A 55,794-nucleotide genomic window follows, 5' to 3' on the forward strand; every position below is an offset into this window, starting at 1 on the left:
ATGCCTCGCTCGTGCAGCAGATCTTCGATATTCCGAAGCGAGAGCGGAAACCGAACACACAGCATCACCGCAAGGCGGATGATCTAGGAACTGGTTTTAAAGTATTTGAAAGAGGCGGGCCTGATTATGGGCAAAAACTACGCAACCGCCCTACCCGCCTCAACCCTAGTTCCTCTAACATGACCGCTAAGGATCAAAGCTGTGCCCAGAGTAATTAGAACCGGGTTGAGCGACATGATTGCCGCGGCATTTGCCAAGACGTGTAGCGCCTATCTGGTCATCAGTACTTTATCGGCCGTTTATTCCTCAACTCGGTTCTTCAAAAATAGGTCATTTCGCGCTGAATGACGTTCTTTTTTTCTTCACGCCATGCTGCTAATGGATTTGGCGGATTTGTTGCATCCGCGAAAAGGCGGCCAAACGGCACTTACGGTACGGGCTCAAAGCAGTCATCTGAGTCTTTCAGTCAGATGACTGCTTAGGAACGGATAGCGATCATTGTTGGTGGTCATTCCGAGAATTTTCGCATGAAGGTCTGCATTAAGAACGGCAGCGGACGTTTGCAGAAATCTGCTGCAAGGCAGAGTTGCGGGGCAAAACCGTCGTTCGAATTAATTGACTTTGAACCATCCCATCATCCCACTCGCCTGATGCGACAGCATATGGCAGTGGATCATCCATTTGCCAGGATTATCCGCGACGAATGCAATCTCCACCGTTTCGTCCGCCTGTATGAGGACCGTATCGCGCACGTCTTTGTGGGGATCGGGTACGCTGTTGCGCGACAAAAGAGTGAAGTGGTGCCCGTGGACGTGTATGCCGTGCGGGAAGGCCGAGCGATTGGCCAACTCCATGCGCACTGTTCGACCAAGGCGTGCTTCAAACATTGGTTCGCCCATGCCGTGGGCGACCCCGTTGAATGCCCATGCCATGCCGCGAGATGTCAGTTCGCGAAAATCCATTTTCTCGCCCTGATATGTGGCTTCAACCATTCCCCGCATGGCGCCCCCTTCCATCAGCAGGGGCTGGTTTTGCGCAGTCGCGAGGTCAAGTTTTGGTAGCGTTTTCCAAGATGGCAATGGTCTGACATCTTCTCCTGAACGCTGCACCGGTTCGCCCTCAATATTGAATGAGGCAAACTCCACCTGATTTCCTCTCCCAGTGCCGAGCACGAGATTGGTCATTTCTGTGGATGTCACCGGTGCGTCAACGACGATATCGGCCCGCTGTGCTGGCGCCAATTCCAATACTTCGAGCTTGCGCGGTGCAACAGGATGACCGTCCAAAGCGACGAGGGTCGAGGACAGGCCAGGTAAGCTGATTGGCATGATCCGGTCGGTTGCGACATTGATCATCCTCAGGCGCACACGCTCAGCAGGGCGAAGAGAGAACCCTGGGAATGACTGTCCGTTTACCGTCCCTGTGTTACCCATTCTTCCCGCATGAGCCGCTGCATGGAGTTCGTCCCATCTACCTTCGACGATTGATCCATCTTCGTTAAGTAGCCAATCATCAAGCACCAGCGTAAGTTCACGGGTTGCTGCACCGGGCAGGCCCAGCCATGGCTCAACATCTTCCACGATTAGTGGTCCGGCAAGTCCACGTGCGACCTGCTCCCGGCTTCGGTTGTGGGAGTGATACCAATACGTCCCCGGGTCTGGACAAACAAAATCATAGTCGAATGTACCACCGGTCGGCACGGGATCTTGGGTCAATGGTGCCGCCCCGTCCATCGCATTGTCGATCCGGATACCATGCCAGTGCACCGCTGTAGATTGCGGCAGTTCGTTCAGAAGCCTTCGCGTCACCCGTTCGCCTGCTTTCACGCGTATCTCAGGTCCTGGAACGGATCCCGCACCCTTCTGAGCATAGGCCCATACATCCGTTCGTGGAAATCCTTCAGGGGTGAGTTGCGCCGTTGATGTCGTTGCCCGAAGGACCGCCTGAGTTCCGTCGGCATGGCTGCGCTTCGGTAGCAAGGGAGCTGCTCCAAGAGCGGAAAGACAAGTTACAAACGAGCGACGTGAAAGCGATGTCATAAGCCTACTCTTCTTAAAGGTTCACAGGCGGAGTGGTTACAGAAGTAAGTGTTGCTGTCGAAATCAGTATCAAGAGGACGAAGAAGCCCTCAATCTTAATTGAACGGCGCAACTTGGACGCGGCATGTTCGTCGCCATTTTCTAGTGACGGAACGAGCTTAAACTTGTTCAGAGCAGCAAGGCTCAGCAAACCGGAAAAGAAGATCATCTTAGTCAGAAGTGTCCAACCGTAGGCGGTGGAGAACAACCCATTCACTGATCCCGTCATCAACCACGCGAATGTTAACCCAACAATCACAAGAGCCGGGACGGTCCCGCTCGCTACGACACCAAAACGGTGCAAGAGAATGCCCGCAAATTCCAACCGTGCCGCTTGATGAAGAGGTGCCAAAGCCGCAATCCAAAAACCGGCAGTCAGTAGATGGACTGACAACAACCCGACAAGCAACCAACGCGGATAACTCAGCGAATGGCCGACTTGCGTGTACGAGACCGCGATCAAAACAGACCCAATCAAAGCGGTGAGAGAAGCAACATTGCCGCCAAGAGCGATTGCCAGAACGAGCAAGGTGCCAAGGCCTCTCAGAACCGCTGCCGATCCAAGCGGGCTTTCCCAGATCAACCCCAGCATCATCGTGTCGGTCATGCCATCCATGCCCATGCCGGAAATACGCGCGGACCGAATACCAAAGCGCAAAGCGATGAGCGCGACACAGAGAAAAGCCGCTGCGATTGCGATGCTGCGGGCAACACGCAGCACGTCCTTGTGCGCCTCCCGGAATGTCACAATGAACAGCGGCCCACCAAGTGCCAGCAACGCGGTGCCATACTCCAGTGCCTTCGCAAGTATGGCGGCGATTGCCCATGCATCTATTGGAGCCAAGCCCGTCACGATCAGCCTACCTCACTCGGCGACCGTAAAGCTGAACGATCCCTGCATGGGGTGTCCATCCGCCGCCAGCCCGCGCCAATCGAACTGATAGACACCTGCACCCATTGCGCCTTCCGGCGTCGCACGGAACTCGGTCACCGGATCGAGGCCGGTCTCCCGCACGATAGCAACATCGCCATTCGGACCTTTCAGCGATATGGCTGTTACGTGCATCGGATCGTCAAACCGAATTTCAATTACCTCTACGGTCTCGACCGTCGTGTTTTTGCCCGGCGTGGTTTGCTCTGCTTTAGAATGACCAAACACGCTGGTTGGCAGCAGAAGCAGTGCGGCGATTGCCGTTGATTTTAGTCTCATCGCCTTTCCTCCATTTCATCATGGCGCGCCCGAATGTGCGGCGGCCAGGTTGACTTGATATAGCTCAGAACGGCGATGATTTCGTCGTCCGAGAGTATGCCCTCATACGCTGGCATATTGGTCGCGTAGCTTGGGTCACCAATTACTTCTGCCGGACCATACTTGGTCAGGCGAAACAGCAATTCACCATCATGGTGCCATGTATGTCCGGTGGCATCATGCGGCGGCGCCCGCAGGCGGCCATCCTCATCGCGGACTTGCCAGTCTTCTTCGCCTTCGAGATTGGCACCGTGGCACGACGCGCAATTTTGTTCATAAACCTCCGCTCCATGACTAACGACGGATGCATCATTAGGTTTGAGGACAACGCCACCAGCGTTTGAAAGCCCGGTGGCGAAGTAGACGAGCGCGGCACCGATCAGAAATACCGCGCCAGATATCAGCGCCCGCCTCACGCTCATTGACCTACACTGTAGTAAACCTGATTGTCAGAGGCTTCTCCGCCGAACGCAAAAACATCATACCGTACAGTTGGATCAGTCCCCATGCCAGGTGAGCCGTACGGCATGCCGGGCACGGCGATACCTTTAACGTTCGGGCGCTCGGACAGCAGTTTGCGAATAGCTTCAAACGGAACATGCCCTTCGACTACATATCCGTCGATGGTAGCGGTGTGACATGCCCACATGTTTCCGGGGACACCACCTTCCAGCTTGGCGCTGGTCACATCCGCCGTGTCGGTCACTTCAACTTCAAATCCTTCTTCGCGGGCCAGCGAAACCCAAGCGCCGCAACAACCGCACGTCGGGCTTTTGACAACGTGCATCTTCCCATAATCTGTCAGGGCTGTGGTGTCGTCTGCGTGGGTATACCCGGTCCAAGTCATAGTTAAGAAGCTCAGCATCAGTACACCAACTGCCGCACGTCCGAGTGTTCTGCTAGTTTTAATCATAGTCGTGTTCCTCACGGAATAAGAACGACAGGGCTTTGCCCGTCGTGATGCAATCCAAGAATTGGGGAATACGCCCGCTTGGGGCGTAGCTGCATCAGGCGCTTCGCGGTGGATCGAGAGGTCCTGCGAGTTCAACACCATCCGGCACAATGCCATTTTCTGCGGAAATATCCGACGAGACTTCCGGCAATGGCTCGCCGTCTGCCGGAGCAGGAAGGAGACCCGCAAAAATATGGCAATCCGGAGAGTTGTCATTGTGATCCGTGCAGCAATGCTCGTGTGCACTGGAGTGTGTATCTGGCACACTCACGTGAAGCTCGTTTTCCATAAGCCCATGCGCGCCCGCCATCGCACTGGTATGAGCGATGGAGAAAAAGAGGGACAGGATCATAAATAGGCGAAGAAAGCGCATGGGTACCAATTTACCCAGCGCGAGCTATCGATTGCAAGCAACAACAATGGAGCGCGACTGTCAGGTACTAGTTTGTGTGCGCATCTTGGCCTCTCGCCATCAAGCCGAAGAAACCGAGACCTTTGATCCGCGCGACGACGGCTGTGTCTTCGCTGGTTACCGTCAGTTCAACGCCCTGTTTGCTTTCCTGCACTGAAACGGCCCAGCGATAATCGCGCGCCTACTGGCCAGCATGTGCCGGTACCATCCGTCTCAATGAAGCAAGCGTCTCTGCATCGCCCGTGACCGATACACGAAGCCCGTCTAGCAGTGAGGTCTCGGTAACGATCGATCCGATTAAAAGCCTGTCCATGTCAACGAGGTGTTCGCATAAGCCAGACAAATCGACTTTTGTCCAATCCGTTTCCGGTTCCGCCTCAAGAACACGCACAACCTCTGCCAAGGCCCCAAATGTGCATTGGCCCGGTTCCTTCAATCCGGCACCGCCGTGCATTTGCATGTGCATGTGCGTTTTGTGTTTCTTCGAACTGCCCCTAGTGTTGGAGGGTTGGGTATCTGTGCATCTACAATCGGTCCAGACCAAGGGGCTTAGCCACTTGATGTGTTCGTTCAGTGCGTAAAAGGCCGCCAAGGACTCGACCCGGTCATTTGTTCAATCGCGACAAATGTCTGCTCTGTAGACGCAGCTTCTGTTTGTTGGAAGTGATTACAGCAGGCTTCGCCGATGGCTGATTACTATCTCATTGAATTGACACGGAGTGATGATCTAGGATTATGGACAGATGAGCAAAGTTCAACGCCCTCCGAAGCCCCGACCACGCCCCTATTCTCCCAATCCCGATCGCTATGAGCAAATGGTCTATCGCCGTTGCGGCCGATCTGGCATCAAGCTGCCAGCGATAAGCCTTGGGCTATGGCACAACTTCGGTGAGGATACGCCGCACCAAACAAAGCGCGATCTTTGCCGGACTGCTTTTGACCTGGGTATAACGCACTTTGATTTGGCAAATAACTATGGCCCGCCCCCGGGATCGGCGGAAGAGGCGTTCGGCGAAATTCTGAAAACTGATTTCGCAGGCTATCGAGACGAACTCATCATATCTACCAAGGCCGGCTATGACATGTGGCCAGGCCCTTACGGGGAGTGGGGATCACGGAAGTATCTCGTGGCCTCATGTGACCAGTCGCTCAAGCGGATGGGGCTCGACTACGCAGATATCTTTTATTCCCACCGTTTTGATCCGGATACCCCACTGGAAGAGACTATGGGAGCCTTGGACTATATCGTGCGCTCCGGGCGCGCACTTTACGTCGGGATTTCAAGCTACAACTCGCAAAGAACACGCGAAGCGCTTGCCATCTTGAATGACCTTGGCACGCCGTGCCTGATCCATCAGCCTTCCTACAACCTGCTCAACCGCTGGGTTGAACACGACGGGCTGTTGGACACCCTCGATGAAATGGGCGTCGGATCGATCGCGTTCACGCCTCTTGCACAGGGTATTTTGACATCAAAGTATTTGAACGAAATTCCTGCAGGCAGTCGGGCGACCCAAGGAAAGTCGCTCTTGGACGGCATGATCAACGAACGTTCACTGGCGAGTGTCCGGGCTCTAAACGACATGGCGGCGTCGCGCGGTCAATCATTGGCACAGATGGCGCTCGCTTGGGTCTTGAAAGGCGGTCGGGTAACGACCGCGCTTATTGGCGCTTCGCGACCCGAGCAAATCGTGGATTGCGTCGGTGCAGTCGAAAACATGGAATTTACCGACGCGGAACTCTCAAGGATTGATGAAGTCAGTTCGGAAGAGGACATCAATTTATGGGCGCGATCCTCCGAAACTGAGTAGCAGTGATGTCGACGTTTTTTGGTGCGAGCAGGCTTTTTGCACAATAGCATGTCATTTCCGCTTTGACACCTCTATGTCGGCTTACGGCAGAAGCGGACGTTGGCTTCAAGGGCGACTAAGTCCGAGTTGCGGACAAACCTGCCGTTTGCTTTCATTCAAAGCGAGCTCAGCGCGGGTTGCTCGCAGGGTCCTGCCTGAATATCGTCGAAAAACACGTGCGCACTGTCGGTCAGCGAACTTCACAAGAGCATTCACGCGTCTTCCACAGAAGCAAGTCTCATAAGGATGGCAAGAACAGTGCCATGTTTGGGAAAATGATCAGCAGAACGACCAGTAGGATCGAGCAGAAAATAAACGGGAATGCCGACGTATAGATTTCGCGCATCGTGGTGCCGGGCGGCGCGACGCCTTTCATCACAAACAGCAGCAACCCAAATGGTGGTGTGGTGAAGCTGATCTCGAGCGAAAGCAACATGATCAGACCGAACCAGATCGGATCAAACCCGAGCGTCTGCGCCAGTGGAAAGAAGATTGGCACGGTCAGCAACATGATCGAGATCTGCTCCATGAACATGCCAAGAAGCAGCAAGACAGCGAACATCACCGTCAGCATGGCCAGTGGGGCAAGTTCAAACGCGATGGCCCAATTCACCAATCCCCGAGACGCTCCGGAAAATGCCAATAACTGGCTGAACGTGGCCGAGCCAAAGACAATCAAATAGGCCATCAACGTGACCTTTAGGGCGCCGATGACCGACTTTTTGATCGCCTCCCACGATAGGCAGCGAAACATGGCAGCCAGGATCAACACGCCCAATGCGCCAAACGCTGCTGCCTCGGATGGCGTAACAAAGCCTTGAATCATCAAGATGATAATCACGACCATGACGCCAACCATCGGCACGACCTCAGTCATGAGCAGTTTCAAGCGGTATGCCAATGACCTCGGCTCGACGTCGTAGGCTGGCGCTGCGTCGGGATCCAGCCGGGTCTGAAGCCAGATCGTGCCAATATAGAACAAGGCGAGTATCAAACCGGGAATTACTCCGGCTATCAGCAAGGCTGCGACGTCTATCTGTGCGAGTGTGGCAAGAAGAACGGCAAGCGCCGAGGGTGGGATGATGATCGCCAAGCCACCCGTTCCCAAAATTGGTCCAATGCTCATATACGATTTGTAACCGCGGCGGTTCATTTCCGGCACCATAAGCGACCCTAAAAGCGCGGTTGAGCCCATAGACGACCCTGACAAGGTTGAAAACGCGGTACCGCCCAGAACGGTCACATAACTCAGCCGTCCCGGCAGGCGGCCCAGCAATTTGTCTATTGCGCTGAACATGCGCCCGCCCAACCCGGTGTGGAAGAATATCTCGCCCATCAACAGGAACAACGGGATTGGCATCAGCGCGTATTTGGTCAGTGCGCCCAGCCCGTTGTTGAGAAGTTGCGTGATACCTCGCTCACCCCCCATGAAAACCCACGCGCCCAGAATGTTGGCCGCCAGAAAAGCCAGCGCCACGGGCATTCCGATGGCCATCAGGAACACTATTGACCCAAGCAGCAGGGCAAGCGCTTCGTACCACTCCATTATTCGTGTATCCCTGCTTCTCCGCTGTGCATCAGCTCAGGCCCGAAGACAAAGCGCGAAAACTCGATCGCCATCATTCCAAACGATAGCGGAAAGGCGATAGTCAGCATCCATCGGGGGAAATAGTAAGCGCGGGTGTCGTAGTCCCCGCGCTCGATATTTGTCAGGACCAGATCAGCCCCTTGCCAGGCGAGGATCATGCAGACCAACACGCAGGCGGCTGCCACTGTTCTGCTGACAATCCGGCGCAAACCAACTGGCAACGCGGCCGTCACCAGTTCGATGTGGACGTGGCCCTTTTCCCGAACCAGCCAAGGCGCACCCAGCATGGTCATGTACAAAAGCCCGTATTCAGCGGATGTAAACAGCCATGCAAAGGGTTGCAGCCCGGCATTTCGCATCAGAACTGACGTGATGACGGATAGCATCAGCCAAACCAGCAAAAGGCCAGCGACAATGGCCATACCAAACAGCACTGCGTCATAGGTCCTTTTCATCATCCCGCCTGCTCTGCCCCGAAAAGTGATAGGCCCGTCAGTCTGGAACGGGCCTGTCAGTGGTCTTAGTTCGCAGCGTCGAGATCGTAGAACAGCTCGATCAGGCGATCATAGTTATCGGTGCCGCCGGGCTGCTCGGCCATCAGGCCTTTCATACGCTCCCATGTCTTTTCGCGGGCCGCCGCAAGGTAGTTCGCCTTTGCCTCACCTTCCAGGCTAACAACCGTCATGCCTGCTGCGTCAAGGGCCGCAAAGTCTTCGTCGCGTTTGCTGCGCAGGGCTTCAACACTGTCCTTTTCGTGTTGGATCGCCACATCTTGCAGGATCGTGCGCGCCTCTTCAGACAGCGAATTCCAGCGGTCGAGGTTCACGATTACGCCGAGATCGGTCGAGAAGAAGCATGGCTCAATGCGGTAGTTCAGGAACTCGTTCCATTTCAGGTCGATCAGGCCAATCTGAGTCCAGCCGGTCGCATCAACAACACCACGTTGCAGGGCCGAATACACCTCACCTGTGGGCAGGTCGATCACTTGCGCACCAAGATAGTTGGTGAAGAAAGCGTTGTAGACGTTGTTGCCGCGCAGTTTCAGCCCTTCAACTTCCAGATTGCCGTCGGCATCAAAACTAGGCTCGTTGCGGGTCCAAAGGTTGTAGCAGACGCCACTATCGAACCAGCCGAGGTATTTCAGGCCCATTTTGTCCTGGTGAATCTGATCGATCAGTTCCGTTCCGCCATTTTCGCGCGTTTCAATCGCGGTCAGATTCGACGCGACCATCGCGTCTTTCTCGGGCAGCGCGCCACCGTAGAAGGAGCCTGGAGTGTAAACCATGTCAACAATTCCGTCGCGCACCGCATCGGGCTGTTGGAACATGCCAATGGCTTCCGGCCCGCCGCGTACGTCGATCTGAATGACCCCTTTGCCCGCTTCGTTAACTTTTTCGACAAAGTCCAGAAAACTCTGCGTATAGATCAGCGTTTCGGGAAAGGCGTGCACCGCCGAGATCGTTTCTTCGGCTTTGGCCGTTCCGGCGACGATCACGGCCCCTGCCATGAGGCCAGCCAATGCGTTCATCTTCATATTTAATCCTCCACTTGTTTCAGGGGCATTTTCCTGGCTTCCCCTAATTTCAGGTCTCTTGACCCGTGTTGCGTCGTCTTTGCGCGACGTGTCCTAATCCGGTTTGTTCGGCCAGGCCCAAGGGGCGGCCCGGTTGCGGTTGTCCCTATGAGCGTTGATTGCCTGCGTATGCTGCTGGGTCAGGTCGATGTCGTCCCAGCCGTTGATCAGTTTCACACGCCATCCTTCGTCCAGCTCAAAGGTCGCTGTTATATCCCCAATGGTTAGTCGGTTCTCGGTCAGATCAATCGAAGCAAGGACTGGGGCATCTTTCAGCGCATGCTGTAGCTGCGTCACCTTCTCGGCATCCACTCGCGCGGGTAGCAGGCCGTTATTGATGGCATTGTTGGCGAAGATGTCACCAAAACTGGGTGCGATGACCGCACGAATGCCTGCGTCGACCAGTGCATAAACCGCCGCCTCACGTGACGATCCGCTGCCAAAGTTATGTCCGGCAACCAGTATGCTGATCCCCTCGTGGCGGTTCAGCGGGAAGTCTGCTTTCAGCTGTTCATCATCGTCCCGCCGCATGTCGTGCAGAAGGTACCGGCCATACCCCTCGCTGCGCGGGACAGACATGAAACGCGCCGGGATAAGCTGATCCGTGTCGATATTGTCGATCGCCAGTGCTAGGGCGTGCCCCTTTTGAATGCTCCACCCAGCCATCACGCTGCCCTGCCCTGCAAAAGCGGCCTGACATCCGTGATTGTCCCTGTCACGGCCGCTGCGGCGACCATCGCCGGGGACATCAGATGCGTTCGCGCGCCGCGTCCCTGGCGTCCACGGAAATTGCGGTTGGTCGAGGATGCGCAGCGTTTGCCTTCGGCCACAACATCTCCGTTCATGCCAACGCACATAGAGCAACCTGACGCGGCCCACTCCAACCCGGCATCTTGGAATATCCTGTCCAACCCTTCGGCTTCGGCCTGTGCCTTTACCCGCGCCGAACCCGGCGCGACAAGCCCCGGCACGCGCGCCCGACGTCCCGACAAAACCAAAGCAGCCTCGCGAAGATCTTCAATACGCCCATTCGTGCACGAGCCGATAAAGACCTGATCCACCGGGATACCGTCCAAAGGCTGCCCCGGTCTCAACGCCATGTATTCCAATGCTTCGCGCGCCGAATTGGACTTGGCTGGATCGGTGGGGTCTGGACTGGGAATGCTGGCCGTTATGGGCAGGGCCTGTTCCGGGCTGGTGCCCCACGTAACAGTCGGCGCAATGTCAGCTGCTCTCAGCGTAACCTCGCAGTCGAAAACGGCCCCTTCGTCCGTGATCAGGCCTCGCCACGCCTTTTGGGCGCTCTGTAGGTCTGCGCCCGAAGGCGCGTATTCACGCCCCTTAAGGTAGGCAAGCGTTACCTCATCCGGTGCCACCATGCCAAACCGCGCCCCACCTTCGATTGAGAGGTTGCACAGCGTCATGCGCCCCTCCATCGACAGATCCCGGATTGTCTGACCTGCATACTCAATCGCGTGGCCCTGCGCACCGCCGCTGCCCAATTGCGCGATCCAGTTGAGGGCAATGTCCTTGGCCGTAACGCCGAACCCCAAACGACCTTCGACGTTAATGCGCATTGCCTTGGGTTTTCGCTGCCAAACCGTCTGTGTCGCCAACACATGCGCTACCTCTGTCGCCCCAATCCCGAAAGCCAACGCGCCAAATGCCCCGTGAGTGGATGTGTGGCTATCCCCGCAATTGATAAGTAGCCCGGGCAAAGTCAGCCCCAACTCGGGCCCTATCACGTGAACAATGCCCTGCGACGGATCACTGAGATCGAAAATTCTGAGGTTGTGGTGCGACGCATTGCTTCGCAAAGTTTCGATCATTCGGGCGATTTTTGGATCGGCAATCCTGGTCCGGTCGCGTGTGGGCGCGTAATGATCTGCCACCGCAAAGGTGAGGCCCGGTTCCGCCACGGGTAAGCCGCGCTCTGCCAGCTTGGCAAAGGCATGATGCGACCCTTCATGCACAAAGTGTCGATCGACCCAAAGCAACGAAACACCATCCTCGCGCCTCAGAACCTCGTGCGAGGCCCAGAGTTTGTCGAGCATGGTGCGCGGTGCGCTCATTTCCCAGTCTCCTCGCTGCGTCCAATCGCAGGTTCCCAATGCCGGGCCGAACCGGTTCCCACGCGCGCCAAAGGCATTTCGAGCCGAAACATGTCAGAGCGATAGAGGCCGGAGAGATACTCAACCCCATTGCCTTCGACGTCCCGAACGATCCGCTTCAACGATAACAACGCCGAACCGACTGCAACGCCCAATGCCTCGGCCACATCAGGCCCCGCCAAAGTTGCGGAAACGGTCTGATGTGCCTCTTCAATTTGCACACCGCTGCGCTCCAGAAGTTTGAACAGCGGTGTCGTGGCGAGGTCGCTTTCCGAGTAGTTCTGCGCAATCGAAGCGGGAACGTAAGTCGTCAGATGTGAAAACGGCACATCATCAGTCAGGCGCACTCGCGTTGCGATCTGCACCTGCTGGTCGCTCGGCAGCCCCATGGCCGACGCCACCACCTCCGGAGCCTTGCCGTACGAAAAGGACAATAGCCGCGCGGCAGTGCTTTGCCCCATTTCAACCAGCTGCGGCATAAGCGTGTTGAAATCCATCGCCGCAGGTGCCCCAAGGGTAGATCGGCCGGAAACCCGGGTGCCGCTGCCTGCTTGACGTTCGATCAGGCCATTTCGTGAAAGCGCGTCCAGCGCCCGCCTTATGGTCACGCGTGAGACGCTGAACTTCTCGGCCAGCCGCTGCTCACCGGGCAGGGTTTCCCCTGCCGAAAGCTGTCCTTCGGTGATTTGATCATGCAGATGCAGGTAGACGCGTTGCGCCTTAGTCCCGTCCGGAAGATTGGCCGCGTTGATCTTGTTCACCCGTTGATTCCCCTTTCACAGCCCTTTCAATCGTAAAACCGGAACTTGGAAAATCAAGCTTTAGTATTATTGCTTCTCTAAAAATAGTCTTACAATTATCTAACAACCTGTATTACAGATAATACAATAACCGGAGGAGCTTTTGCATGCCGATCGTCGAATTGCATGTGATCGAGGGCTATAGCGCGCAAGAAAAACAACGACTTGGCGTGGCGCTTACCAATGCTGTGCGATTCGTAGTGCCTGCTACGCCAGAGCTTGTGACGGTCGTGATCCACGATATTTCCGACCAGAACTACTATCGCGGCGGCAAGACCAGACTGCCAGCTCGGGCCAAACAGGACCCCGAACACATCGTGCGGGCCTTTTTGTCTGAAATGAGTGACCGCGCGTTTGAAAGCGCGCGCAAAAGGCTCAGTTCGGACTTCGTGATGCAATTTCCCGGAACCGCGCCTATGCGTGATCTGGAGGATCTCAGGAGTTGGGCGGCAAACCGGTATAGCCGGATCGCGAAAACCTACGAGGGGTTCGACGCCATGCAAAGCGATGGCGACGCTGCGATCGTTTATTGCCGGGGTACGTTGTCCGGTGAATGGACCGATGGTTCACCCTTCAACGGCATCCGCTTCATTGACAGGTTCGAGATTCAGAATGATCTGATCACACGTCAGGATGTCTGGAACGATATTGCAGAAACAAGGGCACAGGCATGAGCGAGATTGACCCGATTACCCTATCTGTTCTTGCAGGTCGTATGGAACAGATCGCCGACGAAATGGATGCAACCCTGTTTCGGGCAGCCTTCAACCCGATCATTGCCGAGGCGCATGACGCCAGTCACGGTCTGTATTCCGCAACGACGGGCGACACACTGGTTCAGGGCAAATCCGGATTGCCGATCTTTGTGGGTGTGATGTCTTTTGCCGTGAAAGCGGTGATCGAAAAGGTCGCAGCGGACGGGCATCTGGAAGACGGCGATATCTATATCTTCAACGATGCGCATATCGGCGGCACACACTTGTCTGACATGCGCCTGGTGCGTCCCTATTTCCGCGATGGCAAGTTGTTCTGCTATCTCGCGTCAGTTGGGCACTGGCATGACGTCGGCGGTGCGGTGCCCGGAAACTATAACCCGGCTGCGACCGAAGTTTTCCAGGAAGCCTTTGTTCTGCCGCCGGTAAAATTGGCGCGTAAAGGTGAGGTTAATCAGGACATAATCGACATTCTGCTGCGCAATACCCGTCTGCCTCAATCGGCGATGGGGGACTTGAACGGGCAACTAGGTGCTCTGGATCTTGGGGTTCGGAGGATGGACGAATTGCTGGACGAATACGAAGCTGAAACAATCTCAGCCGCTCTTCAGGCGCTCAGCGATCGGGCCGAGGTGCTTATGCGGTCCGAGTTGCAGGAATTGCCGGACGGTCGCTGGGAGGCCGAAGATTTCCTAGACAATGACGGTATCACCGATGACCCGCTTCGCATCAAACTGACGCTTGAGATCAAGGGCGATCAAATGGTGCTGGATTTCACAGGCTCATCCCCGCAATGCGCCGGGCCTGTGAACATCGCCCTGCCCACCACCGTTGCAACGGCCTATGTGGCCATAAAACACGTCTTTCCGGCGTTGCCTGCCAACGCTGGCGTGATGCGCCCCATCGAAGTAATCGTGCCCGAAGACAGCCTGTTGTCAGCCGAGTTCCCTGCCCCAACCGGTGGATACACGGAAACTATTTTGCGAATGATCGATGTCGTGTTTTCAGCCTTTGCCAACGCTGCACCGGATCGTGTTGTCGCCAATGCCTACGGTACGATCAATGCGCTTTCCATCGCCGGGAAACGCTCGAACGGACAGCCATGGGTGATGTTCAGCTTTTACGGCGGGGGCCACGGCGGCTCGATCGAAAGCGACGGGCTGAACCACGGTAACGCTCCGATCTCGACGGCGACGATCCCGCCGATGGAAATTCTTGAAGCCGCCTATCCTGTCATGTTCCGTCAGTGGGCTCTACGTCCCGACAGCGCAGGTGCGGGTGCGCATCGGGGCGGGCTTGGCGCTGTCTACGAAATTGAAGTCCTAGAGGAAAACGGCGCCCAAGCGTTTCTGTTCGGCGAACGCGGCAAGTTCCCTCCCAAGGGTATCGCCCATGGTGGTGACGGAGCGATGAACGTCTTCACTTATGAACAAGACGATGGGTGGAAGGCGCCGCCTCTTGTTTCAAAAATGAGAGGGATCAATTTGAAGCAAGGACAAGCGGTTCGCCTTGAGACACCCGGCGGCGGCGGCTACGGCTCTGCGGGTAGCCGCGCCCCTGAAGCGATCGCCAAGGATGTGGCGCGCGGGCTTGTGAGTGCTGAACAGGCGGACCAGGTCTACGGCACCACATGGCGGGAGGCTAAGCCATGACCGGACGTATGATCGGCGTGGACGTGGGGGGCACGTTCACGGATGTTTTTGTCCTAAACGAAGCGGACGGAAGCGCGTCCGTCGCCAAGGTTCCCACCACGCGCCCGGACCAGTCGGGTGGATTTCTTGACGGGATTGGGCGCGAGGTTGACGACCTGTCCGAGATCTCAGTTGTGGTACACGGCACCACCGCGGGCACAAATGCTCTGCTGGAACGCAAAGGGGCCAGAACGGGCGTGATCTGCACTGCAGGTCTGCGGGACGTGTTAGAGATGCGCCGAAGGGACCGGCCGCGCACCTGGGGACTGCGCGGTGATTTCGAACCGGTTGTGGACCGTCGCGACAGGTTGGAGGTGCCGGAACGCACGCTGGCGGATGGCACCATTCGCACACCGGTCGATTTGGTCGCCGTTCGCGGAGCAGCAGAGCACTTGCGAGATCAAGGATGCGAAGCCATCGCGATCCTGTTCGCCAATGCCTATGCCAACCCGGAAAACGAAGCTGCCGCCGTTGCCGCCGTCCGCGAAATTTGGCCAAACCCTCATGTTTCGGCCTCGTCAGAAATTCTGCCGGAAATCCGTGAATTCGAACGGTTCTCGACCACAGCGCTGAACGCCTATCTGCAGCCCGAAGTCTCGGGCTATTTGACCCGCCTTGAAAACGCCTTGCAATCCGGCGGATTCGATGGCGAGTTCATGGTTGTGCAATCCAATGGCGGCGTCATGGGGGTCGATACAGCATCCCGCCTACCGGTGCGTACGGCGCTGTCTGGTCCGGCTGCGGGAGTGATAGCTGCGGGCTATATCGCGCAATCCGCTGGCTTCGACAACGTGATCACTGGGGACATGGGCGGCACCAGCTTTGATGTTTCGCTGATCTCACAGGGGCAAACGATGTTGTCGGCCCAGACCTCCATCGATTTTGGGATGGTTGTACGCAACCCAATGATCGAAATAACGACCATTGGCGCAGGCGGGGGGTCGATTGCCTGGGTCGATAAGGGCGGATTGTTGAACATCGGCCCTGAAAGCGCTGGATCAAATCCCGGCCCGGTCGCCTACGGTCTGGGCAATGATCGCCCGACGGTAACGGATGCCAATGTCGTGCTGGGTCGAATCGATCCGAACAACCCGATTGGTGGCAAACTGGAAAGGCTGGACGTGGAGGCTGCTGGAAAAGCTATTGATGTCCACGTCGGCGAACCTCTGGGTTTATCCAGACTTCAGGCGGCCGAGGCCATCCTGCGCGTCGCCAATTCCCGCATGGCCGGAGCGATCCGCCTTGTAAGTATCGAGCGCGGCTTTGACCCCAAACGTTTTGCCTTCATGCCGTTCGGCGGTGGCGGAGCTTTGCATGCCGGGGCAATGCTGGCCGAAGTGGGGATCGCCCGCGCGATCATTCCGCGTTACCCCGGTGTCACCTCAGCATTGGGCTGTGTGATCGCCGACATGCGGCAAGATTTCGTACAGACGATCAACACACTAGTCACGCAGTTGGACAAAGCTGCTTTGGGCGCATTCATGCAAGAGCACGTGGATCAGGGTATGGCGCTGCTTGACGCATCGCGGACCACCTTCGACAAGCGTGAGATTTCATTCGAGCTGGACATGGCCTATGTGGGTCAAACGCATACCGTACCGGTGCCGCTGACCGTCACGATGACAAACGGTAAGGTTACAGCGCCAAGCAAAACCGACATCGAACAGGCCTTTGATACGGCTTACAACGCCACCTATGGAAGACTGCTGAAAAACGGCGTGCGACGCATATTGAACCTGCGCAGCGCTGTAACGGGCAAGCGACCGAAATTCGATCTTTCTTCTCTTGCTCCGGCAACGGAAGGCAGTGTCGCGCCCGCGTCGACGCGGAAAGTTCATTTCGGACACGCTTGGCATGACACAGCCATTTACGATCGCTTGTCGTTGCCGGTCGGCGCGGCAATCAAAGGTCCGGCCATTCTGACCCAGCCTGACACGACTGTCCTGATCGAGCCAGATTTTCAAGGGCGCGTGGACTCCTTTGGCAACACGATCATCGAACCACAGGAGGAGGGCTGAATGAGCGAACCAGAAACCTGGGACCCGCGCAAGACGGCGCTGCTGACCATCGATCTTCAGAACGACTTTATCCATCCTGAAGGTGCCTATGGCCGGGCCGGCCAGTCGGCCCAAGAAATTGCTGCTCTTCCCGAACGCATCGCCCCTCTGGCACGAAAGTTGCAAGCCGCGGGTGGGCGTTATTTTTCAGCGCAGTTCACACTTGTACCCGACCACGATGGCGAGCCATTGATTGCACCGCACCTGAAAAAACTGCGCCCGTTCCTGACCAAAGGCGACTTTGCGCCGGGCGCGTTTGGCCATAGTCTGGTCGACACGCTGAAACCCTGCGATTTCGTCATCGAAAAGGTTGCCTACTCGGCTTTTTACCAAACACGTCTGGAATATCTGATACGCGCCTTGGGCATCGAAAATCTGATTGTCGGCGGTATCGTGACCAATGGTGGAGTTGCTTCGACTCTGCGCGACGCGCATCTGCGAGATATCGATACCGTTCTGCTGACAGACGGATGCGCCGCCTTTCGGCAAGAGGTTCATGATGCGACGCTTCTGTCACTGGGCACCGTCACGCACCAGCGAAAGTGCGATCAGATGTTGAACTGGCTGGAGGGAGCCAAATGAGTCTTAAATCCCGCCTGACAAAGAAAGAAATTCTCGTCGCACCGGGAGTGTATGACGGTTTGACGGCTGCGCTGGCTGAAAAAGCTGGATTCGAGGCGCTGTATTTGAGCGGCGCCGCCGTAGCTTACACGCGACTAGGTCGCCCCGATATCGGATTGTCCACGGCGTCCGAGATGGCAGACACGATGACGCTGATCGCTGATCGAGTCTCATTACCCGTTATCATCGACGCCGACACCGGCTTTGGGAACGCATTGAACGCCCAGCGAACCATGCGGCTATATGAACGTGCCGGTGCATCCGCGCTACAAGTCGAAGATCAGACCTTTCCGAAACGCTGCGGACATTTGTCGGACAAGTCTTTGATCCCCTCGCAGGAAATGGCTGGAAAGATCGCGGCGATGGCTGACGCGCGCGCCAGCAGTGACACGCTGATTATAGCCCGAACGGACGCCATCGCCGTTGAGGGGTTCAACGCTGCTATCGAGCGCGCTGAAACCTATATGGAGGCTGGTGCTGATGTTCTTTTTCTCGAAGCTCCGCAAAGCCGCGAACAACTGACGTCCATCGCGGGCCGATTTGCCCCGCGCGTCCCCCTTTTGGCGAATATGGTCGAAGGCGGCGCGACCCCGATACTTGGCGCTGACGATCTGGAGGCACAGGGTTATTCTATCGTCATTTTCCCTGGCGGGATCGTTCGGGCTTTGGCCAAAACTGCTCAGGCATACTATCAGAGCCTGGCAGAAAACGGCTCGAACAAGCCCTTCGCACAGAACATGTTCGATTTCGGCGGTCTGAACGAAGTCATTGGAACCTCCGATATGCTGAATGCCGGGGCCCGCTATGATGACACCCAAGGTTGAGGATGTTCCACCGGATCGGTTCGATCTGAAGATTGGCACACTGATCATCGGCGCGGGGGCTTGCGGTCTGGTCGCCGCCCTGTCGGCTTCTGAGGCAGGACAGGACGTGCTGGTCGTCGAGGCCGAACCTTATCCCAGCGGCTCGACCGCTTTATCTGCTGGGCTGATCCCTGCTGCGGACACAAAGATTCAGCAGGCCGCTGGGATCACGGACGATGCTGCACTCTTTGCCAGCGATATCCAGTCGAAGGCCCACAGCGAGAACGAGCAAGAACTGGTCGATCTGTTGACCAGTAATGCCGCCGAAGTCATCGACTGGCTTTCTGAACGCCACGCCCTGCCCTTTTCGGTTGTTACGGATTTCGACTACCCCGGTCACTCGCGCCGTCGGATGCACGGGCTGCCGACACGCTCGGGGCAAGAGTTGATCGACGCACTCCGCAGCGCCTGCGAGCGTGAAGGTTTGGACATCATCTGCAATCGCCGCGCGACAACGCTGTATCGCGATCAAGACCAAATCTTGGGTGTTGCCGTGACCGGCCCGGATGCAACCGTCGAAACCATTGCCTGCGACCGCCTTATCCTTGCTTGCAACGGTTTTGGTGGCAATCGCGCCCTTGTGTCCGAGCACATGCCGCAAATCGAAGATGCGCTCTGGTTCGGGCATAGCGGTAACCGGGGTGAGGCCGTTCTGTGGGCAGAGGGGCTGGGTGCCGGGCTGCAAAATCTGGGGGCCTACCAAGGCCACGGCAATGTCGCGCATCCACATGGAATCCTGATAACCTGGGCAGTGATTACCGAAGGCGGCATACAGGTGAACCGCGACGGTCATCGTTTCTGGGACGAGTCGCAAGGCTATTCTGAGGCCGCCCGTGCGGTGCTGGCGCAGCCCGGTGGAGAGGCCTTCGCCATCTTCGACGGCCGCATTGCCGCGATCGCACGCCAGTTCCAGGATTTCAAGCGCGCGGAAGAGACAGGCGCGATCCGGTCCGCTGAGACAATAGCAGACCTTTCGAACGCACTGGGCCTGCCATCTGTGGCTTTGGAGCAAACCATTCGAGAAATTCCTGTAGGTGGCACGGATCAATTCGGCAGGTCTTTCAACCCGCCACTCTTGGCACCACCTTTCATGGGCGTCCGCGTCACAGGTGCCCTGTTCCACACCCAAGGCGGTTTGTGCGTCGATTCCTCTGCGCGCGTCCTTAAGGAGGACGGTATCGCATTCACCAACCTTTATGCAGGCGGCGGCGCGGCCGCTGGTGTTTCGGGCAAGGGGGACAGCGGGTATCTTTCAGGAAATGGCTTACTGAGTGCCGTTGTGCTGGGTCGCATAGCAGGGCGTGGTGCTTGATATCAAATTTGGTTACCGTCAGACAATTTCCAACCGATCTCACCTAGGCCAGTAGAGCCACCCTTTATGCCAGAACAAGTTCGCGTCATTCGGCGAGAGCGACGGAGCGCGTTGGCTTGCCCTCCTCAACCCATGTTCTTCTGACAAGACCAAATAAATGAATTAGAAATTGGGTGAACAATCTCAATTGGCCACGGGTGGACGTAAGCTTTGCTTCAACCGCTTGAATTACGGCTGTATCATAATGCTGCCAAGAACCTCGACGTCATCTGCTATGGATCGAATGATTAGAACCTCGCCGGATCGCGTGGTCTGCCCCGTGAGGGCGAAAATATTCACCTGATGGGTGACAAGCATCAAACGACCCGAGGTTTCAGCGATCAGGTTGCGTGTCTGGATTGTCTGGCTGTCCCGTGTCGAATAATCGCCGAAGAATGAGTTGAGGGACGGAGCTTCACTGACGAGCCCCACATTGAGGAGTTCAGCCGTTTCGAGAGTTCGGCACCACTGGCTGCTAAGCACCGCGTCGAAATTAATGCCCCGCTCCTGCAATGCAGCGCCGATGGCTCGTGCTTGCTCCCGACCACGCTCGTCTAAGTTCCTCTGTGTCGCGCAATCACCAATTTCGAAGTTTGCCGGGTCACCCGTGCCAGGAGCAAGCGCATGACGCATAATCGCGATTGCGCCAGGCTCGGAGAAAGAGTCCCAGTCATTCGAGTACGCGATCCCGGGAACAAAGAGAAGTAGAACTGCAATCCAACGCATGAAAGAGAGGTAAAGCAGATTTTTTGAAGGTCGAGGCCTGGCGGGTTCGACGGTTCGGATTCTTTCGTTGCCGCCCACCAACTGGGTGGAATTTAAGTTGTTAGGACAAAAAACCCTTATCAGGCGTTAAGCGGTTTCAAAGTTGCAGAGATACGCTACCCTTTCTGTATGCGCATCCTGTCCGTGCTTTTCATCCTATTAGGTCTGCCTGCTCTTTCAGAAGAGGTGGAACTGGAACTCGTTTTGCTGGCAGATGCTTCCGGTTCAATAACCGAGGCGGAAATCGAGTTTCAGCGCCAAGGATACGCTGACGCAATCACCGATCCTCGCGTGCTTGCTGCAATGCAGGAATCAGCTTATGGCGCCATAGCGGTGACCTATGTTGAATGGGCTGCGAATACCGCAGTTGTTGTCGATTGGACTAAGATCGATGGAGCAAAAAGCGCACAGGTATTTGCTGACGCATTAATAGGCCCGCCTCGGCAGGCCTATGGGCGAAATGCAATCGGGGCAGCCTTGCTCGACGCGAAGAGGCTCATAGAGGAGAACGATTTTGAAGGTTGGAGAAAAGTTATAGATTTCTCGGGTGACAGCCCGAACAGTTTTTCAGGACCCGCGATATCAACCGCACGAGAGAAAGTGGTTGCGTCTGGCATAACGATCAACGGGCTTCCAATCCTTTGCCGGTTTTGCGACACGCCGGCCCGTTATCCGGATCTCGCCAAGATCTACGAGCAGCGGATAATCGGTGGTATCGGCGCCTTTGTCGTAACTGCGGCGAATGAAGACGATCTTGCAGAAGCAATCCGTCGCAAATTGATCCTCGAAATCTCGGGTCTTGAGCCGCCGAAATACGTAGCGTCCAAATAAGCCCTGCCATCGGAACAGACCTTAACGCGCGTGAAAACGTCGGCCATTAATCTCCCGAGCATCTTTTGCTAAGTAAACCGGAACAAAAGGATCCTGTTGGACAGCATTGATGCCGTTACTGCTTAAATATCAGCCTCCAAAGCACCCAACGCCGGCATTTCGTTGAGTCGGTGAATTTATGCCCTTATGATATTCGGCGTGAGTGAAAGCACACTATTTTTCATCTTGTCAGGCCGCGTGGGATCCCCATACCCACGCGGTTAATTCGTTCGACGTCAGTTCAGTCCCGGTACCCGGTCGTTGCACCAATCTCGGGCGGCGGGCGGTTTTGGGGGAAAGCGGCCGTTGGAACCCGTCGATACGCTTTGTCAGCGCGGAATGACTGCTCCTGCCAAGACTGGAAGTTCACAGAAATTGGTTCAACGACCGAGTTGCGGACTTTACGGACCTTGTGCTTAACCAGCGGCGCGACCTCGAACGGCACAAAGCGGACGCTAGGGCGATGCGCGTGAGAGCCCAAAGCCGACTTAAGACATGGGTGGGGAGCCATTGTCTTCTGTACCGTTCAAACGGGTTGTTTTAACCTTGCGGTGTGTACCAAATCGGTGACGTATAGGCCCTTTCTTGGTGACTGGTCGGCGCGTCTTCCGGAAGTTCAAAACCGAAAAACACTGAATCGTACGTTGTCCAGCGCGGCGTGGGGATTTCAATGACCCGCACATAATAGAAAGCCCGTTGCGCAGGGTCGAAGTCAGGGTCCACCCAAAACGCACCCAGTACCGAGGCACCGATTGCGTTGGTATAGGTCGCAGTCTCCGGGTTCACGGTATTGCCAACGGCCGGCAGCTTGCCATCCGTACCGGGCGCGCGGTCGCCAGACCACGCGACATCGTAAACTCTCTCCTGAGGCTCGCCGTCGGCAGAGGTCCAGCCCTTCACGACTTGTATCCGGTCGAGGTTGGCTCCGTCAGGATCGCGCAGGGCGCGGATCATCATCCGTGGCGTACCACCTTCGGGCATGTCGGCCAGGTCGCCTCCAATCGGGACGCCATTTTCATAGGCGTAAGCGGCGAAATCGGAACGGTCCAAGTCTGCTTCCTCGAAGCCCCATCCGCCGAAGACGCGCACACGAAGCCGCGTGCCGGTGGTCGCATAGACCTCCTTGCGCTCCATCGCCTCGAACAGCGCCTCCCGCGTATTCTCTCGTGCCCAAACGGCGGCGAGGCCGGACGCGAGCGCATCCGCGTGCCGAAGGTCGTCCGAGGTGTCTGGTGTCGCCCGTCCAGTGATGGTCTCCTCGTAGCGGATCGGATCGCCCGTGGGCTCAACCAGGGCCACCTTTCCGAAAAAGTTGTCTTCTTCTGCTGTCGAGAGTCCCGTGTGTGCATCCGTGGAGCCAACAACGCCGAACTTGAACGGGTTGACGCCAAGCTCCACCTCAAAAACCAGACCGCGCATCCACGCATTGCGGGCGTATTCCTTGGGGAGCATCTCGGGAGTTTTGGGGGCGGGTCCGAAGCTGCCTTTGTCCCATGTGCCGTAATCGGCGAACTCATCCTCAGCAGACAGCATAGGATGCGCCTCGCCATCGCCCTTCATCTGCGTGATCTCGTAAAGCGGTTCGTATTTCATGCGACGTTCCGCGTATTCGGCGCTCAGTGGCGCGCCGCTTAGGGTGGTGTCGTCGAACATGAGGCCGTTCGAGAGATTGCCACCGTGTGGGATCGCGAGCATTTGGCCTCCAGTCAGTTCTTCGTAGTCCTCCATCCACTGCCAGAAGACTTCCGGATCGTCGGTATCGTAGGAACTGACCGGGACCACCTGGTCGGCAAGGTTCTTACCGTCGCGATAGATCACGTTGCGGTGCATGTTCGAACCGTTGGGCTGTGAGGTCCATTCGAAGCCGATGAAGGCGGTAAAGGCGCCTGGTTGGTTGTGATCTTCTGCAGCCTGGGTCACCCGCTCCCACATGGTTTGGCCGAAGGGCGTGCCTGCCAGCGGGTCCTCACCGGCGAATGTTGCTGCCATCCAGAACTCATAGGACGCAATCTGCGCTTCTTCGGTGCCGGGTTCCGCGATTTCGGCAAGCTGTGCGCCCCAGTCGGTATCGGTCAAGACAGGGTCCTGTTCGGACAGGGCTGCGGGCAGGCCAAGGTTTTCCGCATGGTCTGTGACCACGAGCCAATCCAGGGGGCGGCGTAGCCGTGCGGGAATACCATTCGACGAGATCACTTCCTCGCCCTTCGCAAAGCGATAGGCATCATCGGGGGTTGTTGTTGCGCCGACAAGACCGGCATCCGCGGAAAAGCCCGTATGTAGGTGCGTGTCGCCGAAAAACACCTGATTTGGAAAGTCTTCCTGAAGATAGGGTGAATACTCGATATTGGTGCCCGGTCGCTGCCCCGGTAGTTCCTGAGCGAATGTTGGGAAAACGAAGCAAAGCGAAGACGCGGTGGAAAGCAGAACTAGGCGCATATCGGTATCCTTTAGACAACTGATTGTTCAAAGCGGAAAGGCGAGCGTGACGAACACGGCCTCTCCCTCCAGCCGATTTTTGACATTGAACTCGTCGAAGTATTTTACTCGCAGCGATGCGGGCCGCTGGCCCATCTGGAAGTTATAAGCCGCAGTCAGGCCGACTGCGGCGACCCTGCCTTTAAACTAAACGGGCCGAGGTTGGCGCCGTCTCCGGAATCTCCGCTGATCTGTTCGTAGTAGTATCCGGTGAGGCCCGCGGAGAAGGCTGGCGAGAAGGCTTTCGACACGGCCCATTCAAAGTGGAACTCGTCGCCTGTCTTATAATTCGTGTCGTTGTTTTCGCCGTTGAACGTTACTCCGACGTTGGCTGAGAAGTCCCAACCGGTGTTAGCGTCGATGTAGCTGATGCCCGTAAACACATCCATGCCCCATCGGTTGAAGGCTACGTTAGCGATCTCGCCCGAGTGGTAGTCGCCGATCGGCACGTTGATCAGGGTGCCTACGGTGTAGTGCAAATTGCCGCTGTGCCAGGCGATCTGGGATCCCAACACCGGGTCGCCGTAAGTGAAGACGTTATCGCTCGTACGCAGGTTCGTGGGTTCAAGGTTTGCCGATACGTCTTGGTAGCCAATGGGAATCGTCAGACTGAAAGCGAGATTTCCCCCGAGGACTTCGGTGGGCGTAGACCACAGGATGCTGGTCAGGTTCACGATGGCATCGGCGTCTACGTTGGCAATGAGATTTCCGCCAAACTCAAATTCGCGGCTTGCACTGGCCGTGCCTGAGTAAAAATATAGATCGTTCTGGAAGTAGGTCGCCGGCGGCGGCACCACGCCCGCTGCTGGCCCGCGGGAGCCAAGAAGGTAGAAACCCACGCCGCTTTCGGCTGCTTGACTAACGGCAGGGCACAGTAGACCGGCCATAACAGCCAGCGATGTCGATGCGAAATGGCGCGATCTTGTGAATAAAGCGGAGCAGACCCCGCAGGTCATGACGCTATACCGAAAAAAAGTATCAATTCTCAGGCCCCTATGTCATTTTAACTTCGAGGATCACACCGGCGGTTGCTGTTCGAAATCGTAATTAAGACTTCCGTGAGGGAACGTTAGCATGGCTATCGAGGTAAAAATGCTAATGGTGCGCAATTGACGATTTATGTCTTCCGGTAGGGACGATGGTAAAAGAAGTTCGACACATCCCGGAGGCCGAAGGTTGGTTGTCGCTCGTGTCGGATCAGGGGCGCAAGAAGATCGTTGATGCCTGCAGTATTCGTGAAGCAGATGCAGGCAAAATCCTGTACCGCGCAGGCGACCCGCCCAATGGGCTTTACTGTCTGTTGTCCGGGTCCGTGCGTATGGATACGCTCCAATCGACACATGGACCGACATTGCTAGGGCTGTTTCACACAGGGGCTTGGCTTGGCGAGGTGGAGATGTTTTCAAGTGTGGGTAGGGTCGTGACGTTGACCGCTTTGCGACCGATCCAATATGCACATATCCGAGCATCGTCCATCGAGACCATCGGAGAAGAACACCCGGAAATCTGGCGTGCGCTGGGTCATCTCGCTGCAGAAAAAGTCTGTCTCGCGGTTGCGAGTCTTGACGATCTAATGATCCGTTCATCTACGCAACGGCTCTCTGCAGTTCTTTTGCGCCTTTGCGGGGCACGACTGGACATCCCGTTCGGAGAAATAGCGACTGAGCTTGACGTAACGCAGTCGGAACTTGCGCAACTCGCCAACTTGTCCAGAGGCATGGTCGGACGAATGTTGGATAGCATGGAAAAGGATGGCCAGATTGAACGCAGATACGGGCGTATTTCAATTATCGAAATCGAAGACCTAAAAAAACGCCTCACGGACGAATCCACTTAGGTGTGGCGGTGCGTTCAAACCAAGCGCATGCAGACAGATGCTCCACTTAAGTGCGGGGTTAAACTTCGCGTATGTGGAACACGCCCGTGAGTTGAGCTTGGAGACGGCAAAAATGTCGGCCTCGTCCGCACGGCAAACCTTCTTGCAAAGCACAGCGAGGGTCCGTTTTCCGCCGATTGTGTCGAATGCGGCGCTGCCGACCAATGGGTAGAATGGGCGTAAGGCAGTCATCTGAGTCTTTCAGTCAGATGACGGCTTAGGAACGGATAGCGATCATTGTTGGTGGTCATTCCGAGAATTTTCGCTTGAAGGTCTGCATTGAACGGCAGCGGACGTTCGCGGAAATCTGCTGAAAGGCAGAGTTGCGGACGAATCGGACTGATGCACACGCAGCATAGGTTATCGTTCAGTTGCCGGGCCGACAGCCACCTCGTCGCTGCGGCGCAGCTCAATTTCCCAAAAGCTGTCGTTCGATTTGCACCGAATGAGCCGAATCTTAGCCGGTCTATCGCCGCGCAGGCTTTCGATGTCTCACATGCGGACGCAGGGGACATTCCCCGTCATCAAGTCAAAGGAAGCAATCGAAGTGAGGAGGCCAGTCACACACGCCCGGCGCATTACTCTGGAAGCCCCGCCTGCCGCAATATTGATGTTAACCTAGAAGAGGCTGCTTCGTCGGAAAATGGGAAGCGATTTGCGTCCACTACTCTAAGTCTGCGATCTTCGACCATCGTGTGAAACTCGTTCGATCCAATAACTGCTTTGTTTCCCGCCGCCGCGGGCGCGCACATCATTCCAAAGGTTCGGATATGGCCCACAGCTCCGACGAGGCTTGGTGCAAAAAAGGCACCCGGCCACGTAGCCAACCGCCCATCCCGTTCCCAGTAGGCACAGAGCGTTGGCAGAAAACTCTTCAAATGAACCCCAAACCGGAAGAATGAGGCCGTGAACGCCGCCGGCGAACAACAAAAGTCCTGATCCAAGAAGTAGCGCTGATATGGGTAAGAGTTGTCGGAACATTCGTCTCAGCCTAGTGCTTAACTGGAAAATGAGAAGGCGTTTTGCCCGCAAACACGTCTTCCAACGGATGATCAAGACATTTGGCGCGACACCTCACCCTAAACGTGGCCTTCTGGCCTTTAATTGTCGACACAGGAGCGAGATTGACAACACGGAAATCGCGGGACTTAAAAATCGTGCTGGTCACAATGCTCATCGGAAAATAAAGTGGTCGAACAGCTTTCATGGGAGAAACGCCCAATATGACTCCATTTGCGATCGCCGGTGTTCAGATGCACGTTGGTGCGCTTCATTCGAACGTAGAGGCGATGCGCCACAGAATTGAAATTCTGATGGCGCGATTCCCATGGACTCAGATGGCTTTGTTTTCTGAACTTGCTCCGTATGGGCCACTTGACCGATTTGCTCAGCCGTTCCCGAACGATGCGTTAGTGAATTTCCAGGAAGATGCGCGTCGTTTCGGTATTTGGCTTATCCCGGGCTCCATGTTCGAAAAAACCGAAGATGGGCGTATCCTGAACACTTCGGTGGTGATCAATCCCGACGGTGAAATTGTTGCCAAGTATTCAAAGATGTTTCCCTTCCGCCCATACGAGGCTGGAATTTCAGCTGGAACCGATTTCTGTGTTTTTGATGTCCCGGAAGTCGGACGCTTTGGCCTGTCCATCTGCTATGATATTTGGTTTCCGGAAACGACACGGCAACTAACCAGTCAGGGCGTCGAGGTACTACTTCACCCAGTCTTGACCGGTACGACGGATCGGGACGCGGAACTTGCCATCGCAAGGGCGACAGCCGCACAGTTCCAGTGCTACGTCTTTGATGTGAATGGCTTGGGTGCCGGAGGTGTCGGGCGTTCGGTGGTGGTCGATCCCTCGGCAACGGTGTTGCATCAGTCAGCGGGGCAAGAGGACATGTTCCCGATTGAAATCGATTTGAATCAGGTGCGGCGCCAACGGGAAACGGGTCTCAAGGGCCTTGGGCAAGTGCTCAAGAGTTTCCGGGATCGTGACGCAGATTTCTCTGTTTACGACCGCGCCAGCGGAACCGATTCATATCTTCACACACTCGGGCCATTGGAAGTTCCGCGACAGGGATCAACCCGAGGTTTGTTGGTATCCGATCCGAGAACCTCGATTGAAGAGACAGAAACAGACTTACTACAGCCGCCTAACATATCTGTTTTACACGGAAAGACAGGTTCGGATTAATCGGATCATAGGGCGGCACTGATCCGGACGCGATAGAAAGGAGGCAGGTTTTGAACTTGCACTCGCGAAAGAAGAAGTTGCCGTCAATTCGAGATTACTACAGCGCGACTCAATTACGCGCTGATCGTTGGAGCGCCTTGCGAGAGGCCGCGGAAGGCCTCGCGCGTCACGGTAGGGAAAAACGCCAGAGTCAAAAGCTATTGTCGTCAGCAGAACAGCTGTTTGAGGTTTTGGAACCGATCGAGCTCTACTGGGCGTTTCCCGGAATCCACGCCTTCGAGCATATGAGGCGTCTTCTGCACAACGGCAATGTCGAGGATCTTTCCATCTGTGTCCGCCGGGTCGCTAGAGCGCTGACCTCGGGCGCATACAGGCGGCGATCAATCCCCTTGTCGTCTGACGAAATTGACAGTGAAGACTATGAGGACGAAGCCTCCCTTACACCCGAAGCCCGCGCCCTGGGGCGGCCCTATTTCGAGGTGCTCATTGTCGATGATGTTACTGAACAACAGGAAAGATTCCTTCGGCAAAACCTGCTGCGCATGCGCCGTCTGGAAGACCCCTTCATCTATGAGCCGGTCATTGTACCCTCTTTAGAGGATGCGCTGATCGGGGTGCTGTTCAACTACAACGTTCAGGCTGTGGTAATCCGGCCTGGTTTGTCGCTGAAATCGAAGATCGACCTTCCTATTCTGAGTCAATACCTGACGCGCGTCAGCGAAGACGAAGATGTCGATGGCATTGAACCACATGAATACGGGCCAGAAGCCTGTCGATTGATCGAGAAAATCCGGCCCGAACTGGACGCCTATCTGGTCACAGATCGCTCTGCCGAAGACATTGCCGGGCTGGACTTGGGCCGCTGCCGACGGGTCTTTTACAACCAGGAAGACTTTCTGGAACTGCATCTCAATATCCTTCGCGGTGTCGACCGGAGATTCAAAACACCATTTTTCTCGGCACTAAAGGAATACTCGAAACAGCCAACAGGTGTTTTCCATGCCATGCCTATTAGCCGCGGCAAGTCGATCAGTCGCTCGCATTGGATTCAGGACATGGGGGCGTTTTACGGATCAAACATCTTCTTAGCCGAAACATCGGCCACGTCCGGCGGACTGGACAGCTTGCTTGAACCGCGCGGACCGATCAAAGAAGCGCAGGACATGGCCGCCCGAGCTTTTGGTGCGAAGCACACATTCTTTGCCACCAACGGTACCTCGACATGCAACAAGATCGTTGTTCAATCTGTTGTGCGGCCCGGAGATATCGTGCTGGTTGACCGGGACTGCCACAAATCGCACCACTACGGCATGGTTCTGGCTGGGGCGAGCGTGGTGTATATGGACAGCTATCCGTTGCACGAGCATTCTATGTATGGTGCCGTGCCACTGAGAGAGATCAAACACACCCTTCTAAAACTGAAGGACGCCGGAAAGCTGGAGCGCGTTCGGATGGTATTGCTGACCAACTGCACGTTCGACGGGGTTGTCTACAACGTGCAGCGTGTCATGGAGGAATGCCTGGCTATTAAGAAAGACCTGATTTTTCTTTGGGACGAAGCCTGGTTTGGGTTTGCCCGGTTTGATCCTACCTACCGGCAACGCACCGCAATGGGCGTCGCAAACGTATTGCGGCAAACGTTGCGGACGAAGGACGCGGCAAGCGCTTGGGCAGCGCAACAAGAAAAGCTTGGTGATGCTGCTTCCGATCAGTTGCTGGAGACACGTTTGGTTCCACCGCCGGATGCGCGCGTCCGCGTCTATGCGACGCAATCGACACACAAAACCCTGACCTCTTTGCGGCAAGGGTCGATGATCCATGTGAACGATCAGGACTTCAAGGGCGAGGTCGAGCAGGCGTTTCATGAAGCCTATATGACCCATACCTCGACATCGCCAAATTATCAGATCATTGCATCCCTTGATGTCGGGCGGCGGCAAGTGGAGTTGGAAGGGTTCGAATTTGTGCAAAAGCAGATCGAAACCGCGATGTCGATCCGGCGCGCCATTTCGGACCACCCGGTATTGCAAAAGTATTTCAAGGTGGTGACAGCCGGAGATATGATCCCTGAACAGTTCCGGGAAAGCGGGGTTGAAGCGTACTATGACCCCGACCACGGATGGGTAGAAAAATGGACGATGTGGAGCCAAGACGAGTTTGTGCTGGACCCGACACGCGTCACACTCGCCGTGGGCGGCACAGGTTGGGATGGCGACACGTTCAAGACCAAAATTCTGATGGACAAATACGGCATCCAGATCAACAAGACCTCGCGCAACACCGTGCTGTTCATGACCAATATTGGGACAACACGATCCTCAGTCGCCTATCTGATCGAAGTATTGGTAGAAATTGCCAATGACTTGGACGAGCTTTTGGACGACGCCTCGAAGATGGAACGCAGATCGTTCGAGAACAGGGTCAACGCGCTGGTGGAGGATGTGCCTCCGTTGCCAGACTTCAGCCGATTTCACGATGCATTCAGGGATGGGCAGGAAACGCCAGAAGGCGATATCCGAACGGCATTTTTTCTAGCGTATAACGAGGACAACTGCGACTATTTTCCGACCGACGATAAACTTATGGCGCGACTTGAGGCGGGGGAGGAGCTCGTCTCATCCAGCTTCATCATTCCCTATCCGCCCGGCTTTCCGATTCTGGTGCCTGGTCAGGTCATAAGCCCGGAGATTCTGTCGTTCATGCGGGCGCTGGACGTCAGTGAAATTCACGGTTTCCGCGAAGACCTGGGTCTGCGCGTGTTTACCCAAGAGGCCTTGGAGTCCGTCAAAAAATAATTCACAGGGGAGAGGTTAAATGCCCAAGAAGGTACTTAAGAACATTTCGGAGATCCGCCGTTACTTCCACACGAATTCGGACCCGATCTATTTTGTCTCGGCAACCAATTTCAACCTTCTCGGCCTGGATGAATGGGTCAAGAATTTCAAGTACATCTGCTACATGGATTGCTTTGACGGGCGGCATCCGAACGTCCTTGTACCTTCCGAATTACCCCATGACGAGTTCCAGTCCATTGAGGACATCAACAACTACCTCCTGCAGCACAAAGAGGTGGTCGATTACGTCAAGACGCGCGGCGGCAAGCCGAAATTTGTGTTTTTGATGTTCGATGAAAAAACGGAAAAACTTGTCAAGGAACTTGGTGGCGAGGTTTGGTTTCCCAAGGCAAAGCTGCGCACCAAGATGGACAACAAGATCGAAACGGTCCGGGTCGGGAACAAGGCTGGCGTTCCATCTGTGCCCAACACACTGTCCAAGGTCGACAGTTACGACCACCTGAAAAAGATCTGCAAAAAGGCGGGTCTAGGCGATGATCTTGTGTTGCAAAGCGCTTTTGGCGACTCCGGCCACACCACATTTTTCATCAAATCGGAGGCCGACTTCCGAAAACACGAACACGAGATTGTTGGCGAGGGCGAGATCAAGATCATGAAGCGTATCGATTGCCGCGGTTCGGCGATCGAAGCCTGCGCTACGTCCGAGGGTACAATAGTTGGCCCCTTGATGACCGAGCTTGTAGGGTTCAAGGAACTTACGCCGTATCGCGGCGGTTGGTGCGGAAATGAAATTTTCTCAACCGCCTTCCCGCCCAAGACCCGCGAAAAGGCACGGGAACTGACCTTCAAATTTGGCGAGCAACTGCGCAAGGAAGGCTATCGTGGATATTTCGAACTGGATTTTCTGATCGACAAGAAGACCGGCGATATTTGGTTGGGCGAGCTTAACCCCCGGATCACCGGGGCGTCCTCGATGACCAACCATGCGGCTTTTGCGCATGCCGATGCGCCGCTGTTCCTTTTCCACCTTCTGGAATTCTCGAAAAAACCATTCAATCTGGGTGTTGAAGAGTTGAACGCCCGCTGGGCTGACCCCGACATGATCGACTCCTGGTCCCAGATGGTTATCAAACACACTGAGGACAGCGTTGACATCATCACAAATGCGCCCGAATCCGGGATTTATCGGATGTTACCCGGTGGTCAGGTCGTCTTTGATCGGTTTGATTACCACCGTCGCGCCGTCGAAAGTGAGGACGAAGCATTCTTCCTGCGCATTTCGAATGTCGGCGATTACCGCTACGAAGGTGCAGATCTGGGCATCCTTGTCACCAGGGGTAGATCGATGACCAAGGGGTTCCAGCTCACAGCCAAGTCGAAGAACTGGATCGCAGGCATCAAGAGTGCATTCTCGGCACGTCCACTGCCCTCAGCGCAGGCATTTGAGGATCCGGCGTTTAAGATTATGTAGGGCGAATGAAACTAACTTTTCGCGCTGTAGAAGAAAAGAAACCCGGGCAGAAACTGTCCGCGATTTTTTCGGAGTATCGGAACGCCTACTTGAAGTGGTGGGCAAGCGAGGGATTGTCATCGCGCCCGACATATTCCGAGTGCCGCCACGCGCTGAAAACGTATATGCCAGAACTGCTTGAGCCGTATGACATGCTCTGCGCGGCCTTTGGCGCGGGCGATCTGGAGGCACGGTTTCTGAGTTTCTATTGCCCGCCGCGTTATCTGGCCGGGTGTAGCCAGGCGATCTGGCAGGGATCAGAGCCGCTGATGGTGCGGAACTACGATTACGACTTGACTGCCTTTGACGGAGTTTTCCTGAAGACGGCTTGGAACGGTCGCCAGGTGATGGGCACGTCAGATGGCTTGTTTGGATTGCTGGACGGTATGAATGATGCAGGTCTTACCGTCTCCCTGACCTTCGGCGGTCGCCGCGAGGTTGGCGAAGGCTTCGGGGTTCCATTGATCCTTAGATACCTATTGCAGACCTGTTCGACTATCGAAGAGGCCAAGAAGGTTCTTTTGCGCGTCCCTTGCCACATGAGCTACAACGTGACGGTTTTGGATCGGAAGCGGCAGTTCTTCACAGCCTTTCTTGCGCCGGACCGTCCAACGCTCATTACCCGTGCGGCTGTTTCAACCAACCACCAAGAGCGCGTGGAATGGAAAAGTCATGCGCGTCTTACAGCAACGGTCGAGCGAGAACGATACCTTCTGCACCGTTTGACTTTACATCCTGAGACGAAGGAGCTCTTCGTCCGTGCCTTTCTCAACCCGCCACTATACTCGTTGGCTTTTGATCGAGGTTTTGGAACGCTATACACCGCAGCCTACCATCCTCATAATCTGACTGCCGAGCTCCTGTGGCCAGGCCTGAGGTGGCAAAAAAGCTTCGATCAGTTTGATACGGACAGTGTGCAAGTTGTCTACCCGCGGCAAATAGCTTGAAACCTGATGCTAGCCGCAAGACACGTTGCTTATCATGAGTGTGCGGCTTTCCACTAAAGAAAAGCCCTTCCGCACACGGGTCAGCAAGGTGCCAGATGTCCGTTCTTGGTCGGACACACACAGGTCCCAAATTTGGTGAGTTTACGACGTCAGTGCGTAGTAAGAGCAGCAAACCAAACGGATGTCAGCTTAGTCCCGCAGAGCGGTACCCCGTCGCAAACACTCGCCTGTACGGATGCCCGCGCGTATGGCGAGACTAATGTCAGACGCTTGTGACTTTATATCTTTCGCGCATGCGATGGCGCGGCTAAAATCGGTAAAGGTAGCGAGTACTCCGTCGCCCATTGTCTTGATTAATTTTCCGTCAAGCTATGCCAAGTTCAAAGCAGTTATAGCCTTTGGGAGGATCGGCGTCCTAACGTGCGACAATCTCGAAGCCAAGCCGCTCATATAACCATGTGAATTTCCATGATTTGTGCTGCTAGCCCGGTACCGGTTTGTAGAAACGGGCTAGCTGTTGCATTGTGACATTGCAAACCAACACCGGAGAATGAATGTCTCGAAAGCTCGCTGGAATCCTGGTGGCTGATGCAGTTGGCTACAGTTCTCGGATGGAGGAAAACGAGGCTGAAGCACTGGCCGCGCTCTCCAACTCGCGCGCGATTTTCGACGATGTTCTTGCCGAGCATCGGGGCTTGGTCATTGCTACTGCCGCGGATAGCGTCATCGCCGAGTTTCCTTCGGCGCTGGATGCCGTTCGGGCCGCTCTCGACGCTCAGGCCCAATTAGAGCGAGATGAAACAGATAGTTTTCGCTTTCGAATAGGGGTCCACTTCGGAGACGTTGTACAGCAGGACGGAACACTTCTCGGTGATGGTGTTAACATCGCCGCGCGCCTAGAACCTTTGGCGCCGAAGGGCGGGATATTGATCTCTGGCGTTGTCGCTGATCAAATTGCTGGCAAGGTCGATACGACCTTCGCGCCAGTCGGCAAGCACAAAGTTAAAAATATTGCACGCCCGATTGATTTGTATTGCTGGCCCGAAACTGCAGCGAAGTCCTACCGTCGCCGTAGACTCAAGCGTCTCTGGCCGATTGCGGCGTCCGCTTTGATCGTTTTCGTCGCTGTGTCTGCCTGGTTCGACCTACATAAAGGGGGTGATCCAGGTATGCCAACGGGTCCCAAAATCGCAGTTCTACCATTCGAAGAGGTCGGCGCCGACATGGACGAAGCCTTCTTCGCTGATGGCCTTAGCCGCGACATCAACGCTTACCTGACCAAATTCTCCAATCTGTTTGTTTTTTCTCCAAGTTCGACACGGGAGTATTCTGAGGCTGATTGCGTAACCATCCGAAGGGAGTTGAATGCAGACTTCATATTGTCCGGGACAGTCCGCCGCGCGGATGACAGCCTGAGAGTGACAACCTCATTCACGGATGCCAGGGATTGCGTACAACTGAACGCGCCTGGTCCGTTCACCCAGGATCTGTCGGCACAAAGCGTGATTGACGTGCAGATCGAAATCGCCAGAAAGGTCGTTTCCGAGATTGGGTCTGCTGACGCCCCAATATTCGACGCCAAACTCGCTCGCGGGATCGAGGAAAAGGCGCCAGAGAACCTCAACGCTTATGAATGTGTGCTGCTTTCTTACTGGTTTTACGAGAATTTCGAACCTGACCGCCATCGGCGGGCGCGCGACTGCCTTATGGGTGCGGTGAAGTCCGATCCGGACTATTCGTTAGCGTGGTCGAGGCTGGCCTTCTCTCATATCGAGGCGAAGAAATACTCCATCGATATGAAGGACAGTTGGGCCGAAGACAGTTTGCGCGCAGCACAACGCGCGATCGATTTGGATCCGGCCAATCCAGATGCTTATTACGCTTTGGCGATCCGCAGCCAGATGGTCGGAGAATCACCGGATGTATTTACGAACCACGCGCGAAAGGCGATTCAGCTAAATCCATACGATTCTTTCGTTCTGGCGGATTTGGGTACTTGGATGGCCTATGCCGGTCAATGGAATACGGGCAAAGAATGGGTAACCCGGGCCAAAGCATTGAACCCTAAACACCAGAGCTGGTGGGATTTTATTTGGCAACTGCATGCCTTTCTCCAAGACGATTTTGTGGCGTCTATTGCGTACGCTCAAACTGTGAACTTGCCCGGAAACTATATGGTACAGGCTGCGCTAACCGCTGCATACGCCATGAACGGGGACCAAGAGATGGCCAAAAGGACATTGGAGAGAGTCCTTGAATTGAAACCCGACTATGCGGATGATCCAAGACAGCCATTCCGGGCGCGAGGAATGGAAAAAGTCCTCGTGGACAAGCTCATGGAAGGCCTCGCCATGGCGGGTCTGGATATTTCGAAATAACTTCTTTGGACCTGCGGGTGCAATGAGCGCGTCCTTTGCGAACTCTGCAAGGGCAGTTTTAAGAAAACAATAGTCGCTCTGATCTGACGGATTTTGCTTCAACAGCACTGAGGTCTGTTTGGCCCGCGACTCGGGTGTTCGGCGAGAGGCCGCCTGAGTTCCTGAAAGTTGCAGTCGGATGACCGTCTCGAGCCCAAAACGGCCCTTGGAGATCTGGATTTTCCACTCCATGGCAGCAGTACTACTCGAAACCTATCCGTATAATCTGAGACCTAATGAACGTACGAAATGCTAGCCTGACCCGCGGACTGGAAGCTTTATCGGTGTCGTTAATCTTGCTAGCATTTCATTTCGGGTGAGCAATTTGTGAGGAGACTACAGATGTCTGTTTTTATGGTCGAACGCGATTTGTCTGGCATCACAATGGAGGAGCTAGCTGCCGCTCAACGACGGGCCATCGAATTCTCTGATGGCTTTAACCAGGATGGCCGATCTGTGCGCTATATCCGGACGACCTTTGTTCCGGGAGAAGACCGCTCGATGTGCCTGTTTGAAGCCGAAAGTTCGGATGACGTGGAAGAAGTAAACAAAGCAGCACAAATTCCCTATGTTCGGGTTGTAGAAGCGCTTGACTTAACGCCGTAGGCGGAACGTGACCCAAAAAGAACTTAAGGGGTACTGTGTAGCGTGCGGAAGCAGCATACCGGCAGGAGCCCGCTTTTGCCCGAGCTGCGGGGCATCGCAAATAGTGCAATGCTCCTCTTGCGGAACGGAGCTGCAGCCCAACGCTCGTTTCTGCCACGCTTGTGGCTCTCCAGCACCTCAAAATTATGGCGTGCGCGTAACGCCAAATCACTCATCGGACCGCGACCGCGGCAACGGTTCCAACTCGCGACCCGCTGATACCGAGGCCCGGAAGCACATTACGGTTCTTTTTGCCGATATCGTGGGCTCCACAAGACTAGTCGAAGGGCTGGACCCGGAAGATGCTAATAGTTTTCTGAAGCGGTCGATTGAGGGTCTAAGTCGCTGCGTAGAAGCGGCCGGTGGAGTCGTCGCTAAGACTATGGGCGATGGCATTTTCTGCGTCTTCGGAGCTCCACTGGCGCAAGAAGACCACGCCTACAGAGCATGCCACGCTGCTTTAGACATTTTGGCAGTCGCTGACCGATTAAAAACCCCTGTTGGTGGTTCGCTTCAACTGCGCATTGGCCTTAGTTCCGGAACCGCCGTTGTAAACGTCACTGAAGGTGACGGGGCAGTCACACTCGACGCGATCGGTGATGTGGTTAATGTTGCCGCACATTTAGAGGCGAAAGCTGCCCCCGGAACCGTTTTGATCACTGACTCGACGCGTTTTCTGGCCGGTCATTCCATCGAAGCGCGTCCTGTTTCTGACTTGAACGCATTTCAATTGGTTTCTGTGGGCAGCAATCCACAGGATTTGCTTCCAGAAGATGCGCTCGCTCAGTTTCCGTTTACAGGCCGCAATCGCGAGATGAACTTTCTCATGGGCGCCTGCGATCAGCTGGACGACGGCGTCGGTGATATCATTTCCGTGCTGGGAGGAGCGGGTGTTGGCAAAACGCGGCTGCTATTGGAGTTTAGTCGCCAGCTGCAACCGACAAACGCGCGCATTGCTGTCGCCTCAAACCGTGCACAAGACCATTCTGACCCCAATGCGCTTCTGCGACGCCTTGTAATGTCGTTGCTAAATATCGCTCAGGATGCCTCGCCTGATCCAGCTCAGGAGTTATCGCAGAAGCTTGCACTCCTGGATCGGACAATCGCCAAGTATGCGGACGATGTGATCTGGCTACTCATGTCAGAAAGTGAAGAGGTCGATCAGAAAGAAACCGAAAGCCGACGCTTCGCGGCGCTGAGCGCGCTAAAATTGATGTTCGAGACGCTCGCAGAACAGGGGCCTGTGATCATCCTGATTGACAATTTCCAGTGGTCTGACGCCTCGAGCAGAACGTTCCTTAAGGCAGCCTCTGGAATTGTAGACACGAAGCCACTTTTGGTTTTGTTATTCAGCCGCGAGGACCTTTCCGATTTTCGGTCAACGGCGCGGCAGGTTTTGCAAGTTAGACCGCTGGAGCACCGAGCTGCCTTGCAGTTGCTAACCGAGCACTTCGCCGACAGGCCTATTTCCAAGGACTTGATTGAAAAGATTATCACCAGAGCTGAAGGCAACCCCCGATTTCTTACTGAATTCGCCCGTCACCTGACGGAAAGCGGAAAGCACGAACCGGACAGTCAAACAGTTCAGCTGAGCATTCCTGAAAGCGTTGTCGATCTTTTCGAAGAGCGGATTGACCGCCTACCCATCGAAGCAAAACAACTTCTTCAGCTAGGCGCAGCCTTCGAAAATCCTGTCACGCTCGACACACTGCTAACGCTAACTGGGCAAAATGAAGCAGACACGCTTAATTTACTCCAACAAGTTATTGATGCCGGTTTGGTGCGCGAAAACGGCTTTCTGCCCAGCACGCTATATGCGTTCGTAAACCCCATTGTGGGTGAAGCCGCCTACAGATCCTTGCTACGCGATGAACGGCGCGAACTTCACACCACAATCTACGAGTACCTGAGGGACACGGCACGCGGACGCGCACAGGATGCCAAAATTGGTAGACAAGCATTCCGTGCCGGTTTGTATGAACAAGCCGGACGTTCGTACTTTTCCGCTGGAAAGCGAGCGGCATCTCGTCTGGCTTATACCGAATGCACTGAGCTGCTTTGTCGCGCGTTACAGTCAGAAAGCCATGTAAAAGTGCGGACGCTAGAAATAGATCAACTTGCCATCGATGCCCGCCTGATGCTGCGTGATGCCCTTTTCGCGACGTCCCAGTTTGACGAGATCGGCAAGAGACTAAATGAAGCCATGGCCATTTGTGATCGGATCCATGATGACGGACGATCGCGCCTGGTGCGGCGTCATATGATTGGCAACATGGTCGCTCAAGGTAACATTGGCGATGCCTTAACTCAGGTAAGGGCTTTAATCGTCGAAAACGAAAAGTTGGACGAGTTTCGAGAAGTTGCTGAACTCAGATTCCTGCAGGCCCAGATGCTTGCGGCTATCGGCCAATATGCCGAAGCCTTTGGATCAAGCCGTGCGGTTATGGACGCCTGCGTTAAGTATCGAGGGTCACAGCATGAGTTGTCGCCCATCACATACGCGCTTGCTCGTTTATGGTTGGTGTGGTGCGCAGCCGAACTTGGGCGTTTCGAAGAGGTCAAATTCGAGGTGCTCGACTGTCAGAATGATCTGTCACAGGATCGCCCACCGTTTTTTCGGATTCTTGCAGGCGTCGCGACTGGGGTTTTCTGGTTGCGCTTCGGAAGCAGCGAGCTGGCAGCCAATACCCTGCAATCCGTTCTACCTTTGACAAAGGATGACGAAAACGCAGCATGGTTTCATTCGGTGGCATCTCCACTTGGGTTGGCTCTGATCAGGCTTGGTCAGGCTGAAGCTGCCCTGCCCCTTCTTCAAGAAGCTGTTGTCAGAGAGGCAAGTGGTAAAGGCAGCGGGGGTCGCGGGACACAAGCGGTTCATCTTGCGTCCTGTTGGGCGGCTCTTGGGAACCTTCGAAAGGCCGAAGATCAGGCCCGGGTTGCAGTGTCGCGTGCGAGACAGAATGGGGACAACGGAATGTTGGCATACGCGCTTTGTGCTCTTGGGCGAACACTGTCTCAAAATGGTCAACAACGAGCGGCAGAGCAGTCCTTCCAAGAAGCCATGGAGTTGGCGAAATCCTGCGAAATGCTTCCACTTCAAGACGAACTTCGCAGCGACATGCGATCCGGTTAAATTCTGAAGTTAGGTGCCGAAACGTTCGTTAAATTCTTTTCTCAACCCGCTTCGGGGACAATGACGGCTTTGTCCGCAACTTCCCAGTTTGGCAGCTTTGCAGCGAAGGACCGGTTTAGGTTTCGCCATTTTCTGTACCCCGAATGACAGGAAACGGGAATTTCGCTGCGTCGCCGCAAAGCCGATGCTGCCGGTGCGAGCGGATGCTGCGTAATAGATGGCGGCGTGAGCAAAAGGCAGAAACGTTCGCTTAGCGGAACTTCGGATAATTTTTGGGAATGACCGCCTTTCGATGAAAGCAGACATTCAAGCCGACAAAGTCGGGGCGATGTTGTGCGATGTCTGCTTTCACCAAGACCGGACGTTCAGCAAAATCGGGCTAACTACCGCTTCGCGGACGAAGCGAGCTTTCGCTGCGGCTGCGCCAATGTCGGCTTGTGTGCGGTGCAGGAAAATCCATACTGTTGTTGGATCGGCCAAGGCCGCGCTCTTTTGTAGATGGGAATGCTTATGAAGTTCGTTTTGTCGACCGCAGTTGTTCTATTTGCCATGCCTCTGTCTGCGTTTGCTCAAGATCACGGACATAACCATGGTGATACGCCGTATGCTGGTTTCGAGGCACGTGAGATTAAAAGTCTATCCGACCAAGACATAGCGGAACTTCGCCGTGGTGGCGGCTGGGGACTGGCTCTTCCCGCTGAGTTGAACGGCCTTCCTGGCCCGGCCCACCTGCTGGAACTTCAAGAAGAACTTGCGCTTTCTAGCGATCAAGTAGCTGCAATCACTATGATGTTTGAAGAAATGCGAGCGGAAGCCATCATGGTCGGCGAGCGATTTATTTCAGCTGAAGCGGCCGTGAGCGCCGCTTTCGAAAATGCTGAAGTTTCGCGGGAAGAGCTCACGGGGCTCTTGGCTACCGCCTCTGAAGCCAGAGCTGCTTTGCGTTTGGTTCATTTGTCGAGACACCTCGCAACACCCGCTCTTCTTAGCGATGAGCAAATCCGCAGATACAGCGTATTGCGAGGCTACTCAGATGATCCATGCGCTAATGTCCCGCAAGGGCACGATCCAACCATGTGGCGGCGACACAACGGTTGTGATGAGTAGGCGTCTAGAAGGCACCGCTAGATCGACCCGAGATAGTAACCGATGGCCTCTGCCAATTCGGTTTCTTCGTAGCCGAAATGGGAGCGTACAACCTCTTCCAGTTTTCTAAATGTGGCGGTTGCCTGAATGAAATTCGTATCTGAAGGGTCTTCCACCAACATTTCAGCTGCACGTCCTAGGCGGATGATTAACTCGTGGACCACCTCATGCTCTGACTTCAATTTGGCCACTATTTCGCGGAACTTTCCTCCGCCAGCTGCCTCGATCCGGGGGAACATGTCAGAGGATTCAATGTCGTGGTGGAACTTGAGTACTTGGCATTCGCGCCCGCAAAGCGATCCGAATACTCGAAAATTTTCAGACATGTCGAGTGAAAGCACGATCTGCTTCAGGTGCTCAGGCGGAGTGTCCCGCGCTTCGATCCGTGCCAGAACGGCGCCGATTTGGGCCATCTCCATAAGATAATGCCGGTGGATTGCGGCGAGTTGTCGGCCTTGTTCACGGTGTATTTCTGTTGCGTCCGGCACTGGCGGCGCTTTAGGTCGGGCAGCCTCGTCGAGGCTGAGTTCATTCAGCAATTGGGTAGAAAGGTCAGTCATAATGGACAAGAAAAGCCTTACTCACGCCAAGTCAAGGGCGGCAGCTTCGGGCTCGTAGCCGCCAACTGACCGTGCAGCAATCCGCTTATCGGCGGCTTCCCATAACCCGACTTTCAATCGAGCTGATAGAAACGCCTGTCAGCGTGGTGCTGATGTCTGGGCCTGGAGGGAGGGTTGGAGGGCAAATCATGCCTAGAGTTCAACTTCCTGCAACCACATCGAAGCGCAGGGCCTGGAACAAGGACCGCATCATCGGCCAGAAGCGACCGCTGCTGCCGAAACAGGTTTGGGCAATCCGCGCTCGCCTAGAGTTGGCTAGAAATCTTCGCGACCTCGCTTTGTTTAACGTCGCTATCGACAGCAAGCTGCGCGGCTGCGATCTGGTTCGGCTGACAGTGAAAGACCTGGTAAGCAGCGAGCGTGTCCGTGAACGCGCGACCGTAGTTCAAAGCAAGACCGGTCGGCCGGTTTAGTTTGAACTGACTGAAAACACGCGAGATTCCGTGACAGATTGGGTACACTCTCCTGAGATGGTGCGGTGTACGTTCATGTTTCCGAGCCGATTTCACGACCGCCGGCATATCTCGACGCGCCAATACGGGAGGTTGGTGCGCGACTGGGTGACCGCGATCGGGCTTGAACCGAGCGGCTATGGCACTCATTCTCTGCGCCGGACGAAAGCGTCGGAAATTTATCGCAAAACCGGCAATTTACGAGCCGTGCAACTCTTGCTCGGCCATACCAAGGTGGACAGCACCGTGGGCTACCTCGGCGTCGAGCTCGAAGACGCTCTGAGCATCGCTGAAAAGATCGACCTCTGAACAGAAGTGGCGGGCGGCGTTTGCCGTTCGTCACTGCAGACCGGACCGGCCGCAAAACTTCTGCCAACGGGGTGTTTGAGCCCAAAGCCGCCATTCATCCGACGTTAGCGCGCCGCTACGCAGCGAACGACTGCTCTGGGCCCAAAGCAAACGTTGCCTTTTCGAAGATCTCAGGGTCACCCAGCACAGTCGCAAGTAGTGCAGCACCTTCCAGCGTCGCGAGCACTTCTAGTGCGTCAGAAGGCGGATCCTCGCTGTCGGGAAATGCGCTGACAAGTCGATCGATCAATGCTGCAAAGAACATTTTTACCGCCTCCGCAACCGGTTCAGGCAGACCTCCGCTTTCAGCGGCGAGCAGTCCGCAAAGGCACATCTTTCCGTCCTGGCGCAAGCTTTCCGCGAATAGTTCGCGTAGTCGCTCGACACGCGCGTCAGACTCGCATTCGTTCAGTGTCTCTAGGAAACGGGACGTGTAGTTTCTGGCCAGTCGAGCGACCAGATCGGCCTTGGTCGGGAAGTAATGATGTACGCCTGCGCTGGTCAGCGCTGTGTCACGCGCAAGGTCTCGGAACGAAAAGCCGTTGTAGCCGCCAGTGCGGACCCGCGCCTCGGCGGCGACGAGGATTTTCTCTTCTGATGTCATACCATCACCCTCGACAATTCTTGCCGCGCTGCATCCATGGCTTCTAGGGCGCCTTCGAGGAAACCACCGTGCGACGGTGCGGTTTCAGTTCCTGCAAAGATCACCCGCCGAGTGGGATTCAGTTTGCTATACAAAGGATGGGAGCTAAGCGGCTCGAGGTCGGCAGATGTGGCGGTTGCCATGTCGGCGCTCCAATCTTTGACGAATACGCCGCGCGGCTTGGCTGCTTTGGGGCCAAACAGGCGGACCAGTTGCGCCACCGCGAGCGCTTCGAACCTGGACTGCCGGGCCGTACCGGGCATGGCAAAGCCGAACAGAGCACCCTCGGTCCCGTCCATGGGTGACGCGTCATGGATTTCAGCCAGCGGACCTTGATGAGAGATTGCGTCGCCATTCAGACCCGCGTCGCGCCAGAATGGGGTGTCGTAAACAGCAACGAGTTTGGCATGCCCGGCCATCCAAGTTGGAACATCCGGAACGACCACCCCCATCTGTGCAGCGAGGCGCGGGGGCAACGCCAAAACCACGCAGTCGGCGCGCAATGAAAACCCGTTTCCGCTCAAAGTCACGAACTCGTTTTCTTCGATCACTCGCCGAACTGGGCGGCCAAGGCACAGCGTATCACCAAGCTTTTGGGCAAGGGCGTCGGTTATCTGAGCGAGTCCGCCTGAAACGCGAAGCGCGCCACCCATGCTAGCGAAATCGAAGTCACGACGCACATTTCCCTGTTTATCCTCGAATGCCAATCGTCCATCGCTGTGTTGTGGAAATGCTCTCAGCCCAAGCTTGTCCAGAAGGGCCAGCATGCGGTGGTTGTGCGGCCAGATCCAAGCAGGGCCGAGGTCATAGCCGCCCTGTGAGAGAACGCGACCGCCTACGCGGTCTCGCGCCTCCAGCAAAATTACGTCGCGCCCTTCAGGCTTCAGCGCATGCGCCAAAGCGAGGCCGGACAACCCCGCGCCGACGATGGCAATCTCTGCTTCTGGCTTCATGCCGCGCTCCCTGCGACGTGACGAAGGTGCCCGGTCTTGATCCAGACTCGCGCCCCGTCAGCGCCAGCGGTCGCCTCGAATCTCGCTCCGACGGGTAGGCGTAGCCAATCCCAACGGGACAGGGTATCTCCACCCTCGTTCAGGTCCCCATCGATCACAAAAATCTCAAGCCCGCCGGAGGCATCCAGCGAGCGTACTGTATCGGCATCCCAGTGTTCCATTGCTACAGTTTCACGTACATCTGTGTGAAGAGGCAACCTGGAGACACCATCTTCTGCTTCAATCCAGCTTCCCTTGTCGCTGTCGATCTGGACCTGATTGCGATCGTTTGCATCGAATTGGTGTAACTTTACTAGAATTGTCGCGCCGTCCTGTGCTGCGGGTGTATGAGATGAGGTCGGCGGGTTCCGCACGTAGGAACCAATTGGAAAATCACCGTCCTCGTCCTGAAAAATACCTTCGAGCACTAGGTATTCTTCGCCTCCGTCATGCGTGTGGGCAGAGAAGGCGCTGCCAGGCGCGAAACGGACGATGGTGGTGGCACGAGCTACTTCCTCTCCAATTCGGTCAAGCATCTTACGCTCAACTCCGGGCATCGGGGAAGCGACCCATTCGTTCTCTTTAAAACGTACAAGGGTGCGTTCATTGAAGTCGGCATTCACGCGCATGGTTTGGTCACCTTTCAGTGTCACTGTGTCTGTGCAAATTTGCTCACTTACCTACTGATAGGTAGGTTGTTTCTCGACGCCACTTTCGCAACGGAGATCACACGTTCGTGAAGCATTGATGGAAACGCCGCGATTGGCGGCTTAGTCCGCGACTCGGACATAGCTTGGTTTTTCGCCACCGTCCGCTCATACGCGGAGCAGCCATTCATGGTGGGAGTTTCGAAAATTTCACAGTAAACGTCGGCTTAGCGCATCTTTTCAGTCATCTGAGAAAAACGGTCAGATGACCATGTCGAGCCCAAAGCGGTCTCTCAAAAGTGAAAATTGACACCTCAGTTACCATGCCTCGATGCGATCCAATTTTATGCTAAAGTAAGCTGGTACCAAGTAGAGATTGTTTGTTCGGAGCAGCAGAGATGGAACGCAAATTAGCGGCCATTCTGGCCACTGATATAGTCGGTTTCGCCGGGCTGGTATCACGCGATGAAATTGGGACATTAGTTAAGTTGGTTCGCCTAGAACGTGAAATCATCGGTATGCAAGTGGAAGCAAACCGAGGCCGAGTATTTAAGTCTACTGGCGATGGGTTTCTAGCTGAGTTCTCAAGTGTCTTCGAGGCGGTCAATTGTGCAATTAACATACAAAGGGCGTGCGCGCGCGAAGCACGCCAGTCGAACAGTAACGACCCTCTCATCTTACGCGTCGGCGTTTCTCTCGGTGATGTCGTTGTACACGGCGAAGATATTCTGGGAGAAGGCGTAAACACTGCCGCGCGGCTAGAAGCAATTGCAGAACCGGGTGGAATTGCGGTCTCAGCAGAGGTAATGGCGCAAATAGCTGGCAAGATAGATCTTCCGCTGGTGGATTGCGGTCACAAAAGACTCAAGAGCACTGATAGTCCAATACATGTCTACATGACCGTTTCAAAACCCGGAGAAGAAGGAGGTTTTCTGGATTTTGATGAAGATGAATTGGCCAAAACCTTAGTAACTGGTGGCTGCATCTGTGGGTCGGTCCGCTATGAAATAAACGCACCTGCTATAAGCACAGGTTATTGCCATTGTAGTTGTTGCAGAAAATTTTCTGGATCAGCAGTTAATGCATGGGCGGCCTTTCCCGCTTCTGCTGTTCGATTTCTCACCGAGGAACCTCGATACTTCTCAACTACGCCAATTGCAAATCGTGGCTTTTGTACCAAATGTGGGGCCAGTTTGACTTACAAGCTCGTGAAGCCTCGAGAAACGGCCTATCTGGTTTTACATACTTCGAGCCTCGACCAACCAGAAAACTTTGCTCCATCAGTCCACTCCGGAATAGAAAGCAAAATGCCGTGGTTTGATATTTTGGATGATTTACCTCGCACAAGGTCTGCAGACTCCAGAGTTTTGCAAGAAGCATGGTCAAGTGTTGGCCTACCAGACCCTGAAACTTGGGGACCTTTAGCTAAGCCGCCTGAGGTTTTTTAGTGGTCGAGCGATTTCTGCTTCGTCCGCAGAGTGGTCGCTCGTACCAACTTCCGCGAATGACCGCTTCGAGCCCGAAGCGGCCACTTACGGCAGCGTCAAATGAGTGCTTAGCACGTGACTTGAAAAATCGAGCGCTATAGAAATGTCACATCTACAATTCCTGCATTGCGACACCGGGAGCGATTTTTGATGCCACACTTTCTGAGCATTCTTGCGCTGACCAGCCTTGCGTTTTCAGCCGGATCTGCGAGCGCCCAAGACATCGCCGATACGATTTATACCGGTGGTCCGATACTTACGATCAACGACGAAGCGCCAACCGCAGAAGCAGTTGCGGTGAAAGACGGTCGCATTCTTTCCGTGGGGACGCTCACTGATGTGATGGCGCAACAGGGCGACGAAACCGAGATATTCGACCTGGAGGGACGAACGATGGTCCCCGGTTTCATCGACAGCCACGGGCATGTTGTTTTCGGTGGCTTACAAGCGTTGTCGGCTAACCTGCTGGCGCCGCCCGACGGCGAGGTGACCGATATCGAAAGTCTGCAAAATACACTGCGGGACTGGGTTGAAGAGAACAGCGCCGCTGTAGAAGAAGCTGGCGTGATAATCGGCTTCGGCTACGACAATGCTCAACTTGCGGAACAACGACACCCAACTCGTGAGGACCTCGACGCCGTGTCGGACCAGCTTCCCATCATTATTGTGCACCAGTCCGGCCATATCGGTGTGGCGAACTCCAAGACGCTTGAGATAGTAGGCTATGATGCATCAACGAAAGACCCCACAGGCGGCATTATCCAGCGCGGCGCAGGTGGTGAGCCAAATGGGGTTCTGGAGGAGTATGCGTTTTTTGGGGCGCTGGTTCCCGTCTTGTCGCAACTCGGACCGGAGGCCTTCGCAGCATTTGCAGTTGCCGGCTCTGAACTCTGGGCAAGTTTCGGCTATACTACCGGGCAAGATGGCCGGTCTTCTGGTTCAAGCGTGGAGACGCTGAAGGCCATGGCGAGCGAAGGTCGGATACCGATCGACGTTGTAGCATACCCCGACGTTCTTGAGGCAAGAGAATACATTAGTGAGAATGTCTCCCGAGAGTACGATAACGGCATTCGCGTCGGTGGCTGCAAACTGACCATTGATGGATCGCCGCAAGGCTTTACCGCGCTAAGGGACCGCCCTTACTACGATCCGATCGGCGACTATCCGGCAGGCTATGCGGGTTATGCTGCGGTTACCATGGAGAAGGTCCAAGAGGCGGTGAACTGGTGCTTCGAGAATAATATACAGATCATCACGCACGCGAATGGCGAAGGCGCTTCCGACATGCTGATCGCGGCACTCCACGCTGCGCGCGATCAATACGGTGATCCGGGGAACCGGCCGGTGCTCATCCATGGTCAGTTTTTGCGCGAGGACCAAGTCGACGCTTATAAGGAACTGGGCGTGTTCATGTCACTGTTCCCGATGCACACATTTTATTGGGGCGACTGGCATCGCGACCGAACCGTGGGCCCGGTAAATGCAGAGAATATCTCACCAACAGGGTGGCTGGTTCAAAGAGATATGATGTTCGGTTCGCACCATGATGCGCCGGTGGCTTTTCCGGACAGTATGCGCATTCTCGACGCGACGGTGACGCGCCGGACACGATCGGGAGACATTCTTGGCCCGAATCAACGTGTTGATGTCGTGACAGCCTTGAAGGCTTTAACAATCTGGCCAGCCTGGCAACATTTTGAGGAAGACGAAAAAGGATCAATCGAGGTCGGCAAACTCGCGGATTTTGTGCTGCTAGCGCAGGACCCTACTGCCATTGATCCTGAAAAACTGGATGAGAACCGCGTGGTTGCCACGATTAAAGAAAACGATGTGATCTTCGAAGCGAGTGGAGAGACTAAAGAAGGTAACATCCGAATGTCGCCTTTCATGAGCGACCCGGTGACCGCACACATGTTCCTTCACGCCATGTATCAAGGAACTGGAGTAGAGGCACCCTGGCTTCAGCGGCCCGCTTACCGTTTCCCGTGAATGCAAGAAAAGCCGCTCGCACGAGTGTTAGCGATGTCTCCTTCGTCCGCGTAGCAGACATTCACTGAAATCTGCTGAACGTCTGCACCGAGCCCAAACTAGCCAAGTTTTGCGCTTTGTTCGAGCGGCTGCTTTATCCCTTTCCCAAGCCCTCGGCCCGGTCGCGGCAGGCGGTCATTGCCTTTGCGATCACGTCCCCAAAGCCGTTCTCCTGCATCGAAACAATAGCCGCATAGGTTGTCCCGTTGGGCGATGTGACACGGGCTCGAAGATCTTCCGGCGCATTTCCCTTTGTGGCCATGGTGGCAGCGCCAAGCGCAGTTTGCAGGGTCAGCGCCTTAGCATCCTCCGGGCGCAGACCCAAGGCGGTGCCGGCCCTGATCATCTCTTCGATCATCAGGAAATAATAGGCTGGGCCGCTGCCCGACACTACCGTGACAGCATCCAGAAGGTCTTCACGCTCAACGGCGACGCAAATGCCGAAGGCCTCGATGATGCCTTTCGCCGCTACACGCTGTGCTTCGGACGCGCGCTCGTTAACGTAAAGCCCCGTCGCCCCCAGACCAAGCAGGGCTGGTGTGTTGGGCATGGTGCGCGCGATGGCGACCGGCCCGAAGAGACCTTCGAGCGTTGCAATTGTGACCCCGGCGGCAATGCTCACGATCAACTTGCCAGACAGATCTGCATCCATCTGTTTGGCCACAGCAGCAATGACCTGAGGTTTGACAGCTAGCACGATGATGTCAGCGGCAGCGGCGCTGGCCACTTCGTCTGTCGTCGTGACGCCGTGCTGTGCTGTTAGCCGGTCCCGCTGATCCGCGTTCGGGTCGACAACCGTGATCCGCGAGGGCGCCCACCCACTGGCGATCATTCCGCCAATGATGGCCGACACCATATTGCCGCCGCCGATGAAAGCTATGTTGTCCATGGCTCAGAAGCTCGTGATGACGGTTGCGCCGATGGACTGGAACTTGTCCATGTTCATCAGCGCCTCCGGGGCAGCGTCGATGCTGATCTTGTCGCTGACAAGACGGGCCGGGTCCAACTTGCCGCTCTCGACCATATCGAGCATCGCACCGTAGCGGTGCGCCTGCATCCCATGAGAGCCGAGCAACTCGATCTCCTGGCCCACGATCTTGGGCATTGGCACGGCTGGGGCAGCGTGATCGCCTAGCATCAGACCGACCTGGATGTGCTTGCCCCGTGGCCGCAGGCATAGGATCGAATTGGTCATTGTTGCGGGATGACCAAGCGCATCGAGCGAGGCATGTGCGCCGCCTTTTGTGATCTCTTTGATCGCCTCGACCACGTCGCCCTTGCCGTCAATGGCCGCAACAGCGCCAAGCTCTTTGGCCAGCTCCAGCTTGGCCGGATCGAGGTCCAACCCGATCACATTCGCCCCCGCCGCGCTGGCGATCATCACAGCCGACAGTCCGACGCCACCGCAGCCATGCACAGCCACCCACTGGCCAGCGATGACATTACCCTGGTCGATCACGGCCCGAAACGATGTGGCAAACCGGCAGCCCAGGCTGGCAGCGGTGGCGAAATCCATCGCCTCGGGCAGAGCGACCACGTTCAGGTCAGCCTGATGGATCGGCACATATTCCGCAAAGCTGCCCCAATGGGTGAAGCCCGGCTGCTCCTGATGCAGACACACCTGCTGGTGACCGGCATGGCACTCGCCGCACGATCCGCAGCCACAGATGAACGGCACTGTGACCCGGTCTCCCACCTTCCAGTTCTTAACGTCCTTGCCAACCGCCTCGACCACACCGGCCAGTTCGTGACCGGGGATGTGCGGGAGCTCAATGTCACTGTCGTGACCCATCCACCCGTGCCAGTCGCTGCGACAGACACCGGTGGCTTCGACCTTGAGGACGACCCCATGCGGTTCCGGAGACGGGTCGGCCACGCTCACGACCTTGGGGGCTTCTTGGAATTTTTCGAACAGGACAGCTTTCATGGCAGGATCTTTCGGTTGTATCGACTGGTTAAGTTGAAGCTATCACACGGCGACGAAATTACCTTGCTATTCTGCCCTTCATTGTGATTACTTTGAGCAGAAAGCCCTCAACCTGAGTTCATATTGAGGAAAATCTTCCCTTGGACAGCATCGACACAGTGAACGCACAGATTCTCGAATTGCTTCAAAGCGACGGGCGCATGACGAACGCCAAACTGGCTGAGCACCTGAACATGAGCGAAACCCCCTGCTGGCGACGGCTCAAGAAACTGGAAGAGGCGGGCATTATCGAGGGCTACCAGGCACACCTCAATCGTCGAAAGCTCGGGCTCGGCGTGATGGCCTTCGTTCAGCTAAGCTGCTCAGAGCACGATCAGGCCGCGACCGCCGAGTTCCAGCGCATTATCGAGGTCACGCCCAATATTCTCGCCTGCCACAACACCACGGGCGAGGATGATTTCCTGCTCATCGTGGTCGCGCGCGATCTGGACGACTACAGCGCGTTTGTTGACAGCACGTTGCGGCGTCTGCCTGGTGTGACAAGCATTCGTTCGAATCTGTCACTCAAAGAGATGAAGGCTTCGAGCAAGCTGCCTGTGTGTGGTTCAGAGCGATGATCAATGCTCCACTCCGACAGCAGACATTCGTGCGAAGGGATTGAAAGGCAGCTTGGTCCGCAAACCGGCTGTTCAACTAAACTCATTGAATGGCGGAACCGAGCCAAAGTGACCAATGATTGATGTTGCGGAGCGTGTTACCCTCCACTTTTTTTGAGCGAGCGCCAAAGGTATGACACCTTCTAGGCACACACGACTACCAAACAGTTTTGTGAGAGAGGAAAACGGGACGGTGCTACAACTTAATCGTTCCCCAGCAGTTCACAGTTATCTTATTGCGATTTTTGTCGCCGTCGTAGTTCCGATGGGTTTGGGCTACCTATTGTTCAGAACAAATCCCTCAGCTTGCTACGATAGCCCGTGCCTGCTGCCGCTGCTTTTGATGATCGTGCCGCCGTAGCTTGGTTACTTTCACACTGTTAAATGAACCACTTGGAGGCTTTCCATTTCTCTGCGCACGATCGACCAATTTTCGTGCAATCTAAGTGGGACTTGCGTGGGCGTTGCACCGGGCATTAGGAACAAGAAAGGTAGAGACAGGGAGTTGGGGAATGACGGACGCTTCCGTTTTAGTGATCGGGCTCGGCTCGATGGGCTTTGGGATGGCTCAAAGTTGTTTACGCGGCGGCCTCGCGACTTACGGCGTAGACACGAACGCAGAGGCCGAAGCGCGCTTTGCTGAAATAGGTGGGGCGTTGCTTACCGCCGATCAGGACCTGGATGAATTCGACGTAGCGGTAGTCGTGGTACTGAATGCTGCGCAACTTAATGCAGTGCTGTTCGGTCCTGAAGGTATCGTGCCGCAGATGCGCGCTGGCTCCGTTGTAATCGCCTGTCCAACCGTCGCACCATCCGTTGCCCGCAAGATGGCCGCGCAATGCGCCGACAGCGGAGTTCACTACCTCGATGCTCCGATATCAGGCGGCTCTTTGAAGGCAGCCGAAGGTAAACTTTCGATCATGGCTTCTGGATCGACTGAAGCTTTTGCCGCCGCTCGTCCTGTTCTGAACGCGACCTCTACAACGGTCTTTGAGCTCGGCACCGAACCCGGTAAGGGATCGGCGATGAAGGCGGTGAACCAACTTCTCGCAGGGGTCCACATCGCTACTATGGGTGAGGCGATGGCATTCAGCATGACCCAAGGCATTGCCCCTCAAACCTTTCTCGATGTCATCAGGCAGTGCGCCGGAAGCTCGTGGATGCTGGAAAACCGCGCACCACATGTGATCGATGGGGATTACACCCCGCGTAGCCAAGTGAACATTTGGCCAAAGGATCTCGGTATCGTTCTGGACATCGCGCGTGATGCCGGCTTCAGTGCACCAATCACAGCGGCCGCGCTGCAGCAGTATATGGTGGCCGTAGGTATGGGGTTGGGAGCCGAAGACGACGCTGCTATCACAAAAGTTTACGCCCGAAATGCAGGACTCAAACTTCCTGTCACGGATAGCTAATCAAGGGAGCTTTTTATGCGGGTTCTGATCCTGGGCGCAGGCGGAATGATCGGTCTTAAGCTGGCGCATCGCCTCGTCGCCGAGGGGCAACTTGCAGGACAGACGATTGAAGAGATGGATCTCGTGGATCTAGTGGCACCTTCGGCACCGTCGGGCGAAATGCGGTGCCACTGTCACGCCGTAGATATTACCAAGGACGGTGCGATTGATAACCTGATCGCAAAACGGCCCAACTTAATTTTCCACCTCGCCGCTATGGTCTCTGGGGCCGCTGAGCAAGATTTTGATGGCGGCTATCGAGTGAACTTGGACGCCAGTCGCGAATTGTTTGAGGTAATCCGGCACGCTCACGAGTTAGACGGCTACACTCCCCGTCTTGTTTTTGCCTCTTCTCTCGCCGTCTATGGCGCGCCACTTCCTGACCCAGTGCCTGACGATCAGCTACGAGCTCCTCAGACAAGCTATGGTACGCAGAAGGCTATCGTGGAGCTTTTGCTCGACGATTACACACGACGCGGGTTCTTAGACGGGATCGGCCTGCGCTTGCCCACTATCGTGATACGCCCCGGCGGGCCCAATGCTGCTGCCTCAGGCTTCTTCTCAGGCATACTTCGCGAGCCACTAGCGGGGCTGCCCAGTAGATTGCCAGTAAGCCACAGTGTGAAGCACTGGCTGGCAAGCCCGCGGGCGGCGGTTGGCTTCTTAATCCACGCTGCTGGACTAGATAAAGAGGCGGTCGGACCGCGTCGGACAATAACTATGCCCGGCGTCGCCACCACTGTGGGTGGGCAGATAGAGGCACTCGAGCGCGTCGCGGGCCCCGAGGCAACGGCGCTAATCGAACATGTTCCAGACCCCTCGATCGCCGAAATCATCGATGCTTGGCCTCGCGCATTCAAGGCTGAGCGCGCGGCGGCGCTTGGATTCAGAGCTGAAAGTTCGGTCGACGACTTGATCACTGTCTACCTCGAAGAAGATGCGCCAGGCGGGGTCGGGCTATGACCACGTTAATGGGTTGCATTGCAGACGATTTCACTGGAGCGACTGACCTTGCTGGTCTCTTGGCACGAAGTGGACATTCGGTAAGCCTGCGTATCGGGGTGCCGGAGGGTTCACCCAATGACGCTGCAGCTTTCGAGGTTGTCGCGCTCAAGTGCCGGACTGCGCCTGTACCCGATGCGGTGGCCGAATGCCGCGCCGCGTTGCGCTGGCTGCAGGAAGCGGGCTCCAGACAGATCTTTTGGAAATACTGCTCAACTTTCGACTCGACGGCAGAGGGCAATATCGGGCCTGTTGCTGAAGCGCTGATGAACGATCTTGGTGCGAAGCAGACAATTTATTGTCCAGCATTCCCCGAAAACGGGCGATCGATTTTTATGGGCCACCTCTTTGTTGGTCGGCAGCCATTGCACGAAAGCCCAATGAAAGATCATCCTTTGACACCGATGCGCGATAGCAACCTGCTGCGATTGCTGACGCCGCAGGTGACGAAACCTGTGGGGCTCGTGGACAGGCTGACTGTTGAACGTGGTGTTGCAGCAGTGCGCGCAGAACTCGCCGCTTTGGCAGCAGAAGGCGTGGCAAATGTGGTGGTGGATGCCGTGGCCGACGCCGATCTCCATGTAATCGCCGAGGCGTGCCTCGATATGCCGCTTCTAACAGGAGGAAGTGCCGTAGCGATGCCATTGCCTGCCCTTTTGCAAAAACAGGCCGGAGCGGCACCCCCTACTACAGCCCATCTCCGCCCCAAGATCGACGCGCCAAGCATTGTCTTGTCGGGCAGCTGCTCAGCCATGACTAGAGCTCAGGTTGCGCAGTATGCAGCTCATGCCCCGCACTACCGTCTGGATCCTCTTGATCTTGCTGAAAACGGGATTTCCGATGCGTTGAACTGGTTGATGCAGGTGCCCTTGAATGAGGCGCCTATGTTGTATGCTACTGCTGATCCCAAAGATGTGGGCGCCGCACAAGCAAAGTTAGGCGTGGCCGAAGCTGGCCGCGTGGTTGAAGTGGCTATTGCAGAACTTGCCAGCGCCGCTCGGGAAGCCGGACGGCGACGATTTGTAATAGCAGGCGGGGAGACCTCTGGCGCCGTCACCAAGGCGCTTGGCGTGACACGACTGGACATTGGTGAGGAGATAGCTCCAGGTGTGCCGTGGACTTACGCCGAAAGTGGAGGCTCTCTGATTGCATTGACGCTTAAATCCGGTAACTTTGGACAGCCCGGTTTTTTTGCCGAGGCGGTGGCTAAACTGGAGGCAGAATGAGCGATACGGTCCTCCGTGAGCAGATCTGCAATCTGGCAAAGTCTATGTTTGACAGGGGTTTGACAGGTGGCAGCACCGGAAATATTTCGGCGCGCACCTCCGAAGGCGGCCTTCTGGTGAGCCCCACAGGTACTAGCTTTGGCAGGCTTGATCCCGCACGGCTTAGCCATTTCGACACACATGGAAAATTGGTCGGGGGTGACCCACCAACCAAGGAAATGCCCCTGCATTCGGCTTTTTACGAAAGCCGGTCGACAGCAGGTGCAGTCGTGCACCTACATTCTTGTCATTCAGTTGCATTATCGATGATGCCAGACGTTGATCCGGATAACTTTCTGCCGCCCCTCACACCTTATGCAATCATGAAACTTGGAAAGGTGCGCCTTCTGCCATTTTTCCTACCTGGCGACCCTGCAATGGGCGACGCCGTTAGGGGGCTCGCTGGCAAGCGTTCGGCGGTGATGCTCGCGAACCACGGGCCCGTTGTGGCCGGAAAGGACGTGGAGGCTGCGTGCAATGCCATTGAAGAGCTAGAGGGCACGGCGCGTCTCGCACTTCTGACACGGGGAATGAACGCGCGCATTCTGACGGATGACCAAGTGCGCGACGTTGTAGAGAGGTTTGACGTAGAGTGGGACGATTAAGATTTTCGGCCAATCTCGGGTTTCTCTGGACAGATCGATCCCTCACTCGTGCAATACACGCGGCCAAGGCTGCTGGCTTCGACGCAGTAGAGCTGCATTGGCCCTATGAAACAACCTCTACCGAAGTCGCAGGGACTTTGCGCGATTTGGGTATTCCCTGCTTAGGGCTGAACACACGACGAGGTGATGTCGCGAGTGGTGAGAACGGCTTGGCCGCTTTGCCAGGGCGCGAGGCAGAAGCCCGTGCAGCTATTGACGAGGCGCTGGCTTATGGTGCCGAAATCGGGGCGGCCAACGTGCACGTCATGGCGGGATACGCTGAAGGAAATGACGCAAACACTACGTTCATTGCCAACCTGACATATGCTTGTGAGAGCGCCGCAGCCAGGGGTATGTGCATCCTAATCGAACCACTCAACCGTCACGACGCCCCCGGCTATTTTCTCAAGACGACGGGTCAGGCACTATCAATTATCGAAAAGGTCGGCCACAACGCCCTGCGACTAATGTTTGATTGCTACCATGTGCAGCGGACCGAGGGTGACATAAGCTGTCGGTTGACGGAACTTATGCCCCACATTGGTCATATTCAGATCGCCTCCGTCCCGGACCGGGGTGCGCCCGATCACGGCGAAATCGACTTTGCTCACGTCTTCGCCCTGCTTGATAAGCTTGGTTACGACCGTCCCATAGGCGCGGAGTACAAGCCCCAAGGTGATACCGAAGCCAATCTCTCATGGCTAGGACGTGCAAGATAGGTGCTGTCCTCCAAAGGGGTGACGCCGAAATGAGCGTTCGGTGCTGTCAGACGAATTCGAACCAGTCTCAGTTTGCCGCGGAAACCGCGAACCTATCCGGAACAAAGTTGACGCCATTCGGCAAGAGCAGCGGCGCGGTTCATCTTGAAATTGGATCTGGAGTAGAGGCTGCGCTCCGAGTTGAAGAGGTTAAGGACAGAGGCGTGGACGGACGCGAATTTATGCAAACT

47 protein-coding genes and 3 pseudogenes are annotated in these 55,794 nt (G+C 55.7%); 27 read left to right on the forward strand and 23 right to left on the reverse strand.

All coding sequences use genetic code 11. The features are described from left to right. From LCM21_RS20090 to LCM21_RS20120, 7 genes and pseudogenes are all read right to left on the reverse strand, one after another. Positions 1 to 134 (reverse strand): annotated as a pseudogene (locus tag LCM21_RS20090) (IS6 family transposase); the annotation flags it as partial. Between the two features lie 477 nt (positions 135 to 611). Beyond that, positions 612 to 2,039 (reverse strand): multicopper oxidase family protein, encoded by a 1,428-nt coding sequence (locus tag LCM21_RS20095; RefSeq protein WP_224892159.1) that lies wholly within the window; start codon positions 2,037 to 2,039, stop codon positions 612 to 614. Positions 2,040 to 2,052: 13 nt separating this feature from the next. After that, positions 2,053 to 2,931: a copper resistance D family protein gene (locus tag LCM21_RS20100; protein ID WP_224892160.1), complete on the reverse strand. Its 879-nt coding sequence runs from the start codon at positions 2,929 to 2,931 to the stop codon at positions 2,053 to 2,055. A 12-nt stretch (positions 2,932 to 2,943) separates the two neighbouring features. Then, a complete protein-coding gene (locus LCM21_RS20105) occupies positions 2,944 to 3,288 on the reverse strand; it encodes a copper resistance CopC family protein (protein ID WP_224892161.1) in 345 nt (114 codons plus the stop codon). Further along, the gene (locus tag LCM21_RS20110; protein ID WP_263619076.1) at positions 3,285 to 3,749 is read right to left on the reverse strand and encodes a c-type cytochrome; all 465 of its coding nucleotides are present in this window, start codon (positions 3,747 to 3,749) and stop codon (positions 3,285 to 3,287) included. Before LCM21_RS20110 ends, LCM21_RS20105 begins: the two co-directional genes overlap by 4 nt. Next, positions 3,746 to 4,240: a DUF411 domain-containing protein gene (locus LCM21_RS20115; protein ID WP_224892162.1), complete on the reverse strand. Its 495-nt coding sequence runs from the start codon at positions 4,238 to 4,240 to the stop codon at positions 3,746 to 3,748. Before LCM21_RS20115 ends, LCM21_RS20110 begins: the two co-directional genes overlap by 4 nt. Positions 4,241 to 4,334: 94 nt before the next feature. After that, complete coding sequence (locus tag LCM21_RS20120) at positions 4,335 to 4,652, reverse strand: hypothetical protein (RefSeq protein ID WP_224892163.1); 318 nt, start codon at positions 4,650 to 4,652, stop codon at positions 4,335 to 4,337. On the opposite strand from LCM21_RS20120, the gene LCM21_RS20125 reads away from it, so the two are divergent. Together LCM21_RS20125 and mgrA are read left to right on the forward strand one after the other, a co-directional pair. Beyond that, positions 4,651 to 4,848, forward strand: coding sequence for a hypothetical protein (locus LCM21_RS20125; RefSeq protein ID WP_224892164.1), 198 nt, complete (start codon positions 4,651 to 4,653; stop codon positions 4,846 to 4,848). The two genes, LCM21_RS20120 and LCM21_RS20125, sit on opposite strands and share 2 nt — an antisense overlap. Before the next feature lie 586 nt (positions 4,849 to 5,434). After that, positions 5,435 to 6,502 carry an L-glyceraldehyde 3-phosphate reductase gene (gene mgrA / locus LCM21_RS20130; RefSeq protein ID WP_224892165.1) on the forward strand — a complete coding sequence of 356 codons (1,068 nt, stop codon included), beginning with the start codon at positions 5,435 to 5,437 and terminating at the stop codon, positions 6,500 to 6,502. 277 nt (positions 6,503 to 6,779) lie between these two features. Here mgrA and LCM21_RS20135 read toward each other — a convergent pair whose 3' ends face one another. The 6 genes from LCM21_RS20135 to LCM21_RS20160 all read right to left on the reverse strand — a co-directional run bounded on the left by LCM21_RS20135 (position 6,780) and on the right by LCM21_RS20160 (position 12,574). Beyond that, a complete protein-coding gene (locus LCM21_RS20135) occupies positions 6,780 to 8,087 on the reverse strand; it encodes a TRAP transporter large permease (protein ID WP_224892166.1) in 1,308 nt (435 codons plus the stop codon). Next, complete coding sequence (locus tag LCM21_RS20140) at positions 8,087 to 8,587, reverse strand: TRAP transporter small permease (RefSeq protein ID WP_224892167.1); 501 nt, start codon at positions 8,585 to 8,587, stop codon at positions 8,087 to 8,089. The genes LCM21_RS20135 and LCM21_RS20140 overlap by 1 nt, the downstream gene beginning before the upstream one ends. A 62-nt stretch (positions 8,588 to 8,649) precedes the next feature. Beyond that, a complete protein-coding gene (dctP, locus tag LCM21_RS20145; protein WP_224892202.1) occupies positions 8,650 to 9,657 on the reverse strand; it encodes a TRAP transporter substrate-binding protein DctP in 1,008 nt (335 codons plus the stop codon). A gap of 99 nt (positions 9,658 to 9,756) precedes the next feature. Beyond that, entirely contained in the window at positions 9,757 to 10,368 is a 612-nt protein-coding gene (leuD, locus tag LCM21_RS20150) for a 3-isopropylmalate dehydratase small subunit (protein WP_224892168.1), read from the reverse strand. Beyond that, the gene (gene leuC, locus LCM21_RS20155; protein WP_224892169.1) at positions 10,368 to 11,774 is read right to left on the reverse strand and encodes a 3-isopropylmalate dehydratase large subunit; all 1,407 of its coding nucleotides are present in this window, start codon (positions 11,772 to 11,774) and stop codon (positions 10,368 to 10,370) included. Before leuC ends, leuD begins: the two co-directional genes overlap by 1 nt. Then, on the reverse strand, positions 11,771 to 12,574 hold the full coding sequence (locus LCM21_RS20160) for a GntR family transcriptional regulator (protein ID WP_068341278.1): 804 nt from the start codon (positions 12,572 to 12,574) through the stop codon (positions 11,771 to 11,773). The genes leuC and LCM21_RS20160 overlap by 4 nt, the downstream gene beginning before the upstream one ends. A gap of 146 nt (positions 12,575 to 12,720) precedes the next feature. Here LCM21_RS20160 and LCM21_RS20165 point away from each other — a divergent pair, with 146 nt between their 5' ends. From LCM21_RS20165 to LCM21_RS20190, 6 genes are read left to right on the forward strand one after another with little or no spacing between them, the layout of a single operon-like run. Beyond that, positions 12,721 to 13,287, forward strand: a complete 567-nt coding sequence (locus LCM21_RS20165) for a tautomerase family protein (RefSeq protein ID WP_224892170.1) — start codon at positions 12,721 to 12,723, stop codon at positions 13,285 to 13,287. Beyond that, positions 13,284 to 14,978: a hydantoinase B/oxoprolinase family protein gene (locus LCM21_RS20170; RefSeq protein ID WP_224892171.1), complete on the forward strand. Its 1,695-nt coding sequence runs from the start codon at positions 13,284 to 13,286 to the stop codon at positions 14,976 to 14,978. The genes LCM21_RS20165 and LCM21_RS20170 overlap by 4 nt, the downstream gene beginning before the upstream one ends. Further along, entirely contained in the window at positions 14,975 to 17,035 is a 2,061-nt protein-coding gene (locus LCM21_RS20175; protein WP_224892172.1) for a hydantoinase/oxoprolinase family protein, read from the forward strand. The genes LCM21_RS20170 and LCM21_RS20175 overlap by 4 nt, the downstream gene beginning before the upstream one ends. Next, a complete protein-coding gene (locus LCM21_RS20180) occupies positions 17,036 to 17,656 on the forward strand; it encodes a cysteine hydrolase family protein (RefSeq protein WP_224892173.1) in 621 nt (206 codons plus the stop codon). It begins immediately after the preceding gene. Beyond that, a complete protein-coding gene (locus LCM21_RS20185; RefSeq protein WP_224892174.1) occupies positions 17,653 to 18,519 on the forward strand; it encodes an isocitrate lyase/PEP mutase family protein in 867 nt (288 codons plus the stop codon). The genes LCM21_RS20180 and LCM21_RS20185 overlap by 4 nt, the downstream gene beginning before the upstream one ends. Continuing rightward, the gene (locus LCM21_RS20190; RefSeq protein ID WP_404818141.1) at positions 18,500 to 19,870 is read left to right on the forward strand and encodes an FAD-dependent oxidoreductase; all 1,371 of its coding nucleotides are present in this window, start codon (positions 18,500 to 18,502) and stop codon (positions 19,868 to 19,870) included. Before LCM21_RS20185 ends, LCM21_RS20190 begins: the two co-directional genes overlap by 20 nt. A gap of 228 nt (positions 19,871 to 20,098) precedes the next feature. On the opposite strand, the gene LCM21_RS20195 is transcribed toward LCM21_RS20190, so the two are convergent. Beyond that, positions 20,099 to 20,635 carry a histidine phosphatase family protein gene (locus tag LCM21_RS20195; protein WP_224892175.1) on the reverse strand — a complete coding sequence of 179 codons (537 nt, stop codon included), beginning with the start codon at positions 20,633 to 20,635 and terminating at the stop codon, positions 20,099 to 20,101. 183 nt (positions 20,636 to 20,818) lie between these two features. Here LCM21_RS20195 and LCM21_RS20200 point away from each other — a divergent pair, with 183 nt between their 5' ends. Further along, on the forward strand, positions 20,819 to 21,505 hold the full coding sequence (locus tag LCM21_RS20200) for a DUF1194 domain-containing protein (RefSeq protein WP_404818142.1): 687 nt from the start codon (positions 20,819 to 20,821) through the stop codon (positions 21,503 to 21,505). Between the two features lie 579 nt (positions 21,506 to 22,084). Here LCM21_RS20200 and LCM21_RS20205 read toward each other — a convergent pair. Both LCM21_RS20205 and LCM21_RS20210 read right to left on the reverse strand, forming a co-directional pair. Then, positions 22,085 to 23,980, reverse strand: a complete 1,896-nt coding sequence (locus LCM21_RS20205) for a DUF3604 domain-containing protein (RefSeq protein WP_224892177.1) — start codon at positions 23,978 to 23,980, stop codon at positions 22,085 to 22,087. Between the two features lie 155 nt (positions 23,981 to 24,135). Further along, entirely contained in the window at positions 24,136 to 24,858 is a 723-nt protein-coding gene (locus LCM21_RS20210; protein WP_224892178.1) for a SphA family protein, read from the reverse strand. Between the two features lie 299 nt (positions 24,859 to 25,157). On the opposite strand from LCM21_RS20210, the gene LCM21_RS20215 reads away from it, so the two are divergent. From LCM21_RS20215 to LCM21_RS20255, 9 genes are all read left to right on the forward strand, one after another. Next, entirely contained in the window at positions 25,158 to 25,856 is a 699-nt protein-coding gene (locus LCM21_RS20215) for a Crp/Fnr family transcriptional regulator (RefSeq protein WP_224892179.1), read from the forward strand. A 1,262-nt stretch (positions 25,857 to 27,118) separates the two neighbouring features. Continuing rightward, positions 27,119 to 28,087, forward strand: a complete 969-nt coding sequence (locus tag LCM21_RS20220) for a carbon-nitrogen hydrolase family protein (RefSeq protein WP_224892180.1) — start codon at positions 27,119 to 27,121, stop codon at positions 28,085 to 28,087. Between the two features lie 50 nt (positions 28,088 to 28,137). Then, complete coding sequence (locus LCM21_RS20225) at positions 28,138 to 30,882, forward strand: aminotransferase class I/II-fold pyridoxal phosphate-dependent enzyme (protein WP_224892181.1); 2,745 nt, start codon at positions 28,138 to 28,140, stop codon at positions 30,880 to 30,882. A 19-nt stretch (positions 30,883 to 30,901) separates the two neighbouring features. Beyond that, positions 30,902 to 32,353 carry a biotin carboxylase gene (locus LCM21_RS20230; RefSeq protein ID WP_224892182.1) on the forward strand — a complete coding sequence of 484 codons (1,452 nt, stop codon included), beginning with the start codon at positions 30,902 to 30,904 and terminating at the stop codon, positions 32,351 to 32,353. A gap of 5 nt (positions 32,354 to 32,358) precedes the next feature. Then, the gene (locus tag LCM21_RS20235) at positions 32,359 to 33,339 is read left to right on the forward strand and encodes a C45 family autoproteolytic acyltransferase/hydrolase (RefSeq protein ID WP_224892183.1); all 981 of its coding nucleotides are present in this window, start codon (positions 32,359 to 32,361) and stop codon (positions 33,337 to 33,339) included. A gap of 554 nt (positions 33,340 to 33,893) precedes the next feature. Continuing rightward, positions 33,894 to 35,717: an adenylate/guanylate cyclase domain-containing protein gene (locus tag LCM21_RS20240; protein ID WP_224892184.1), complete on the forward strand. Its 1,824-nt coding sequence runs from the start codon at positions 33,894 to 33,896 to the stop codon at positions 35,715 to 35,717. 381 nt (positions 35,718 to 36,098) lie between these two features. After that, positions 36,099 to 36,362 (forward strand): nickel-binding protein, encoded by a 264-nt coding sequence (locus LCM21_RS20245; protein WP_224892185.1) that lies wholly within the window; start codon positions 36,099 to 36,101, stop codon positions 36,360 to 36,362. A gap of 7 nt (positions 36,363 to 36,369) precedes the next feature. Beyond that, positions 36,370 to 39,534 carry an adenylate/guanylate cyclase domain-containing protein gene (locus LCM21_RS20250; protein ID WP_224892186.1) on the forward strand — a complete coding sequence of 1,055 codons (3,165 nt, stop codon included), beginning with the start codon at positions 36,370 to 36,372 and terminating at the stop codon, positions 39,532 to 39,534. A gap of 504 nt (positions 39,535 to 40,038) precedes the next feature. Beyond that, entirely contained in the window at positions 40,039 to 40,641 is a 603-nt protein-coding gene (locus tag LCM21_RS20255) for a hypothetical protein (RefSeq protein WP_224892187.1), read from the forward strand. 17 nt (positions 40,642 to 40,658) lie between these two features. Here the strand turns inward: LCM21_RS20255 and LCM21_RS20260 are convergent, their stop codons facing one another. Next, complete coding sequence (locus tag LCM21_RS20260; protein WP_224892188.1) at positions 40,659 to 41,240, reverse strand: hemerythrin domain-containing protein; 582 nt, start codon at positions 41,238 to 41,240, stop codon at positions 40,659 to 40,661. 188 nt (positions 41,241 to 41,428) lie between these two features. Between LCM21_RS20260 and LCM21_RS20265 the strand changes: the two are divergent. Further along, positions 41,429 to 42,061, forward strand: a pseudogene (locus LCM21_RS20265) (tyrosine-type recombinase/integrase). A gap of 115 nt (positions 42,062 to 42,176) precedes the next feature. Here the strand turns inward: LCM21_RS20265 and LCM21_RS20270 are convergent. From LCM21_RS20270 to LCM21_RS20285, 3 genes are read right to left on the reverse strand one after another with little or no spacing between them, the layout of a single operon-like run. Further along, positions 42,177 to 42,704: a TetR/AcrR family transcriptional regulator gene (locus LCM21_RS20270; RefSeq protein ID WP_224892189.1), complete on the reverse strand. Its 528-nt coding sequence runs from the start codon at positions 42,702 to 42,704 to the stop codon at positions 42,177 to 42,179. Beyond that, positions 42,701 to 43,696 carry a flavin monoamine oxidase family protein gene (locus LCM21_RS20275; RefSeq protein WP_276530245.1) on the reverse strand — a complete coding sequence of 332 codons (996 nt, stop codon included), beginning with the start codon at positions 43,694 to 43,696 and terminating at the stop codon, positions 42,701 to 42,703. The genes LCM21_RS20270 and LCM21_RS20275 overlap by 4 nt, the downstream gene beginning before the upstream one ends. Next, a complete protein-coding gene (locus tag LCM21_RS20285; protein ID WP_224892190.1) occupies positions 43,693 to 44,364 on the reverse strand; it encodes a cupin domain-containing protein in 672 nt (223 codons plus the stop codon). The genes LCM21_RS20275 and LCM21_RS20285 overlap by 4 nt, the downstream gene beginning before the upstream one ends. Positions 44,365 to 44,780: 416 nt before the next feature. Here LCM21_RS20285 and LCM21_RS20290 point away from each other — a divergent pair, with 416 nt between their 5' ends. Both LCM21_RS20290 and LCM21_RS20295 read left to right on the forward strand, forming a co-directional pair. Continuing rightward, entirely contained in the window at positions 44,781 to 45,830 is a 1,050-nt protein-coding gene (locus LCM21_RS20290; protein ID WP_224892191.1) for a GFA family protein, read from the forward strand. A gap of 189 nt (positions 45,831 to 46,019) precedes the next feature. Then, positions 46,020 to 47,858, forward strand: coding sequence for an amidohydrolase (locus LCM21_RS20295; protein WP_224892192.1), 1,839 nt, complete (start codon positions 46,020 to 46,022; stop codon positions 47,856 to 47,858). A 133-nt stretch (positions 47,859 to 47,991) separates the two neighbouring features. Here LCM21_RS20295 and proC read toward each other — a convergent pair whose 3' ends face one another. Next, positions 47,992 to 48,786, reverse strand: a complete 795-nt coding sequence (gene proC / locus LCM21_RS20300) for a pyrroline-5-carboxylate reductase (protein ID WP_224892193.1) — start codon at positions 48,784 to 48,786, stop codon at positions 47,992 to 47,994. Between the two features lie 3 nt (positions 48,787 to 48,789). Then, on the reverse strand, positions 48,790 to 49,824 hold the full coding sequence (locus LCM21_RS20305) for a zinc-dependent alcohol dehydrogenase family protein (RefSeq protein WP_224892194.1): 1,035 nt from the start codon (positions 49,822 to 49,824) through the stop codon (positions 48,790 to 48,792). Positions 49,825 to 49,964: 140 nt separating this feature from the next. On the opposite strand from LCM21_RS20305, the gene LCM21_RS20310 reads away from it, so the two are divergent. The 6 genes from LCM21_RS20310 (at position 49,965) to LCM21_RS20335 (ending at position 55,564) form a co-directional block, all read left to right on the forward strand. Continuing rightward, complete coding sequence (locus tag LCM21_RS20310; RefSeq protein ID WP_224892195.1) at positions 49,965 to 50,441, forward strand: Lrp/AsnC family transcriptional regulator; 477 nt, start codon at positions 49,965 to 49,967, stop codon at positions 50,439 to 50,441. A 551-nt stretch (positions 50,442 to 50,992) separates the two neighbouring features. Beyond that, the gene (gene ltnD, locus LCM21_RS20315) at positions 50,993 to 51,895 is read left to right on the forward strand and encodes an L-threonate dehydrogenase (RefSeq protein WP_224892196.1); all 903 of its coding nucleotides are present in this window, start codon (positions 50,993 to 50,995) and stop codon (positions 51,893 to 51,895) included. Between the two features lie 15 nt (positions 51,896 to 51,910). Next, positions 51,911 to 52,897 carry a D-erythronate dehydrogenase gene (denD, locus tag LCM21_RS20320; RefSeq protein ID WP_224892197.1) on the forward strand — a complete coding sequence of 329 codons (987 nt, stop codon included), beginning with the start codon at positions 51,911 to 51,913 and terminating at the stop codon, positions 52,895 to 52,897. After that, the gene (otnK, locus tag LCM21_RS20325) at positions 52,894 to 54,162 is read left to right on the forward strand and encodes a 3-oxo-tetronate kinase (protein WP_224892198.1); all 1,269 of its coding nucleotides are present in this window, start codon (positions 52,894 to 52,896) and stop codon (positions 54,160 to 54,162) included. The genes denD and otnK overlap by 4 nt, the downstream gene beginning before the upstream one ends. Beyond that, positions 54,159 to 54,806, forward strand: a complete 648-nt coding sequence (gene otnC, locus LCM21_RS20330) for a 3-oxo-tetronate 4-phosphate decarboxylase (RefSeq protein WP_224892199.1) — start codon at positions 54,159 to 54,161, stop codon at positions 54,804 to 54,806. The genes otnK and otnC overlap by 4 nt, the downstream gene beginning before the upstream one ends. Then, entirely contained in the window at positions 54,794 to 55,564 is a 771-nt protein-coding gene (locus LCM21_RS20335) for a hydroxypyruvate isomerase family protein (protein WP_224892200.1), read from the forward strand. The genes otnC and LCM21_RS20335 overlap by 13 nt, the downstream gene beginning before the upstream one ends. A 92-nt stretch (positions 55,565 to 55,656) precedes the next feature. Here LCM21_RS20335 and LCM21_RS20340 read toward each other — a convergent pair. Then, positions 55,657 to 55,794, reverse strand: a pseudogene (locus tag LCM21_RS20340) (IS6 family transposase); the annotation flags it as partial.

It is taken from the genome of Ruegeria profundi, assembly GCF_020171505.1.
Lineage (GTDB): Bacteria > Pseudomonadota > Alphaproteobacteria > Rhodobacterales > Rhodobacteraceae > Ruegeria > Ruegeria profundi.

Excerpts from the sequence above, each read along its gene's own strand:
- LCM21_RS20295 (WP_224892192.1), top strand. The coding sequence starts at position 46,020 with ATGCCACACTTTCTGAGCATTCTTGCGCTGACCAGCCTTGCGTTTTCA.
- proC (WP_224892193.1), bottom strand. The coding sequence starts at position 48,786 with ATGGACAACATAGCTTTCATCGGCGGCGGCAATATGGTGTCGGCCATC.
- LCM21_RS20175 (WP_224892172.1), top strand. The coding sequence starts at position 14,975 with ATGACCGGACGTATGATCGGCGTGGACGTGGGGGGCACGTTCACGGAT.
- LCM21_RS20240 (WP_224892184.1), top strand. The coding sequence starts at position 33,894 with ATGTCTCGAAAGCTCGCTGGAATCCTGGTGGCTGATGCAGTTGGCTAC.
- LCM21_RS20180 (WP_224892173.1), top strand. The coding sequence starts at position 17,036 with ATGAGCGAACCAGAAACCTGGGACCCGCGCAAGACGGCGCTGCTGACC.
- LCM21_RS20140 (WP_224892167.1), bottom strand. The coding sequence starts at position 8,587 with ATGATGAAAAGGACCTATGACGCAGTGCTGTTTGGTATGGCCATTGTC.
- otnC (WP_224892199.1), top strand. The coding sequence starts at position 54,159 with ATGAGCGATACGGTCCTCCGTGAGCAGATCTGCAATCTGGCAAAGTCT.
- LCM21_RS20230 (WP_224892182.1), top strand. The coding sequence starts at position 30,902 with ATGCCCAAGAAGGTACTTAAGAACATTTCGGAGATCCGCCGTTACTTC.
- LCM21_RS20270 (WP_224892189.1), bottom strand. The coding sequence starts at position 42,704 with ATGACATCAGAAGAGAAAATCCTCGTCGCCGCCGAGGCGCGGGTCCGC.
- LCM21_RS20110 (WP_263619076.1), bottom strand. The coding sequence starts at position 3,749 with ATGAGCGTGAGGCGGGCGCTGATATCTGGCGCGGTATTTCTGATCGGT.
- LCM21_RS20260 (WP_224892188.1), bottom strand. The coding sequence starts at position 41,240 with ATGACTGACCTTTCTACCCAATTGCTGAATGAACTCAGCCTCGACGAG.
- mgrA (WP_224892165.1), top strand. The coding sequence starts at position 5,435 with ATGAGCAAAGTTCAACGCCCTCCGAAGCCCCGACCACGCCCCTATTCT.
- LCM21_RS20245 (WP_224892185.1), top strand. The coding sequence starts at position 36,099 with ATGTCTGTTTTTATGGTCGAACGCGATTTGTCTGGCATCACAATGGAG.
- LCM21_RS20185 (WP_224892174.1), top strand. The coding sequence starts at position 17,653 with ATGAGTCTTAAATCCCGCCTGACAAAGAAAGAAATTCTCGTCGCACCG.
- LCM21_RS20215 (WP_224892179.1), top strand. The coding sequence starts at position 25,158 with ATGGTAAAAGAAGTTCGACACATCCCGGAGGCCGAAGGTTGGTTGTCG.
- LCM21_RS20305 (WP_224892194.1), bottom strand. The coding sequence starts at position 49,824 with ATGAAAGCTGTCCTGTTCGAAAAATTCCAAGAAGCCCCCAAGGTCGTG.
- LCM21_RS20095 (WP_224892159.1), bottom strand. The coding sequence starts at position 2,039 with ATGACATCGCTTTCACGTCGCTCGTTTGTAACTTGTCTTTCCGCTCTT.
- leuC (WP_224892169.1), bottom strand. The coding sequence starts at position 11,774 with ATGAGCGCACCGCGCACCATGCTCGACAAACTCTGGGCCTCGCACGAG.
- dctP (WP_224892202.1), bottom strand. The coding sequence starts at position 9,657 with ATGAACGCATTGGCTGGCCTCATGGCAGGGGCCGTGATCGTCGCCGGA.
- LCM21_RS20170 (WP_224892171.1), top strand. The coding sequence starts at position 13,284 with ATGAGCGAGATTGACCCGATTACCCTATCTGTTCTTGCAGGTCGTATG.
- denD (WP_224892197.1), top strand. The coding sequence starts at position 51,911 with ATGCGGGTTCTGATCCTGGGCGCAGGCGGAATGATCGGTCTTAAGCTG.
- otnK (WP_224892198.1), top strand. The coding sequence starts at position 52,894 with ATGACCACGTTAATGGGTTGCATTGCAGACGATTTCACTGGAGCGACT.
- LCM21_RS20105 (WP_224892161.1), bottom strand. The coding sequence starts at position 3,288 with ATGAGACTAAAATCAACGGCAATCGCCGCACTGCTTCTGCTGCCAACC.
- LCM21_RS20190 (WP_404818141.1), top strand. The coding sequence starts at position 18,500 with ATGATGACACCCAAGGTTGAGGATGTTCCACCGGATCGGTTCGATCTG.
- LCM21_RS20125 (WP_224892164.1), top strand. The coding sequence starts at position 4,651 with ATGGGTACCAATTTACCCAGCGCGAGCTATCGATTGCAAGCAACAACA.
- LCM21_RS20205 (WP_224892177.1), bottom strand. The coding sequence starts at position 23,980 with ATGCGCCTAGTTCTGCTTTCCACCGCGTCTTCGCTTTGCTTCGTTTTC.
- LCM21_RS20235 (WP_224892183.1), top strand. The coding sequence starts at position 32,359 with ATGAAACTAACTTTTCGCGCTGTAGAAGAAAAGAAACCCGGGCAGAAA.
- ltnD (WP_224892196.1), top strand. The coding sequence starts at position 50,993 with ATGACGGACGCTTCCGTTTTAGTGATCGGGCTCGGCTCGATGGGCTTT.
- LCM21_RS20275 (WP_276530245.1), bottom strand. The coding sequence starts at position 43,696 with ATGAAGCCAGAAGCAGAGATTGCCATCGTCGGCGCGGGGTTGTCCGGC.
- LCM21_RS20165 (WP_224892170.1), top strand. The coding sequence starts at position 12,721 with ATGCCGATCGTCGAATTGCATGTGATCGAGGGCTATAGCGCGCAAGAA.
- LCM21_RS20290 (WP_224892191.1), top strand. The coding sequence starts at position 44,781 with ATGGAACGCAAATTAGCGGCCATTCTGGCCACTGATATAGTCGGTTTC.
- LCM21_RS20195 (WP_224892175.1), bottom strand. The coding sequence starts at position 20,635 with ATGCGTTGGATTGCAGTTCTACTTCTCTTTGTTCCCGGGATCGCGTAC.
- LCM21_RS20220 (WP_224892180.1), top strand. The coding sequence starts at position 27,119 with ATGACTCCATTTGCGATCGCCGGTGTTCAGATGCACGTTGGTGCGCTT.
- LCM21_RS20255 (WP_224892187.1), top strand. The coding sequence starts at position 40,039 with ATGCTTATGAAGTTCGTTTTGTCGACCGCAGTTGTTCTATTTGCCATG.
- leuD (WP_224892168.1), bottom strand. The coding sequence starts at position 10,368 with ATGGCTGGGTGGAGCATTCAAAAGGGGCACGCCCTAGCACTGGCGATC.
- LCM21_RS20115 (WP_224892162.1), bottom strand. The coding sequence starts at position 4,240 with ATGATTAAAACTAGCAGAACACTCGGACGTGCGGCAGTTGGTGTACTG.
- LCM21_RS20285 (WP_224892190.1), bottom strand. The coding sequence starts at position 44,364 with ATGCGCGTGAATGCCGACTTCAATGAACGCACCCTTGTACGTTTTAAA.
- LCM21_RS20135 (WP_224892166.1), bottom strand. The coding sequence starts at position 8,087 with ATGGAGTGGTACGAAGCGCTTGCCCTGCTGCTTGGGTCAATAGTGTTC.
- LCM21_RS20120 (WP_224892163.1), bottom strand. The coding sequence starts at position 4,652 with ATGCGCTTTCTTCGCCTATTTATGATCCTGTCCCTCTTTTTCTCCATC.